This window comes from Bacillus cereus group sp. BceL291 (assembly GCF_051776705.1).
GTDB lineage: Bacteria > Bacillota > Bacilli > Bacillales > Bacillaceae_G > Bacillus_A > Bacillus_A cereus.
The window spans coordinates 1-49,932 of the sequence record NZ_JBPWAP010000041.1 but is presented as its reverse complement, the minus strand read 5'-3'; the positions used below and the strand labels follow the sequence as shown (position 1 = coordinate 49,932).

Below are 49,932 nucleotides of genomic sequence, written 5' to 3'. Positions count from 1 at the left end.
TACTTTATGAAGACGTTTAGCCACTTCCTATCGAATCCAGTGGATTTATTTTCAAAATCCTCTAGCAATATTTTTTGAAAATGTCCCCTTGACTTTTCATAGTTGGTCTTTAATGCGGAATAAACTAAAAATTTTTATTTTACTTAGTTAAGTAATCAAACAATAAAAATGTTTATTAAGAATATTCTGTAATAAAAATTATTTTATCAATATTTTACTTTTTTGTAAACATATGAAAAAACTTTCTATCAGAATGCGCTTACATTATAATTATAGAATATATCTATTTATTTTTTTTGTAAATATATTCTATAATTTTATATTTTTTTACTTTTACAAAGCAGACATGCTATAATTTATTTGATTAATCTGTTAAATCATTCTAAATTCATCTCGAAATATCATACATGGAGGTATCTATAATGAAAAATGGAACTTTTGCTATTGGAGATACTGTTACAGTTAGATCTCCTTTATTTTCAGCTAATGTAAATGTTATTGGAGAAAAAAAATATAGTTATGCTGATATATTGGATCTTTTTTCAAATCCAATAATCCGAGAAGCTATACTCACAACCAACTTAGCCTTTTATAATATTATAAAAAATAATAAAGGTAACAAGGAACAAATAATCAACACATTTAGTAATTATTTACAAAGAATGTCTATAAGAGCTACCCCTTTAGCCTTGCTATCAAGTGTCTCTTTACAAAATATAAATAACCTCCATAAACTAGAAACAAATGATTTATCTCAGCTAAAAAAGCATACTAGAATTGATATGGATTGGTTATTTGAATTTACAAAACACTTAGAAGACAATTGGGATATACTTTTATTTCTGGATGTAAAAATAAATAACACAATCTTCAAAACATCTAATTATGTAAATAATATATATTTGAGTTATTACGGAAAAAAATATGAAGATATAAAAAAAAATGGAAGTACTACACTTTCATTAAAAAACACCCAGATTCTAGAATATATAATTGATTCTTGTAAGACTTTTACAAATTTTAATAAATTATTTAAAGATCTAAAAGAAATTTCTATCGGTGTGGTGGAACCTCCTGTCATTTTTTCGTTTTTACGAAAACTTATAAATGATGAAATACTTATTACTAATCTGCGTCCTTGCATAGGATCAAATTCAATATTTGAAGATATAATTGATGTATTAAAAGCTATTCCTACCGCTGAGCTATATTACAAAAAACTTCTTTACATTCAAAAATTACTTAACGAGTATGATAATTCGATTATAGGTGAGGGGGAAGAAATATACCTAAAGATTGTAAATACCCTTAAAAAAATAGTTGAATCAAAAAATTATTTACAAGTTGATACAACATTTTCGCCCAAAAATACTGAGGCCATAAAAATAGAATTAAATGACTTAAATTCACTGGCACATTTCCTTTATAAAACTAATATTAAAGACATAGAATCCGTATCACTAAAAGAATATAAGAATAAATTCGTTGAAAAATATGGAACTGAATGTGAAATACCTTTACTAGAACTAATTGATAAAAATAGAGGATTAGGTTACCCTGAATCATATGACATATATGATAAAAATAACCCACAATATAATAACTTAAAACAATATGTTACCGATAAAATAATAAACTGTTATCTTAATGAAAATAATGAAATTTCCCTTATAGACGAAGAGATTGAACAATTAAACCTCAATCAAAATGAATCTAATATTCTAAATTTCGAGCTTAATTTTATGATTAATAATGATTTCAATAAAAATACAAACTATGCCTTCTCGCTAATGCCCAATATTGGATCTATGAGAGCTAATAAAATGGCAGGTCGATTTTTAAACTATTTTAACAGCACCGATAAAGATAATTTAAAATTAATGATAGATGAAGAGAAAAATTTTTTCGATTCTCAAAATTCGCTATTAACTGAATTAACCTATTTTCCCGAAAAAAGCAGAATAGCTAATATATCTCAGACAAATTCTTTTTTAGATTATGAACTTCCTATTGCAACTACATCAAATAAAAACCCAAGCAGTACCATAGAATTAAATGATATTGTTGTTGGCTTATCCTTGGAATCTAAATTTTATTTAAAATCATCAAAATTAAATAAACAGATTATTTGCACTAACTCTCATATGATGAATCCAAATATATGTCATAGCCTATATCAATTTTTATATAAGATTAATCCTTTACCAAAATCATTTACCTTGTTACAAGTGATTTCAGAAATTAAAAATTCACAAATTTATACTCCTAGAATAACCTATAAATCTATTATATTATCACCTAAAACTTGGAATATACCATCTAACTATTTAATAGACAGTGATATCCATGCTTTGCACTCTTCTATATTAAAAATTAAAAAGGATTATAAAATTCCTAATCAAGTCTATTTATTAATAGGTGATAATAGGATATTAATAAACATCAACAATTTTCATGAAATGCACAAAATAAAAAAGCATTTAAAAAAATATTCAAGTGTTTCCTTAACTGAAATAGAACCATTCCTTTTAAATTCAAAAAAAAATCTAAAAATACATGAAATAGTTATTCCCTTTTCACGTGAAGATAAAGAAAATATAAAACTACCTAAAATATCTATCCAAACTAACAAGAGCTATATAGCTAAAAAATATAATCCTTTAGGAAAATGGAGTTATATAAAACTGTATACTTCCGAATATAAACAAAACGAGCTACTAATAAAATACATCAACCCTTTTATCGAGAGATTACAAAAAGAGGGAATAATAGAAAAATTTTTCTTCATAAAATATCTAGATCCTAATCCACATATAAGATTAAGAATTTTATGGTCAAAATCATCTCCAAATCGCTTTGATTTATTGAATGATTTTCTGGAGTTTCTACAAAATAAGGAAATTATCTTCTCCACTGATATATGTTCTTATACTCCTGAAGTAATTCGGTATGGTGGGCCAAATGCCATAGAGGCAGCAGAAACTTATTTCTACCATGATAGTAAATTTATCTCTCAAATTCTAGATGTAACTAAGTTGCAACCTGAACTCGATTTATCTATAATCAGCGTTATAACTTTGCATCACTTTTTAAGTTGCTTTAACTTCACCCTTTCTGAACAAAACAAATTACTTTCTAACAATACTTCACATAAACTGTTCAGAAAAGACTATAGAAACTCTCGAAAATTATTGATGCATTTATCTAACGATAACAATAATTGGATGAATTTAAGAGAAAATAAAAAATACTGTTTTTTATACGAACTCCTTATTCAAAGAGAAGAAGGAATAATTAATTATCGAAAAACTTTAGATTTATTAATAAATAACGGTACTCTTTCCAACAACCTTGAAAACATTGTATTTAGCTGTATCCATATGTATTGCAATAGACTATATGGTACCAATCGAGAAAGTGAACAGAAAGTAGTGACATTAACAAGTCACACAATTAACGATCTCTCTCACTTTAAATCTAATGTTTCATTAGTATAAAACAATTAGATTCAATTTGAAATAATTGCTTTATCTCCCCTTTCAAGTTTGAATTCAAAATCGTGTATTAACCATTCCATTAAAGTATTAATGAGCTATCTATAACAGTAAAATAATTTGTTATGGATAGCTCATTAACAAATCATTCATCAAAAGATGTTCTTTCTAATATTTGATGTAATTATAAATTTCGTTTTACCCTTCGTATAGATAAGCACTCTCTCAAAAAGGTTTATTTTAAAATAAAAATCAATTAAAAGTATAAAAAAATTTTTTAAGACTAAAAACAAGATATCAAGATGCTTTTATATTAAAATCCTCAATTTTTAACTTTAGCCTCATTTATCGCTTCATTATTCTTAATTTATAAACCTTATTTTAAAATTTATTATTAATTTTTCTACCATTTCAATTTATTATTCAACTATATATATTTAAGGATGTTAAATAAAGAATACACAAAAAACCTAAAAATTCCGACAAAAATAAAACTTCTTCACTTAAGTCTAAATAACCATAAATTCACAAATCCAAGCAAACTCTACTAAATTACATAGAATAGAATAACACAATTCGAAAGGGGATTCCTATGCCAAAACATAGAAAACAAAGCAAAATAAAGATTTATAGAATAACAAGCTATAAAAAAGACAAACGTTCTGAATTAGACTCTAACAAATTTGAACTAGAACAGCAGGAGGTAGAAAATAAGCAAGACAAGCAGGGCAAACAAGACAAGTAAGATAATCAAGTACAATCGGAAAATGTAGTCATAGTACCCACAGATTCACACAACTTAGATATATGGGATGAAATTTCTCTAAAGGAAATACAAGCTGGTGAACATACGAGTTTATTTGCAGAACAAAGTAATTATCAAAATATTGCTTTGTTGCAAGTTAGCGATATCCGTTTATATTTGGACAAGCAACTACAATTCAGTTCCGTCGATGAGCAAATTTATCATGAAGCACTCGTTCATCCGATTATGTCAAAAGTAATCGATCCAAAACGTGTTCTCATATTAGGTGGTGGCGATGGTCTTGCCTTACGAGAAGTTTTGAAATATGAAACTGTGCTACATGTAGACCTTGTTGATTTAGACGAGGCGATGATTACTATGGCACGTAATGTTCCAGAAATAGTATCTTTAAACAAAAATGCTTTTTTTGATAATCGAGTGAACGTGCACGTATGCGATGCAAAAGAATTTCTAAATTCACCTTCATCTTTATACGATGTAATCATTATTGATTTTCCAGACCCAGCGACAGAGTTGTTAAGTACTTTATATACAAGCGAACTATTTGCTCGTATAGCTACATTCTTAACAAAAGATGGTGCTTTCGTCTGTCAATCTAATTCACCTGCTGATGCACCTCTAGTATATTGGAGTATCGGTAATACAATTGAACACGCTGGATTAACTGTGAAGAGTTATCATACGATATTTCCTTCTTTCGGAACTGACTGGGGATTTCATCTTGCTACTAATTCTGCCTATGTACTCAATGAAATTGAGCAATTATATGTAGTACCAACTCCTCGAACATTGCCTTCTCTTCTTGCTCCTTTATTTCAATTTAAAGAAGAACATTTAGATCACCGTAACAATGCCGTTTTAAATTTAGAAGCGGACCTTACCCTACATCAATGCTACAAACAGGAAATGAAGTTTTGACGATATTATAGTAAGGAGTGCTACCCTATGGAATATTCTACTTTTGGCAAGCATATAATAATAGATTTGTGGGGAGTGGACTTTTCCCTATTAGATGATATGCACTTTTTAGAATACCATCTAGTTACAGCTGCAGATTACTCTCGTGCCCATGTTTTAAACGTAAGTAAAAAAGAGTTCCAGCCATATGGTGTTACTGTATTAGTGTTATTATCAGAAAGCCATCTTTCCATTCACACTTACCCGGAACAAAATTTTGCAGCTATTGACTGTTATACTTGCGTTACAACCGTTGAACCACAAATAGCGATTGATTATATCGTAAATATATTAAAACCGGAACGGATGCATATAAAAAGATTAATTCGTGGTATAGGAGAAATTGTTACTGCCGATTAATTATAACTCTTACTCATCCGAAAAAAGGAGGATTGTAAATACCATCAGTGGGATGAACATTCCACTGATGGTACAGGCACATACATAAAGTGAACCTTTAATTAGTGGGGTTTTACTGCCCGTTAATTCGAGATAAAAAAACCTTGCATAAGCAAGGTTCATTCATCCACCGACATCTTCCTATATAACTCTACAAACTCACTCGCTAATTCTTTCACCGTAATTGCATTCATTAAATGGTCTTGCGCGTGTACCATTAAAAGAGTAACTTCGGTCTTTTCGCCACCAGCCTCTTTCTGGATAAGCTCCGTTTGTACGCGGTGCGCCTCCTTTAATTCCTCTAGTGCTTCTTGTAATTTAGCTTCAGCTTCTGTAAACTCCCCACGCTTCGCACAATCAATTGCTTCCATTGAACAACTTCTCGCGTTTCCCCCATGCAAGATTAAATGAAAAGCTTTCGTCTCTATCGTATCCATTGTAGTTCTTTACTCCCCCTTTTCTTCCGCCAGTTTTTGTTTATCCCATATTTTTAAGAACGGTAAATAAATGAAGAATGCTAGCGCAAAGTTAACAAGTTGCAAAATAACACCTGAAATTTTCCCGCCCGATCCTAAATATCCACTAAAAAGAATAGGTGTCGTCCAAGGTACAGCGGCCCCACTCGGACGTGCAACCCATCCCCATTCCATTGCAAAGTAAGAAACAATTGTTAGCACGACTGGAACTAATATAAATGGAATTAGTAAAAGTGGGTTCATCACAATCGGCATACCAAAAGTTACCATCTCATTAATATTAAATATACCAGGTGCAATTGACAATCTCCCTAAACTTTTTAATTGTTGACTTCGTGCAAATAGTAACATTCCGACAACTAGAGCAAGCGTTGCACCAGAACCGCCCATATAAATCCATAAGTCAAAAAACTGTGCCGTAATCGTATTTGGTACATCTTGCCCAGCTTGAAAAGCAACTCGGTTTTGATCCATTAACGACAACCAAACGGGGCTCATTACACCACCAACAATAGTAGCACCATGAATTCCACAAGACCAAAGAACATGAACGAGAATAACTGCTATTATCGCGCCCCAAAGACTAGCACCAAGTACACTAAGCGGTTCCTGTAAAATTTGTCCTACAATATTATGGATACTGCCAAAAGAAGTATTTTCTATAATTAAGCGTAAAATCCAAATAACTGTTACAACAATAAATCCTGGAACAAGTGCTGCAAATGAACGCGTGACAGCTGGTGGAACTGTCTCTGGCATCTTTATAATTATCTTTTTTTGTACAATAAACCGATAAAGTTCAGTAGATATAAGTGCAATAATCATTGCTACAAATAACCCTTGGCTTCCCATTAATGCAGCTGGGATAGCGCCTTCTACAAGTACACTTTCTTTTGTACTTGGTATAATATATGCAACTTGAAATGGAGTCGCAAGTAAAAACGTCACAAGCGACAATGCCCCGGATGCTAAAGCATCTACTTTATAATACTCTCCAAGTCTGTAAGCGATTCCAAAAACAGCTATTAAAGCCATTATATTAAAAGTTGCACTAACTGGATACCCTAAAGCTCGCTGCCAATTCTCCCCAAACAAACCTGCCATAAAATCATTATATCCCGGTATCGGCAGTGCACTAATAATGAGGAAAAACGATCCAATAATTAAGAAAGGCATCGTTAAAATAATTCCATCTCGAATTGCTTGTAAATGCCTCTGCTCTGCAACCTTCCCTGCTACCGGCATCACATACTTCTCTAAAAACCGTATCATCTATCCCACTCTCCTCATGGTTTCATTAACAAAGCTGCTTGCAAGATAGCTTCTCCATTACAAAGTCCGTAATGAACAGATTGAATGACATCAACAGGTATCCCTTTATCCTTACATAGTTCTTTCATTTTCGGTAATAAATAACGTACTTGCGGTCCAAGTAAAAGGACATCAGCTTTATCAATATGACTATTCACTTCAGAACCTGATACTGCCCAGATTGTTACTTCTATCCCTCTTGCCTCTGCTGCTTTCTCCATCTTTGTAACAATCAAACTGGAAGACATTCCCGCTGCACAGCAAAGTAAAATATTCATCCCGCTTCCCTCCCCCTTTTTCTCTACCTAAGTTATGGTGCATCCCTCGCCACCACTAGGTTACAAATATATATGTCTAGATTTCCTGCTGTATGCCGAGCTTAAAAACAAAAATTTCTTCGTTTTCACGCTATTCCATTTATCCGTATTCTCCTAGTAAAGAGGACGCTAACTCGCTATAATAATTCAGTATGATTTTTTTAATTGATAGGAGGATATATTTATGAAGGCATATCGCTTTCCACTTATTTTGTTATCTTCTATCCTAATTGGTGGTTTCATTGGTTATTTCATGGGTGCCGATGCAGTTGCTTTAAAGCCGCTTGGTGACATTTTCTTAAACTTAATGTTTACGATTGTTGTACCTCTAGTGTTCTTTAGCATCGCATCGTCTATTGCTAATATGGATGGATTAAAACGTTTCGGTAAAATTATGTCTAGTATGGCTGGGACTTTCTTATTTACAAGTATTTTGGCTGCTATTTTTATGATTATTGTCGTGAAAGTATTCCCGCCAGCACAAGGTGTTGTACTAGAACTAACACAACCTGACAAAGCCGGCAAAGCTGTTAGTGTTGCAGATCAAATCGTCGGTATTTTAACAGTATCTGACTTCTCGAAGTTACTATCTCGTGAAAATATGTTAGCTCTTATTTTCTTCTCTATCTTAATGGGGATTGCAACTTCAGCAGTTGGCGAAAAAGGAAAGCCATTTGCTACATTCCTACAAGCTGGTGCAGAGATTTCAATGAAGGTTGTATCTTTCATTATGTACTACGCTCCAATCGGACTTGCTGCTTACTTCGCAGCATTAGTTGGCGAATTCGGACCACAACTTCTTGGAACTTACTTCCGAGCAGCAATGGTATACTATCCTGCTTCTCTCATTTATTTCTTTGTATTCTTCACATTCTATGCATACCTTGCAGGTCGCAAACAAGGTGTACAAGTATTTTGGAAGAACATGGTCTCTCCTACAGTTACATCACTTGCAACTTGTAGTAGTGCCGCAAGTATTCCAGCAAACTTAGAAGCAACAAAGAAAATGGGTATTTCTTCAGACGTTCGTGAAACAGTTGTCCTTCTTGGTTCTACTCTTCATAAAGATGGCTCTGTTTTAGGCGGCGTATTAAAAATTGCTTTCTTATTCGGTATTTTCAACATGGAATTCGAAGGACCGAAAACATTAGCAATCGCACTTGTTGTTTCTCTATTAGTAGGAACAGTAATGGGCGCTATTCCAGGCGGCGGTATGATTGGTGAAATGTTAATCGTTTCTTTATATGGCTTCCCGCCAGAAGCATTGCCAATTATCGCAGCAATCAGTACAATCATTGATCCTCCTGCAACGATGTTAAACGTAACAGCAGATAACGCTTGTGCCGTAATGACAGCTCGCCTTGTAGAAGGTAAGAACTGGATCAAAAACAAATTTGCTTAATAAATAGAAAGAGGATGCTCCAAACGAGCATCCTCTTTCTTTGTTGTTAATCCATTCCGCCACAAATTTGTTAAAACCTTCACAAATATTCCACACCTCTTATCCATTCTCCGTACTATAATCATGTATGGAAAAGGAGATGGACACAATGACACAAAGCGCACCAGAATTTAAAGTTTTGCAAAGCATTGCATTTCTCGCTGTCGTTTTGCAAAGTTCTTTATTATATACAATGAATCAAGGAAATGTCTTACTTGAGCAATCCCTCATTATGGGCATGCTATTTAATCTTGCAAAATTCTCAGCACCAGCATTCATATTTATCGTTGGATTTCACTTAATTCGTCACTATACAAAGCAATTAGTATATAAAGAATATATTTCCGAAAAAGCGATACACTTACTCATTCCTTATTTCTTTTGGTCTATTCTTTACTTATTAACAACAAATGATCTTATTACGTTACAAAGTGGAATAAAAAGTTTATTACTCGGAACAGCCGCTCCCCATCTTTGGTACGTTATTATGATGTTCCAAATTCACTTATTGTTCCCTTTACTATGCACACTTTTTTATTGGTTTCAAAAACGAACAGAAAATAAAAAAGACATATATAAATATATGACCTTTTTCGCTTGCCTATATTTTCTATTAATGTGGTTCTCTTCTCACTATATTTTTAATGGAGAAAAATTAACAAGTTCAACAATTTTACATTATACAGATCGATCATTTCTATTCTACTCATTCTATTTCGTTATGGGCGGCATTGCCGCTGTAGCACTAAAAACTTGGCGTCTATTCGTCATGAAACATATCCCTCTTATAACAATATTATTTTTCATCTTATTTTTATTCATCAATTATGAGTTGTTTAGTTTTTACGGAGCAAACTCTATTCATTTAACTGTTTCTACCTATTTAAAACCATCTATGTTTTTATATATCGTATGCGAAATTATCATACTGTATGTGTTATCTATTATGATAGTACAGCGTCGTGGTTTCTTATATAAAACGTTACGTTTCATTGGTAATTACACGTATGGTGCTTATTTAGCTCATTTATTCTTCTTGCAACTATGCACAAAACTTCTTTCCTTATTCACACTGCAAGAAAATACTATATTATATAGCCTATTACTATTTGTGTTAACGGCCATTATCTCTATTTCAACAATGGTCATTTGTAGCACAATACCATTTCATACTTGGATTACAGGGCCTTCTCCTACAACAAAGATGAAATGGACGAAGGTTGTATTACGAAAAAATCATAAAAAACTATTCAAGCCATATATTTGATATAATAATACGCATATAAAAAGAAAGCGAGAGACACCTATGATTAATCAAGTTGGACAAATTATGCTATATGTAAATAACCAAGACGAAACAGTACAATTTTGGACAGAAAAAGTAGGGTTCCAAATCATTGCGGAAGAAAATAACGGAAACGGATTCCGCTGGATTGAAATTGCACCGGCGAAAGAAGCAGGAACAAGCATCGTCCTTCACGATAAAGCGTTAATCGCGAAGATGCAACCTGAACTAAACCTAAATACGCCTTCACTTATGTTCTTCTCAAATGACTTAGACCGTCTATATAAAGATCTTTCTGAGAAAAATGTCACAGTTGGACAGGTTGTAGATTTACCTACTGGTAGAGCATTCAACTTTGCTGATAATGAAAATAATTACTTTGCAGTAATGGAACGCAAATAAAAAATAAGCTATCCGAAAAAATCGGATAGCTTATTTCATTTTAAGAAACTTGTTCTGCATTCGTTTCTCTATGCTGTATATGACTCGTGATCCAAGCAATTCCACCGGCAACAACGAGATAACATAACAATATTAAAATTTGCATTTGTAATTGCGACCAATCTCCTAAAGAAATAACATCTTGTAATCCTCTAAGAGAATGAGACATTGGGAGAAACTGTCCAATTTTGCTAAGAACAGCTATGTTTAATTCTCCTGGGAAAGTACCTCCGCTCGTCGCTAATTGCAGGACAAGAAGCGTTACCGCTAAGAACTTTCCAACAAGACCAAATACTGTTACTAGCATAAGAATAAATGTCATAAACGTAAAGGAAATAACAATACTTGATAAAACAAAGAGTGGCACACTTGCGACTTCTAATTTCATAACACCTAGCACAACTACATCTACGAGTAGCGCTTGAATGAGTCCAATTAAATATACCAATCCTAGTTTATTGATAAAATGTACCGTTCCGCTTACCTTCATGTTTTGTCTGCGGCCAAGAGGTAAAATATTCGATGCCATAATTCCGCCAACATAAAATGCAAGTGATAAGAAATATGGTGCAATGCCTGAACCGTAGTTAGGAACGTCAGAAACTGTTGACTTCACTAACTGAACTGGCTCTGAGAACATCGTATTGCGTGCATCATCATTACGAACATCCGCTATCTTCTCTGCGCCCTCTCCTAATTTCGTAGAAAGTTCTTTCGCACCATCATCAAGTTTAACAAGTCCATTTGTTAATTTACTAGCACCGTTATTCAGCTCCGTTCCACCACTCGCAAGCTGATTTACACCTTCTTGCAGGGATGTAAAGCCATTTCCCCACTTCATAAATCCATCAGCCAAATTCGATGCACCATCTGCTATCTTTTTCGTTCCAGCAGTAGCTTCATTTAACTTAAATCCGAATGTATTCATGCCTTCTTCAATCTTATGTTGACCATCAGTAAGCTTCTTCGCACCTTGTGTCAATTGTTGTTGGCTATTATTTAAAGTACTTGTTGCTTTAGCTAGTCCATTAGACGTAGCAACAATTTTTTGAAAAGCTGGATCTTGCTGCACTTCTGGATGATTTTTCACGTACTCTTCTAATTGTTGTTTTACACTATTTGCCGCATTGTCCGCTTTCGCTTGCCCTTCAGCAAGTTTTTCATTTCCATTCACCCATTCATTTGTACCAGCACTTAATTCACTAATTCCTGATTGTAACGTTTTTTCACCTTGTGCTAATAACTCCATACCACTATGAAGTGATGTCGCTCCTTGACTCAGCTCATTTGCTCCCCCGGTTAAAGCAGATTGACTGGATGCAAGCTTTTCAGTTCCTTCTTTCAATTTCGATGTCCCATCACTTAAACGATCAATACCATTCGCAAGCTGACTTGCTCCATTTTTTGCATCGGTCGTTCCTTCATGTAACTTCTCAGCACCATTACTTGCATCACTCAACCCTTGTGCCAAATCTTGAAACTTTGAAAAAACACCTTCTGTATATGATTTCGTAATACTGTTTGAGATTTTTGTTTTCATATTTTCAACAGCTGTCGTTCCAATTTGAGCCGCTACAAAGTTTTTACCTGGATTTACTTTGTACTGCAACTTTGCTGGCTCTGGTTTCTCATTCATAAGTGTACTTACCTTTTTAGAGAAATCTTCCGGAATCGTAACAACCATATAATATTTATCTTCTTTTAACCCTTCATCCGCATTTTTTTCTGATACGAAATGAAAAGCCAATTCCTTATTCTCTTTTAAATTTTTAACAAAATCGTCTCCTGCATGAATTGTTTTTTCATCCATCGCAGCGCCCTTATCTAAATTCACAATCGCAACAGGTAATTTATCTAATTTTCCGTACGGATCCCAATATCCAGCTAAAAAGAATCCTGAATAAATTAACGGAACGATTAATAAAAAAATTAAAGCGATACGTCCATGTTTATGGTGCCACATCGCTTTCCAATCTTTAAATATAAGTTTAATTCCCTTCATGAAACATACTCCTCTTCTAATTTAACACCCTTCGAATGGTTTAACAGATTTACTATACACGTCACTTTACATACTGTATAATACATCTTTAATTATTAATTCATTCCTTTTGGTCTATAGAAAGGAGACTCGAAATGGAACTGCTCCAGTTAAAATACTTTCAGACAGTTGCACGACTAGAACACATGACAAAGGCAGCTGAAGAATTGCATATCGCGCAACCTTCACTCAGCAAAACAATTGCTAGACTCGAAAAGGATTTAGGAGTCCCTTTATTTGATCGCCAAGGCCGACAGATTACTTTAAATTCTTTCGGAAAAGTATTTTTAAAACGAGTAGAACGTATTTTTCATGAATTAAGTGAAGGGCAACGAGAAATTAAAGATTTAGCCGAATTACAACAAAGCTCTATTACACTGGCCGTTTCTATTCCAAGAATATTACCAGAACTACTTGGCTCTTTTTTACTAGAACATCCTAACGTTCGATTCCAACAATTTCTTGCATCCACTCCTTCTATGAAACGACAACTAGATAATATAGAAATTGACTTTTGTATCTCCTCTGTGCCAATTGAAGGTGAGGAGATTGTTTGGGAACCACTTATTACAGAAGAAATTTTCTTAGTCGTCCCTTCAGGCCATCGTTTATCAGGCCGAAAAAATATCCACCTGCATGAAGTAAAAAACGAACCGTTTATTAGTATGAACACTGGCTATGGATTTCGACACTTAACGGATGAATTTTGCAAAGAAGCTGGTTTCACTCCGCATATTGCTTTTGAAGTAGATGAACCGACCGTGATTAGCGACCTCATTAAGCAAGGTCTCGGCATCGCTTTTGTTCCAAGTTTAACTTTATTAAAAAACTCTACTTTAGCATCAAGCAAGTTGCGTATTATTGAACCCAATTGTCAGCGAACCATCGGATTAAGTTGGTCAAAAAAACGCTACTTATCAAAAACAGCTCAGCAATTCCGTGAATTCGTGATTGATTACTTCTCCAACATTAGGACGTAAAATTATATCAACAAATAAAAGTTGCCACCCTCATATGGTGGCAACTTTTATTGTTCACTCTTTTTTAATTCCATTTCAGCTAAAAGTGGTAGTACATTATCAAAAATATGCGTATTATTATTTTCACCTGTTACATATCCACCATAATATCTACTAAATACGTTATCATTTCGGAATGTGGCCATATGATCATACAATTCTTTCGCAAACTTTTTATCACCTGTTTGTAGTACGTACAAAATCGTTAATCCGTATGCGGCTGGCGATTCATAATTCACAGTTTGTTTTCCCGTTTCTAAATTGTAACGACCGTATAGCTTTCCATCCTCCTGGAATTTCTTCTTTATAAATTCCAAATAAGCAGTTGATGAAAGACCACCTAAACTTCGATGATATGCAACGTATGATTGGTCAATAAGATTCACTTCTTTATCGTACGTAAATGTACCATCTTCTTTATACTCTTTCGGGAATGCCCAGCCATGCCTTGGATAGTCCGCTAAAAATTGAACGACTTCCTGATATTGCTGAGCAGAAACTTTGTCGTACTTCTTCATATAGGAGAATGCACGTGGATTTATGTATGATGTTGTTACAAAATTATTTTGTTTCCCTGCATCTGCATCATAATAATCAACATAATAATTATCTTTTTTATTATAACGAAGTACAGCATCACTTAATTGATCGGCAAGGTTTTTATAACGCTCTTCCTTATACATTTCATAAGCACGATATAATTGTTCTATAATACGAAGATCATCTATAAGTGCATTTGTAGCTGACTGCCTCTCTCCCTTTTCAGAGAGTTTCCATAAAACGATATGATTCTTATATACGAAATTATCTTGAATAACCTTTACTTGCTCATCAAATAACGCCTGATCATCTTTATCAAGTGTATATTGTAACCATAATCCCGCTGATTCTGATAAAGCTTCACGTCCCTTGGCTTCACCCGTACCTGCCTTAGTATCTACTAAACGATACGTGGCAAGAGTTCCATTGTCATTCACCATATGTCTTAAAATAAAATTTTCTGTACGGTTTCCTTGTAAAGCTGACCAAAATACAATTCCACCTAAAGCGATTAAGAAGATAACTCCAATCCCTATATATAAACGTTTCCGCAATCTTTTCACCTCCCTAGTAAGGCTAACCTTAATTTTATCAGAACATACATAAATTTAAAAAAGACAATCCACTAGATTGTCTCCCCCATTTCTATCCCTCGTAAACCTCTTTAGAAGGTTTATATAGCGATTGTACAAGCCGATCATATTCACGACGTGTAATCTCTTTATTATATAGCTTCAATAATAAATCTCTATGCTCTTTTGAAAATGCCATCTTTTTAATGACTTCAGGATACATAAAACACCCTCTCCATTTCACATAAACTTCTTCTTTTCTAAAAATAGAACTTATGTTCGCATAAAAGATTATAAAAGATTCCTGTAAAAAAAACAAACAAAACATGAGAAACTATTTATTTCTTTCTATTCAAAATATTACAACATTATATTATCATATTCACTTTTTAAATACATATATATTTTTGGTAGTTTTTTTGAATAAATCTTCCAATTCAATCAGAAAATAATGGCAAAAAAGAAGAGGAGTTTACATATGGATACGGTAACATTAGCAAGAGCATTTTTTGGTTCTTCATTAGCATTCCACATTATTTTTGCAACACTTGGCGTCGGACTTTCATTGATGATTTTTATAAGCGAAATACTCTATCACTGGAAGAAAGACTCCGACTATGCCATTATGGCGAAAAGATGGACAAAGGCGTTTGCTATTCTTCTCGGTGTAGCAATTCCAACTGGAACAATTGTTGGTGTGCAAATCTCACTTCTTTGGCCTGGTTTCGCCAAAATTGTTGGGCAAGTTATTTCTGTTCCCTTCCAAATTGAGATTTTCGCCTTCTTTTTGGAGGCTTTATTCATGTCGATTTACGTATATGCAGCTGATAAACTTCCTCCATTTATGAGATTAATCTCGCTATTTTTCGTCATGCTTGGTGCCACGGCATCCGCCGTGCTTATTACATCAGCAAATACATGGATGAATACACCAGCAGGCTTTTCAATGAATCCAGATGGATCTGTTTTTAACGTTGATCCTTGGAAAGCTTTCTTTAATCCAAGTTTTGGCACAAGTGCATTTCATGTCGTTATTACGGCTTATGCAACCGGTTCGGCTGTCATTGCTTCTATTGCTGGATTTAAATTATTGAAGAAAAATTTAAGTACACGTGAAATTGCTTATCATAAAAAAGGGCTGCTATTAGGGCTTGTCGTTACATTTATTACAGGCGCTACGATGTGGCTTTCAGGACATGAATCAGCGATTGCCTTACATAAACACTCACCTGAAAAACTTGCATCTGCTGAAGCTTTATTTGAAACGACATCACACGCACCGCTATCCATTGGCGGAGTTGTGGATCCTAATACACTTGAACTAAACTATGCACTTGAAATTCCAAACATGCTTAGCTTATTAGTGGGACTAGACCCTAGCACTGTCGTAAAAGGACTAAACGAATTCCCACAAGAAACATGGCCACCATTTTATACACATACACTATTCAACTTAATGGTAGGAACTGCTGCGTTTACCTTTGCTGTTGCAACAATTGCACTCTTATATTGGTATTTCGTGTACCGAAAAAAGGGAACAGAACTACCGAAGTGGCTACTTTGGGGGGCTGCCGCATGCGGACCAATTATGATGCTCGGTATTGAATTCGGATGGATTTTCAGTTGTAGCGGTCGTCAACCATGGACAATTTATGGTATGCAACGTACCGTCGATGCATCTACACGCGCTGATTTCGTCGGTCCTTTATTTGTTTTGTTCATCATTTTGTATATTGGACTCGCTATTTTAACAGTCATTGTTCTACGGACATTCTTTAGAAGACATCCATTAAAGAATGATTTACAACACCAAGGAGGCGATTCTCATGTATGAGGAAAGTATTGCAATCATCATCTTATGGGCCCTTATTTTCGTATACAGTATACTAGGGTCCATTGATTTTGGCGCTGGTTTTTGGGGCATGGTATACGCAAAACATCCGACGCTCGCTGCTAAACTTGCGAATCGGTACTTATCACCAACTTGGGAAGTAACAAATACGTTTCTCGTTTTCGTCGTTGTCGCATTTCTCGGCTTCTTTCCGAAAGCGGCCTTTACTCTTGCGACAGTAATGTTCGTACCAGTTATGTTAATTTTAGTGCTCATTGCAGTACGTAGTACATTTATGGTATTTGCTTACTCCTTGCCAAAATACCAATACCTTCTTCGGGTTATTTCAGGTATTACTGGTCTATTAATTCCAGCACTATTAATTACCGTTTTACCCGTTACAGAGGGAGCCTATATTACAATGTCTGAAGGAAAGGAAGTACTCCTATATGGAAAACTTCTTTCTAGCCCAGTTATCTACTGTTATATGCTCTTCGGACTAACTTCTGAACTATTTCTCTCCTCTCTCTTTCTTGCTGATTTTTCGAGAGAACAAAGTTCAGAAGATACGTATAGAATTTATAGAAGAAATGCTATCATCCTTGGTCCTGCAACGCTCGTTACGGCAATTATTGCCCTCGTTGTAATGGATCCAGAAACACATTGGGTTATGCAAGGATTAATAAAGCAATTCCCGTGGTTTACAGTTTCTATTGTTTTATTCGTTATCGGATACTCGTCCCTTTGGTGGACAAACAAAAAGTACAATACACTAGGATACCCTCGCATTGCCGTTTTAGCTGTCGTCGCTCAATATGCATTTGCAAGCTATGCTTACGGGGTCGCGCATTTACCGTATATTATTTATCCTGACGTAACTGTATTTACAAGCTTTACAACGAAAGAAACGTTCTATGCACTGCTCATTCTATACGCAATTGGGATTGCAATTTTATTACCAGGATTTATTTTCTTCTGGAACTTATTCTTGAAGGATCGTACTTTTTTGAAGGAAAAATAATATAGCATTGGAGTCTGTTCCAAAAGGCATTTTGGGATAGACTCCTTTTGTCGTGTTTTGTCGATAAGTCGATATATTTTAAAAATCGCTGATATATTTTGAGTTGCGCCGATATATTTCAATAATCGCTGATATATTTTAACTTGCGCCGATATATCTCAATAATCGCTGATATATTTTAACTTGCGCCAATACATCTCAATAATCGCCCATATAAATTTCATTTACTATCTTACTGCCCCAATAATTTATAGACTCCTCCCATAATAGTTATTTCACTATTCGTGACACCTGTCCTTTAGCATGAAAAACACATATTCGGTTCATCTCGTTATACGTCTAGTTCTTCTTATTTTTTGCTGAATATACTACCAATATAAACTTGAGACAAGCTACATCTGTTCAAGGGAAAATAGAAAGGTAGGCAAAATATGAGCATTGAAATATGGATTACTATTATTGTATTTTTCTTAACGATGATCGTTATCTTTTGGCGACCCCGCGGCTTAAATGAGGCTTGGCCAGCAGCAATCGGAGCTGGTATCATCATAATTACTGGACTTGTATCAAAACCAGACATCATGGATATTATAAGTAAAATTGGCGGTGCCTCCATAACAATATTAGCAACTATTGTTATGGCAGTTATATTAGAAAGCTTCGGCTTCTTCCATTGGTCCGCAGCGAAACTAGCAAATTTAGCAAAGGGTTCTGGGCGCCGTTTATACTGGTATATTCAATTATTATGTTTTCTTATGACTCTTTTATTTAATAACGACGGTAGTATTTTAATTACAACTCCAATTTTAATTCTTCTTCTAAAAAACCTTCAATTAAAACCACATCAACAAATTCCTTATTTATTAAGTGGTGCTTTAATCGCTACGGCATCTAGTGCACCAATTGGTGTAAGTAATATCGTAAATTTAATCGCATTAAACATCGTCCATATGACTCTTTATATGCATACCGCTATGATGTTTGTACCTGCAACATTAGGCTTATTATTTATGTCATGGCTCATGTATACAGTTTTGAAGAAAAAACTTCCGAAAAAATTACCTGTTTCTTCATATGATATTGAAGAAATTTTCTTCACGAAAAACTTCCATCCATTAAAAGGAAATAATTCTGTTGATACGAAACAAAAACGGACAAGATTCATGTTAAAAGTATTAGGTTTCGTCTTCCTTATGCGCTGTCTTCTATTCGTTGCATCCTTCTTATCCATCCCAATTGAAATCGTTGCGGTACTTGGTTCACTCGTTCTGCTCATTTGGAGATGGTACTACTTACGAACAAATCCTGTCGACATTTTGAAAAAGACACCGTGGCACATTTTAATTTTCGCCTTCTCTATGTACGTCATTATTTACGGACTACACAACGCAGGATTAACAGCTGCACTTGTACAATGGCTCGAGCCAGTTGTGAATCAGCATCTACTCTATGCTAGCTTTGCAATGGGCGGACTTGTATCCATCCTCTCTAACGTCTTCAATAACCATCCTGCCCTTATGATTGGTACAATCACATTAACAGAAATGGGACTAGATCCAGTCACATTAAAAACTATCTATCTTGCAAACATCATTGGTAGTGACATCGGTTCACTATTACTACCAATTGGTACGCTAGCTTCACTCATTTGGATGTATATTCTGAAACAAAACAAAATTAAAGTAAAATGGAAAGACTATTTAAGTGTATCCCTTATCGTTATCCCGCTCACAACAGTCGTCACACTATTCCTCTTATTCTACTGGGTACATCTCTTCTTCGCCTTATAAACAACAGAAGCCCCATTTGCTACCGTCTTAGCAAATGGGGCTTCTTCTATAATAAAGTTAGGTACTACAGTGTGATCAATTAAGTAAAGAGGTGTAACATGTTATTGATATAAATGACTACCAGCTTCTTTAAATTCTTCTGCTTTCTCTTTCATTCCTTTTTCAATTGCTTCTGTCGTTTCTAAATCATTTTCTTTTGCATATTCACGAATATCATGTGAAATTCTCATACTACAAAACTTCGGTCCACACATTGAACAGAAGTGAGCTGTCTTTGCCCCTTCTGCAGGCAACGTTTCATCATGATATTCCATCGCACGTTCAGGATCTAAAGATAAATTAAATTGATCGCGCCAACGGAATTCGAAGCGTGCTTTTGAAAGTGCATCATCACGCTGATGAGCCGTTTTATGTCCTTTCGCAAGATCAGCCGCATGCGCTGCAATTTTGTACGTAATAACACCCGTGCGTACATCATCTTTGTTTGGCAAACCTAAATGTTCTTTAGGCGTTACATAACAAAGCATCGCTGTTCCAAACCAGCCAATCATCGCAGCTCCAATTGCAGATGTAATATGGTCATAACCTGGTGCAATATCTGTCGTTAGTGGCCCAAGTGTGTAAAACGGCGCGCCCTGACAAATATCAAGCTCTTTCTCCATATTCTCTTTAATTAAGTGCATCGGTACGTGTCCAGGTCCTTCAATCATAACTTGCACATCATGTTTCCAAGCAATTTTTGTTAATTCACCAAGTGTTTCAAGCTCAGAAAACTGTGCTTCGTCATTTGCATCTGCAATAGACCCTGGACGTAATCCATCTCCAAGAGAGAACGAAACATCATACTGCTTCATAATTTCACAAATCTCTTCAAAGTGAGTATATAGGAAGTTTTCTTTATGATGGAATAAACACCACTGTGCCATAATCGAACCACCGCGCGAAACGATACCTGTCGTACGCTTTGCCGTGATTGGAATATAACGAAGCAATACACCAGCGTGAATCGTAAAGTAATCAACGCCTTGCTCCGCCTGCTCAATTAACGTATCACGATATACTTCCCACGTTAAATCTTCTGCAATTCCGTTTACTTTTTCCAGCGCTTGATAGATCGGTACAGTTCCAACTGGTACAGGCGCGTTACGAATAATCCACTCACGCGTCGTATGAATATTTTTACCTGTAGATAAATCCATAATCGTATCTGCACCCCAGCGCGTTGCCCATGTCATCTTCTCTACTTCTTCTGCAATCGAAGAAGATACAGCTGAGTTTCCGATATTGGCGTTTACCTTCACATGGAAATTACGCCCGATGATCATCGGTTCAGCTTCTGGATGATTAATATTCGCTGGTAAAATAGCGCGGCCTTCTGCGATTTCCTTACGAACAAACTCCGGCTCTACCCCTTCACGAATCGCAACGTATTCCATCTCAGACGTAATAATGCCATTACGTGCATAGTGCATTTGCGTAACATTTGCACCTTGCTTTGCTCTAAGTGGCTGGCGATCCATTTGCGGGAAAACAGGTGTATGCTTCGAAGCTACTTTCACACCGTCATCCTCTGGTTTCACTTCACGCCCTTCGTATGCTTCTACATCACCACGCCCCATAATCCAAGAGTGGCGCGGCGTTGGAATTCCTTTTTCCAACTCGACCTTATACGCAGGATCTGTATAAGGACCGCTCGTATCATACACACGGATTGGTGGATTTGGAACGCCATTCGTTTCGCTTTGTTCAATCTCACGCATCGGCACTTTCATACCTTCTCGTGGTCCATCCACATATACTTTCTTACTCCCTGGTAAACTCGACTTCAATTCAATTTGCTCAGCTGAAACAGATTGTTTCATAAATTTTGTTGCCCCCCTGTTCGTGACAAGGACAAGATATGGCCAGCGCATGCCAAAATAAAAAGAGCCAGGTCCATAAAAAAATAAGGACCTGGCTCATAAAGACATCATTATGTAAAGCCGTTAACTTCCCTACGCTGGTACGAGCCAGATCAGGTCCAAAGGGTTAAGAAGTTCACGCGCTTCTCTCTCAGCCTACGCATACGTTAGGCACCCCTAGTTTATCACTGATTTAATTTTCAATACTTTCCCATCATACACGATAATCTGAAAAATGAAAAGTTTATTTCTTTTGCTCTTTACGGAATCATCCGCGTTAAATAATACGCTTGCACATACGTCATAATACCAACAATAATTACGAAGAATAAGCTATGCTTCACTGTAAAACGGAACAAATCCGATTCTTTTCCAGCAAGACCAACCGCCGCACAAGCGATCGCAATCGACTGCGGGGAAATCATTTTCCCTGTTACACCGCCTGTTGTATTTGCTGCAACAAGAAGCACTTCAGATACGCCGACTTGCTGCGCTGTAATGGCTTGTAAATTTGAGAACAGTGCATTCGCAGACGTATCAGACCCTGTTAGGAATACGCCAATCCAGCCTAAGAATGGTGAGAAGAACGGGAATAGTCCGCCAGTTCCGGCTAATGCTAACGCTAGCGTAGAAGATAGACCAGAATAGTTTGCGATAAATGCAAACCCTAGTACGAATCCGATAGATAGAATTGGCATCTTTAATTCGCTTAACGTTTCTTTAAATGTCACTACTGCATCTTTTACATTCATTTTCAAAATAAACATGGAAATGATACAAGCAATTAAAATCGCTGTTCCAGTTGCCGATAATACATCAAACTTCAAAATTGCCTCGTAAGGCGTTGGTTTATTTACAATTGGCTCTGCTTTCATTACTAAATTATGCAGACCTGGAATTTCAAACTTAAATACAAGACTTTCTAAAGCCCCTCCTGGAGCGAATAATGCCTTAAAGAAACTTTGGCTCCAAATGACTACCATAACCGTTAATACGATAAATGGAGACCATGCTTTCACTACTTTTCCAAACGTTAATTTCGGCATCGATGCCGCTGTCGTTGTTACTGCTACTTCACTATTTGCTTGCCCGGATTGATAAATTTCTTTCGGCTGCCAAACTTTTAAGAACAGCGCTAAACTAATTAAACTTACAAGTGCCGATGTAATATCCGGAAGTTCCGGTCCTAAAAATGTCGCTGTAATGAACTGCGTAATCGCAAATGAACTGCCCGCTACAAGTAACGCAGGCCACGTTTGTCTTATACCTTTAAATCCATCCATTAAAAATACGATAAAGAATGGAACAAATAATGATAGGAACGGTAATTGATGCCCAGCCATTTGTCCAATTTTATGTGGATCAATACCTGTTACTTGTCCAGCAACTGTAATCGGAATTCCCATCGCTCCGAACGCCACTGGTGCAGTATTTGCAATCAAACAAAGACCTGCTGCGTATAAAGGATTTAACCCAAGACCCGCAAGAAGCGCTGCTGTAATCGCTACTGGTGCCCCAAATCCTGCTGCTCCTTCTAAAAATGCTCCAAATGAAAATCCAATTAAAATAACGAGTAGACGATGATCGTTCGTAATCGATAATACCGATGCACGAATCACATCAAATTGACCTGTTTTTACAGAAATTTTATATAAAAATACGGACATAATGATAATCCAAGCAATTGGCCATAACCCGTACAAAAAACCGTACCCGGTTGCTGCCATTGCCATCGTGAACGGCATTTTATAAGCGAATAACGCTACTAAAACTGTAAGTACAACTGTAATAAATCCTGCCACATACCCCTTCATGCGGAAAACTGCTAAAGCTAAGAAAAAAAAGATAATCGGAATAAGTGCGACCGCTGCCGAAATCCAAATATTTCCGAATGGATCATAAACTTGTGTCCATGTGTTCATTGTTCTCTCCGATACGATAAACTTAACTAAATCTATACAATTCAATCAAATTTACACGAGTTAGTGCTTCATCGTGTTCTCGCAACCCCAAAGGGACGAGGGGTATAACACTCCACACGAGGCAGTATCGTTACCTCCTATTATCAAGCATTTATTTTACCCATCTTGATAAATTTATCGCAGCATTCAAATCTCTATCGTGATGGCTATTGCATGAAACACAACACCACTCACGTATTTTTATACTCCATTGTCCTTCTGGTTGAACTGAATGGTCGTATTTTACTCCGCAACATGAACAAATCTTGCTTGAGGCGAACCATTTATCAGCTTTTTCATACGCAATGCCGTACTTCTCGCACTTGTATGACAAACATTGAAAGAAGAAGTTTAATTTTTGAAAGGAAAGTGCCTTCGATAGTTTTTTGTTTTTTAACAGGTTTGAAATAGATAAGTCTTCCACAACAATCCTCATTGGTTTGGTTTTCACCAATTTAGCTGTTGCTTGATGGATATGGTTATTTCGGATATTCATAATTTTCCTAGATAACCGCAGGTGCTCAGCTTTCGCTTTTTCATATCCGGCAGACTGAATTTTCACACCTTTTTTAAATCTCCTAGACATATCTCTTTGCGCTGACTTTTTCCTTTTCAAAAGTTTTTTAACCTTAGCATCTTTGTTTATATTTCGTTCTTTCATACCATTAGAAGCTACAAAAAGTTCTTTTAAACCAACATCCACACCAATCGACTCATTCGTTAGTTCTTGTGATTCAAAGTCTTCTTGGAACCCTACACTAATCCACCAGTGACGACCATCAAAGGTAACTCGTGGATTGGATGGTTTTTTATTTCTTGGTAGTTGTTGGCTTGTTTTCACTTCTCCAATAGACTGAATATGAACGACTTTCTTTCCTATAACCAGTCTTTCATAATTGGCATAAAATCCTTGGATTAAATCTTTTTTGGATTTATAAGAAGTGTGATAACCATTTTTGTACTTTTTGAACGAATGTTTTCTCGCCGTATCAAAATCTTTTGAAGCCTGTTTGGGAACTTGTGCATTAATGTCTTTTAACCACTCATATCTCTTTCGCTTCTTGATCTTTGTAAATCGTTTCTGTAAAGCTAACTGTGAAACAGATTTTCCAAATAGCTTATAGTATCTATCACTCATTCTTTTACAATAGTTATAAGCAAATCTTGCAGCACCAGCATGGTTTCTAAGCACTTGTTCTTGCTCAGGCGTTGGAATCAGTCTGACTTTCTTCGCCAATATCATCAGAATGTAACTCCTTTAATGAAAGATTTGTTCTTCTGAATCGTAGCGTGTTCCACCAGCATTCTCCTGAGACTACCAGGATACAAACCTGTTAATTCCGATACTTGACTAACTCGTGAAAATTTCATTATTATTCTTAGCTCATTAAATCCAATGTAGCACATACGTTCTATGGATTCAATGAGGTTTGATAGATTTAATTAAATTTATCTCGTTCAACTAAGGGCGCAATTCCTTAGCCAGTTCTCTTATGAACTTCTCATATTTTCACATGAGCGCAGACTATATGTTTATCTCTTTAGAGATAGAGGATTTTTCCACCACCATAGGCTTGTGATGTACTCTCGTCAGTTATACGAGATAGTCGTTGAACGTTCATCTTATCCATTTTGACTTAGATGATTCGAGGCGGAAGACCCATTGTTCTAGTGTTTAGGATTTAACCTTGCACGATCTGATTGATTTTTTCTGCTTTCGCGACATTCACGCTCACCATTTCTGGTCACGTTGTAGTTCAATCAGCTTTAGGGATTGCCCGCAGTTAACCCTCACTACTAGCCAATCACTTGACTAGCAGGGCTTACTGATATATTTAATTAACTTTGGTTATAATTGGTTAAATAAATCGTAACAGTTAGTTACCCCCCTAAAGAATCCCCTTTTAAATAGAATAACCTCACCAATAGACTATCAGGTCATCATACCTTTAAGCCTAAAAATAAAAAACGTTTAAGAAAACGTTTTCAACAACTTTCATTTATACTGTACCATAACAATTTCTATTAAAAAAGATTTTTTTGAAAATTTTATTATTTAACAGAAAATCTTACAAAATCGTCACGTTCTTGTAATGTTCATCGATAGGAAGTTTGCCAAAATTATTGCATAATAATAGTATAACAACAGAAATTATTTATGAGGTGATATATATGAACGGAAATAAAATATTAGCTGCGTTATCATACTTTAGTGTACTATTTGCCCCTATCTTATTCCCAATTATCGTTTGGATTGTGGGGGACGCTGAAACAAAGCCACATGCAAAACGTGCTCTATGGACACACATCATTCCAAGTATCGCTACATTTATCGGCCTAGCCATTTTAGGAATTATGGGTCTTGGATCTGACCAACCAGATGTAACACTTGGAATTGGATCAATGATTGTCTTAGCTATTTGCGGAATCATCAGCTTATACTACTTCATCTGGAACATTGTAAAAGGAATTAAAGTACTGAAAGCTTAATTTTAAACAAACGTTTGTTTAAAAAAGGACCCTTGCAAATTGCAAGGGTCCTTTTCCCGATTCGTTCACTTTATCTTCTGCGTTTCTTCTTTTTTCTCATCATTTTCTTTCGGCGCGTATTCACTTTATCCGCTATAATGTGGAGCGTACTTGCCACAACAATTCCCATTAAGAATGTTACAATTTCAACCTCATGTTTCTTCGCAATTTCTATTAAATTACCATCCAGTGCGATTACATTTAATAGAAATAAAAATGGAGAAAAGACGATTAACATGTACGCAATACGAATTACATCACCAAGTATAATCGTATGTGTAAAGAAAGATCGATGCGGCATTACTTTCTTATAAGGATACCAAAATATACGTAAGAAACCCCATTTGTTATAAGCATTACTGTACGTATCTAAATCTGGTGTTAAAAATGAAGTACCTACTAAAAAACCAATCGCAAAAGTTAATAAAAAATCAAAATTTGTTAATCCATACGAAAAGAGCAAAAACAAAACAACCGGAAGGGATATTAAGTTTATTTTCGTATGCGTTCTTCCTGATGGCATAATGCACTTCCTCGCTTACGTTCGTCCTGTCACCTTATGACAGGTTTCACCTATTGACCTAATTTCTGATCGATAAATGTTGTGTCTATATCCGAACCAAACCATTCTGCCAACTTCACTCGTGCCTTATCTTTCACATCTTCATTGACGTATAACGACACCTGTATTAGTGCGGCCGTTAACGCCCCCAAATCATCCGTATAGCCAATTCCAGCAATGAAATCTGGAATCGCATCAATCGGTGCAATAAAATAAGCAAGTGCTCCAATTACAATAATTTTCACTCGTTTTGGAACATCGGGTCTTTGCAAAACGTAAAACAGTAATAAACTTGCATAAATGACAGATTGCCCTGCTCGCTTTGCAACATGTTTTACTTTCTTCCAAAACGCTTCAACTGAAAATTTTTGTTTCATGTAAAAAGCCTCCCTATTTTTAAAAAGAAATAAGCTACAATATGTTATCAGTAAAAGTTCATGGAAATTACACAAAACCTATCAATGAACTTTTATTGTAACAAACAAACCAAAAAAGAACAAGTGTTCGTTAATTTTCACACTATTTCCTTCATATAATAGATTTCTAGATAACCCTTACCCATATTCATTTCTTATTTCTCAACAAAGAAAATTTTCACTTCCACTTAACATTCTGCTCTACCTTTGTTATATTTTCTAGTTGACGGACATATAAACGAATGTTAAAGTTTTCTCTGGTAGTGACAAATCTTATACAAAAAATGTAAAATGTTATAGTGTTTCTCAGAAATGAATTTTGTTGTATAATACAGAAATGACGTTATGCTTATGAGCAACAAAAGAAACCAAAAGGGTATGCATAGTTATAGTCGTATATGGGTGAATATAGAACCTTTAATTATGGCCAAGAAAACTATGTATTTTTTATTTTAGCATTTTTCGCTCCAAAATCGACCAAGCCTGATAGAGAAAGGGTGGAAATGAATGAAAGAAACCTTGAAATCACAATTTCAAAATGTGCGTTTCACTGTATTCGTAGCTTTAGCCTTATGGCTGAAAACTTACCTTATTACACGCACAAGCTTTGATTTAAAACTTGAATCTTTCATGCAAGAATTCATTTTATTCCTTAGCCCATTAGCAGCATCATTACTGCTTGTTGGTCTTGCATTATTTGCAAAAGGGAAAAAACGTAACTATATAGCACTTGGAATTAATTTTGTCTTAACAATCGTTCTTGTTGGTAACGTAATGTTCTACGGATTCTACAATGACTTCGTTACATTACCGGTGCTAGGACAAACATCTAACTTCGGAAGTTTAGGTTCTAGTGTGAAAGAATTATTTAACTACAAAATTATTCTTGCATTTGCAGACATTATCGTTTTCTTCGTTCTATTAAAGAAAATGAAGAACTTTGCACCTACAGAGCGTGTAGCACGCCCGATGCGTTCTCTATACTTCGTATCAACAGTTGCTATTTTCTTCGCAAACTTAGGACTTGCAGAAGCTGAACGCCCAGAACTATTAACACGTTCATTCGACCGCGTTATGCTTGTTAAAAACTTAGGATTATATGTACATCAAGTATACGATCTTGGCTTACAAGCAAAATCAAGTTCACAAAAAGCGTTCGCTGACGGTAGTAAATTACAAGAAACAGAAAACTACGTAAAAACAACACAAAGTAAACCAGATCCAAATATGTTCGGTACTGCAAAAGGGAAAAACGTAATTGTTGTCTCTCTTGAGTCATTACAAACATTCTTAATTGGTGCAACAGTTAATGGACAAGAAGTTACACCATTCTTAAACCAATTTACGAAAGAAAGTTATTACTTTGATAACTTCTTCCATCAAACTGGTCAAGGTAAAACATCTGATGCTGAATTCCTAGTAGATACTTCGTTATATCCACTAGACCGCGGTGCTGTATTCTTCACACACGGTAACAATGAATATACAGCAACTCCAGAAATTTTACGTCAGCAAGGGTATCACACGTCGGTATTCCACGCAAACAACGCAACATTCTGGAACCGTAACATTATGTATCCAGCACTTGGTTATGATCGTTACTACAACGAGCTTGACTACAAGATTACGCCAGAAACAAAATTAAACTGGGGATTAAAAGATATCGAGTACTTCGATCAATCTATTGATATGTTAAAACAAGTGAAGCAACCATTCTATACTCGCTTCCTTACTTTAACGAATCATTACCCATTCACTTACGATGACAGTACAAAATTAATCGATGAATACAATTCTGGTGATGGAGTATTTGACCGTTACATGGTAACTGCTCGTTACTTAGACGAAGCAATGAAACACTTTATTGAGCGTCTAAAAGCAGAAGGTATTTACGACAACTCAGTAATCGTATTCTACGGTGACCACTACGGTATTTCTGAAAACCATAACCGTGCAATGGCACAGTTCTTAGGAAAAGAAGAAATCACTGCATTTGACCATATGAACTTACAAAAAACACCGATGTTTATTCACGTTCCAGGTCAAAAAGAAGGTAAAACAATTTCGAAACCAACTGGTGAAATTGACATTAAACCAACTATTCTAAACTTACTTGGTGTAGATTCTACAAATGACGTTCGATTCGGTCATGATGTATTCTCACCTGATAATAAAGGATTTGTTGTTCTTCGTGACGGTAGCTTCGTTACAGATAAATACATGTACACAAACAGTACATTCTATGACCGTGCTACTGGCGAAGTTGTACAATTACCGAAAGAAGAATCCCAGCCACTAATTGATCGTGCCCAAAATGAATTGAACATGTCTGATAAAATCATTGAAGGTGACTTACTTCGCTTCTCTGAAAGTAATAAGATCAAAACTGGTGAAGTAAAAACAGTTATTAAAGAAGAAAAGAAGAGCGCTGAGTAATCTCAGCCTCTTTTTTATTTTCTTCCATACAACTACTTATATTCATTAACTTTAAAATTACATAACCTTTACCAAATATTCACATAGTGTTAATGAAGAATCTCTATAATAAAATATATAAACGAGGTTCTACATATTTCTTATCTCTCATCTTTCGTAAGATCCCTTAAAGAAATTTGTAAATCTTTTGTTTCTACTTTCTTATAATTGTCTTTCAACTTGTTTTGTTTCCATACACAAAGCATTCAACGAGACAATGTCCCTATGAAAGATAGCTACCCTCCTTGTGCAGCATTCCATAAGAATGTTGCTTTTTTTTATTTAAAAGCAGGATTCTCATTTCTTATTTTCGAATTTGTATATACAAAATGCTGTAAAGTGAAACTTTAATCAGCCCTCATCAATCGGGCATTTACGGGCAGTGATTCGCCCACTTCACTTCTTTGCTCTACCCGAATTTGTAAGTAGGGGCTTTACTGCCGTTAATGCGGGGTAGATCATCCTTATTTCTCTATGATTTACAAATACATATATGGTCATATGTAGAGAATTGCTCACATAAAAATTACTATAGTGATTTTTATCTCGCATGAATGAAAGTTTCACGTTACTTACGTACTTACGAAAGGATGGGACGGAAATTGGCATACGAAAAATTTGTACTTTGGAATGATGAAGTTATTGATACAACAAAACAACAAACGTACATAGAACTTGAAGAGAGAGGTTCGCAGTTCGGAGATGGTGTCTATGAGGTTATTCGCCTATATAAAGGGAACTTTCATTTATTAGATCCGCACATAACGAGATTATATCGATCCATGGAAGAAGTAGAATTATCGCTCCCTTTCTCAAAAGCTGAGCTCATCACTTTACTTTACAAATTAATTGAACGAAACCATTTCCACGAAGATGGCACCATTTATTTGCAAGTATCTCGTGGTGTACAAGCTCGCACACATGTATTTTCATATGACAACCCTCCGACAATTTATGCCTATATTACAAAAAAAGAACGACCAGCTTTATGGATTGAATATGGTATACGCGCTATATCAGAACCCGATACTCGATGGCTACGCTGTGACATTAAATCATTAAATTTATTACCAAACGTACTAGCTGCTACGAAAGCTGAACGGAAAGGCTGTAAAGAGGCACTTCTCGTAAGGAACGGTATTGTAACGGAAGGAAGCCATTCCAACTTCTTTTTAATTAAAAACGGAACGCTTTACACACATCCAGCCAATCACCTTATTTTAAATGGCATTATTCGTCAATATGTCCTTTCTTTAGCGAATACTCTTCACATTCCTGTGCAGGAAGAACTTTTCAGCGTTCGTGACGTTTATCAAGCAGATGAATGCTTTTTTACAGGCACAACGATTGAAATTTTGCCAATGACCCACCTTGATGGGACCGCGATTCAAGATGGGCAAGTTGGGCCTATCACCAAAAAACTGCAAAAATCTTTTAATCAAATCTTATTACAATCCAATATGGCATCTTCTTAAACACGAATAATTTCTGTCCTTTCATATTCAATATATGCATTTAAATGGAAATCAAGGTGTAATTTTATGCCTTGATTTTTTTCTTGTAATCTTTTTGTCATATTCAGATTCCTATATAAGTCTTGACAGTAATCGACATGCTCTTTAGAATTTTTAACAGTTGGTAAATATTTCTTCACTACATTACAGACAGAAAGGAATCGACAAATTATGAAAAAGTATCTTGCCGGTCTTGCGGCAGTGTCTGTAGCAGGAGGAGCAGCACCTACACTTGATAGTGTTCAAGCTGCACCTGAACAAAATACACAAAAAGCTGCTACAACTGTCCAAGCTTCTGCATCAAACAGCTCATCTTATAAGGTAAACGCGAGCGTATTACATGTTCGTGCGGGATCAAGCACTTCTCACGACATCATCTCACGCGTTTATAACGGTCAATCACTAAACGTGATTGGCGAAGAAAACGGTTGGTTCAAAATTAACATTAATGGACAAACAGGCTTTGTTAGTGGCGAATTTGTATCAAAAAGTGGCGCAGCAAACAACAATGTAAGCACAGGTGGAAACAATAAAGTTACTGCTGATGTATTACGTGTACGTACAGCTCCTAACACATCTAGTTCTGTTTCTGGACGTGTATATGAAGGACAAACATTAAACGTAATTGGACAAGAAAATGGTTGGGTGAAAATTAACCATAATGGACAAGTAGGTTACGTAAGTAGCGAATTCGTATCTGGCGTTTCTTCTAATGCAGGTTCTTCAAACAACAATACGAATAATAACAACCAAGAAGTAAAACCAGCAAGCGGAAACTATACAGTAAATGTATCTTCCCTTCGCGTTCGTACAGGTCCTAGCACTTCTCACACAACTGTAGGTTCTGTGACAAAAGGACAAGTAGTACAAGTTGTTGGAGAAGTTCAAGATTGGTTCAAAATCAATTACGCAGGACAAACTGCTTATGTAAGCAAAGACTATGTAACAAAAGGCGGTTCTAACGAAAACGTTACAGAAGGCAACAAACAAGAGCAAAACAATAATAATGGAACTATTCAAACTGGTGGTTCTTACGTGGTTAACGCTACATCTCTACGTGTTCGTACAGGCCCTGCCGCTTACCATAGTGTAATTGGTGGCGTTTTAAATGGTACAACATTAAACGTAGTTGGCTCTGAAAACGGTTGGTTTAAAGTAAATTACCAAGGAAAAACAGGCTTTGTTAGTAGCGAATTTGTAAAATTCGTTAAAGGTGGCACTACTACTCCTGAGCAACCAAAACAACCTGAAAAACCTAACCAAGGTGCAATTGGCGACTACTATATTAATGCTTCTGCACTAAATGTACGTAGCGGCGAAGGTACAAATTATAGAATCATAGGCGCACTTCCACAAGGACAGAAGGTTCAAGTAATCTCTGAAAACTCTGGATGGAGCAAAATTAACTACAACGGTCAAACTGGTTATATCGGAACACGTTACCTGTCTAAAACACCAGTTGGAGGCGCAGTAGATAATAAGCCTAACAATAACCAAAATAACAATCAAAACAATAGCAACAATAATAATACAGGCAACAATAGCGGCGACAGTTCTTCCGTACTTGCATATGCAAAATCAATGCAAGGTGTACCGTACGTTTGGGGCGGAACTTCTGCTAACGGCGTAGACTGCAGTGGCTACATCTACCACGTATTTAAGAAATTTGGTCATAACATTAGCCGCCAAAGTGTTGCAGGATATTGGAGTAGCCTACCACAAACTTCAAGTCCACAACCTGGTGACTTAATTTATTTCCAAAACACTTATAAATCTGGTCCTTCTCACATGGGTATTTACCTTGGGGGCGGATCATTTATCCAAGCTGGAGATAAAGGTGTAGCAATCGCTTCATTAAGTAACTCTTATTGGAAGAGCCACTTCTTAGGATACACGAAAGCACCTTAATTAATAGTTTCAAAGCCTTCTAGTTTACTAGAAGGCTTTTTTGTACGATTTCAACACATTACTCCCTTTCCCCTAGCTTCCCTCTATAAAAATAATGTATCCATTCTTCCATTTCATACACTTTATTCTACAAAAACAATGCATAACGTTATCATAATGTATATATTTTCATAAAAAACATAACCTATTTCATGTCTATTTATTTTATATGTGTTTTTTTGAAGAATTTTCTTTTTATTTAAACTTTTCATTAGACGTTTGACCTCCGATGTCCATTATGATAAGTTACTAAAGATGTTATATTCGCAAACGTATAGACAACTGGTTTATACACTGTTTTTACTATGAGGAAGGAGCATACACTGCATGAATCTTTTATGGGGAATTGGCGGCGTGATTGGAGTATTAGCAATTGCTTTTCTACTATCTTCCAACCGCAAAGCTATTAATTGGCGCACAATTTTAATCGCGCTAGCATTACAAATGTCATTTTCATTTATCGTATTACGATGGGATGCTGGTAAAGCAGGTTTAAAACACGCTGCTGACGGTGTTCAAGGATTAATTAATTTTTCTTACGAGGGAATTAAGTTCGTTACTGGGGATTTAGTCAACGCAAAGGGACCTTGGGGATTTGTATTCTTTATTCAAGCACTACTTCCAATCGTATTTATTAGTTCATTAGTAGCAATCTTATATTATTTCGGTATTATGCAGAAATTTGTTAGCATCGTTGGTGGTGCATTAAGTAAACTTCTTGGAACTTCTAAAGCAGAAAGCCTAAACTCAGTAACGACTGTATTTTTAGGACAAACTGAAGCTCCAATTTTAATTAAACCTTACTTAGCACGCTTAACAAATAGTGAATTCTTCACTATTATGGTAAGCGGTATGACAGCTGTTGCTGGATCCGTTCTTGTCGGTTATGCAGCAATGGGTATTCCGTTAGAGCACTTATTAGCAGCTGCAATTATGGCGGCTCCATCGAGCTTATTAATTGCGAAACTAATCATGCCAGAGACAGAAAAAGTAGATAATAACGTTGAACTTTCTACAGAACGTGAAGACGCAAATGTTATTGATGCAGCTGCACGCGGCGCATCTGAAGGTATGCAACTTGTTATTAACGTAGCAGCAATGTTAATGGCTTTCATCGCATTAATCGCTTTATTAAATGGATTATTAGGATGGGTTGGTTCTCTGTTCGATATTAAACTTAGTCTTGATTTAATCTTTGGTTACTTATTATCACCATTCGCAATCTTAATCGGGGTTTCTCCTGGTGAAGCGATACAAGCAGCAAGCTTTATCGGTCAAAAACTTGCAATCAACGAATTCGTTGCATACGCAAACTTAGGACCACACATGGCAGAGTTCTCTGACAAAACAAATCTAATTTTAACATTTGCAATCTGTGGATTTGCAAACTTCTCTTCTATCGCAATTCAATTAGGTGTAACAGGAACGTTAGCTCCTACTCGCCGTAAACAAATTGCACAATTAGGGATTAAAGCAGTTATCGCTGGTACATTAGCGAACTTCTTAAACGCAGCAGTTGCAGGTATGATGTTCCTATAAACTTATATAGAGTCTTCTCTTTCTACAAGAGGAGACTTTTTTCATGCAATCCAAACATCTTTTATGTATCTATTAATCAATTTATCCTAAATATAAGCACATTATGATACAATAATGTTTAAGTCTTTTTATTTTTCTTATGAAAATAGAGATACTACTTGTTGTTGCCCTTCAAAAGAGTTTAACGACATGGTCAATTTCTTAATAATTGCGCATACTACAAGTATCTATTGATGAAATAGCTTTAAGGAGGAAAGTTTTGTGAAAGATAAGTTCTATAAAATCCTCTCTATGTGGATTTTACAAATTGTATTTTATTTTACTACTGTATATGTGACGAAATATGAGCATGCTCTCATTTTTACAATAATATACGTAATCGTAAATGTACTATTCTTATTTTTAGCTGACAAAACAGCATTTGTTTTCTTCATACTAGGAACCATTATTTCCGTATTTTATTTGTTCTATCAAGCATGGCTTCACTTATGGAGTACATCAGATCAATGGCAATATATGATTACCCACTTCCTGATGGCAGCTAACTTCTTCATTGTATATATAACAACTCACCTATTGAAAAAAGTGATTCATGAAAATAAAGCTTTAACTGAGCGTGTGAGAACATTGGAACAATATATTGGAGAATCCAAATTACTAACAAGACAAGAATTCGAGAGACGCCAAGCGTTATTAACGACTGCAATGAATCGTCGTAATGAAACAGGCGTTATCATTTACTTTGATTTCACTTCCTTTAGTAAATATACGAAGGAAAGTGTTATGAACCGTGTAGCTTCTTTATTAGTTGAAACAGTAAGGAATGATTTTGACCTTGCTGCTGAATATGATAATAATACGCTAGTTATTTTATTACAAAACACAAATGAAGCTGGTGCTGACATTGTAATGAACCGCCTAAAACCAAAAATGGAGCAATGGCTTGCTGCTGAAGCAATCAAAGATATAAAAATTTCACGCGAGCAAATTGGAAACAAAGGACAGACACTGTTATGATGACTCTCGTTATACTTCTTTTATTCCTTCTGTTTTGCGTACTCGTTTTTTGGATTAGTATCACATTTTCAATTAAATATGTACTTATTTTTACGGCCTTTCTATTCTCTGGCTTACTCGTTTACTACTCTTTCTTAACAATCGCGGGCTTAATTCACCGAAATAGTAAACGAAAAGATCGTACGCTAGAACATTATCCGAGCGTCGATATTTTCATACCTGCCCATAATGAAGGCGTCGTTATTAAAGATACTTTAGAGGCGATGGCAAAGATTGAATATCCAGGAAAGCTAACTATTTATTTATTAAATGATAACTCTCAAGATGAAACACCTGAAATCGGAGATGATTTCGACAAAGCTTATGCTCATATTCGTCATATTCGTGTTCCTCCCGGTGAACCGAAGGGTAAATCACGTGTACTAAACTATGGGCTTAGTATTTCAGATGGTGAGTACTTCTGTGTTTACGATGCAGATAACCAACCTGAACCACACGCACTGCGAATGCTTGTAGAACACGCTGAAACAACTGAAGATGCTGTTGGAGCTGTTGGACACGTTCGTACAGTAAACGAAAAAAGAAACTGGTTAACGCGAATGATTTCGCTAGAATTCCAAATCTTCCAGCTCCTTATGCAATCTGGACGCTGGTTACTATTCCAAACGGGCTCGCTGACAGGAACAAACATGCTTCTTCGTCGCTCCGCACTAGAAGAGCTTGGTGGCTATGACCCTTACGCAATTGCAGAAGATGCTGAATTAACATTACGAATTACACAAAAAGGTTATCTCTTACCAATCGTCCCAGAATCAGTTACTTGGGAACAAGAACCAGAGCATTTAAAAATTCTTATTAAACAACGTACACGTTGGCTCCAAGGAAATTTATATATTTTAGAAAAAATGTTCTCATCATTAAGTTTCTTTAAAGGAAAGCTGCTTGTTCATTCCTTACAACAAGTTCTAGTGTATGTTGTATTTTGGCTATTCCTAATCATTTCGAACGTTTGGTTTGTAATTGGGCTACTCGGGATATTCCAAATTCAATATAGCATTCCGCTACTATTTATGTGGTATGTCGCATATATTACATATGTTTCTCAATTATTTAGTGCCCAGAGTGTCGAACGAACCTTTACACCGACTAATATTTTTATTAGCGTTATTATGTACTTTACGTACGCACAGCTCTTTACGTACTTATTTATTCGTAGCTTAATCTTATACTTACGTGCAAAGAGCAAGAAACAAGTCATTGGCTGGGATAAAACAGTTCGATTTAAAAAAGATAAATAATAAAAATAAGCACAGAGCGCCGTATGCTCTGTGCTTATTTATTGCCGTATAAATTATATATCAGACAATACCCCTTAGCTGAAAGTAATTTCACGTCCATCCCCCAACGAACGATCGACCTTCATTTATATACGAAAAAGTGATTGCTATTTTTGTAGAACCAATTGCTTCTCTTGCTGTTCTTTGCGCGTTTCAGTCTTAGGTTCCGTGCTTTCTTGGACACTACGATGTGCCACACGTTTCAAACAAATATGCTTCCACTTTCTTTCGTAACGTTTCATTATTCTAGATGTCCCCCTTGAATGCGCTTTAAAACTATTTGAAATCGCTTACAGGAAATAATATAGCACATATATATAAACGTGACAACACATTTCCGACAATTTTTTGTCAAAAATATGAATAGAATTCGTAAGGGATCGAATATTGTCGAAACCTATCGTTTTTTCTTCGTATAAAAGGCATACTACTTATATGGTAAAGTATTTTATTTCCCCTACCTGCATTTTAAATTCCTTCTATATAAAGTGAAACTTTCATTAGCCATCACCAATCGGGCTTTTACAAGTAGCTCGATTTATTTGCTTTTGCTGAATTTTGAGGTGGGGTTCTTACTGCTCAGCAAATAGAGGGATAAAAAAAGAGCTGATATGAAATCAGCTCTTTTCCTTCTATTAATAATGACGCTTCATACGTCCTTCTTTTTGTAACTCTTTAAATAATGCTGCCATCATAAAGAAAATAACAAAGACGAACGGGAATGCTGCAATGATAGCTGCCGTTTGTAATGCTTCTAATCCGCCAATATATAATAGCGTAGAAGCTATCGCGGCTAGAACGATACCCCAAATCATTTTAATACGATTTGGTGGGTTTAAACTACCATGTGTCGTTAACATCCCTAAAACGAATGTTGCAGAGTCTGCAGATGTAATAAAGAATGTTGCAATAAGTAAAATACCTAAAACTGATAAAGCTGATCCAAAGCTGCCCATCTGATCGAACATAGCGAATAATCCTACTTCTGTTCCCATCTCTTTCACTTTTTCGAAGATATGTGCATCACCAAACAGCTCCATATGAATACCTGTTCCGCCGAAAACGGAGAACCACAGTGCACCAATTACGGTCGGTACGAGTAACACACCGATAACAAACTCACGAATTGTACGGCCTCGTGAAACACGAGCAATAAACGTACCTACGAATGGTGACCACGCAATCCACCATGCCCAATAGAAAATTGTCCACGATTGAATCCATTGGTTTCCACCTTCGTCTAATGGACTTAAACGGAAGCTCATGCTTGGTAATTCCTGAATGTAAGAACCGATTGTTGAAGTGAAGTAATTCATAATAAAGTTTGTTGGACCCGCAAATAATACAATAATCATAAGTGCAAACGCAAAAATAATGTTCGTATTACTTAAATATTTAATTCCTTTATCAAGACCTGTTTGCGCAGATAACATAAATAATACTGTTACGATTGCAATAATAACTAACTGTGTCGTTAATGAATTTGGGATAGATGTTAAATAGCTAACACCACCTGCAATTTGTTTTGCACCGAGACCTAATGACGTTGCAACACCAAACACAGTTGCAAAAACAGCTAACACATCAAATGAATGAGCAATACGCCCGTGTTCCCCGCCCTTAAATAACGGACCTACTGTCGCACTAATCGTACTTGCTTTTCCTTTTCTAAAGGTAAAGTAAGCAATACATAACGCTACAAACGCATATAGTCCCCAAGGATGTAATCCCCAATGGAAAAATGAAAAACGCAGTGCAAGACGCGCACTTTCCTCAGTTGCACCTTCTCCAAACGGAGGTGCGTATAAATGGTTTAATGGTTCGGCAACGCCCCAGAAAACTAACCCGATACCCATACCAGCACTAAATAGCATAGCAAACCATGTCATATAACTATAATCAGGTTCGTCATCATCTTTACCTAAACGAATAGAACCGTATTTCGAAACAATTAAAAAGATAGACACACCTAAAATAATAGAAACGGAAATAATATAAAACCAGCCGAACTTACTAACTAATGCAGTTTGAATTGCGGTTGTTACATTTCCTAAACTACCTTTTCCAATAATAGATTCGGGAATAATCCCCCAAATTGTAAATGCAATACATAATGTTAATGAAACGATGAATGTTTTTGTCAGTTTCCTCATCAAATCCCCCTTCGTAGGTTTCGCTTTTGTAAATAACATAAATTCCGATATGTAAAATCGGATAGAAAACTATAATTTTGCGGTGATTTTCTTACTTTCACCTTCACCAATTCGAATTCTTATGGACAGCCTTACCTTTCGTATAACCTTTTCACTCTGCAAGAGCTACAAGTTAGAAATACTGCTGTCAAATTGTGTGAGAAAAACGCGGATAGGAATGTATTTTCCTAAAAAAGGATGTGTTACATATGTAAAAAAGGGCAAATTTCTTCCTTGCAACCCTTTCGTTTTGTAACAATTATGCGGTTTTTTTGCTAGTATATAGCACGTGTTTATAGCTTCACAAACAAAATGTTTATGTTTATATAACTATATTACCCATAAAACGGTAAAATACTCAAGGAATGTAATCGTTTAGTAAACATCATGTAACATTACTGCAACATTTTTATTTACGTCGAAAAAAACATGTTGTATTAAATATTTTGAATATAACTAGAAACCTATGATTCATATAGAATGAAAAACGCTTTCCTATATTTTTTGTTATATTACAGGATATTAACGACTTATTACGAATGGTTTGTAATTGTGTGTTTTCCCCAAATCCGAAAAAATCTGTTGCTATAATGAGGACACGAAAACAAACGCAATGGAGGCTATCATGAAAAAATTAATTGGTATAGCAACAGCAGCAGTTTTTGGTCTTGGGATTTTCACATCATCTGCTAATGCAGAAACTGTTGTAACAACAGATGTACTAAACGTACGCGAAAACCCTACTACGGAATCAAAAGTTGTCGGTAAATTACTAAACGGTAATAAAATAGATGTACAAAATACAGAGAACGGATGGTCAAAAGTTACTTTAGACGGTAAAGACGCATTCGTAAGTGCAGAGTTCACAAAAAGCATCTACTACGTAACAGCTAACGTATTAAACGTACGTGCTGAAGCGAACACAAACTCAGAGGTTCTTGGAAAGTTGAAGAAAGACGATGTAATCGAAACAACGAACCAAGTACAAAATGAGTGGTTACAATTTGAATATAACGGGAAAACAGCTTATGTTCATGTTCCTTTCTTAACAGGTACAGCACCTGTAATTGAGAAACAAGAAACAACGGCTCCCGCTAAAGCTGAAGCACCAGCTAAGGCTCAAACACCTGTAGCACAAGCAAAACCAGCTGCTAAGCCTGCTGTGAAAGCTGCTGAAACTAGCGAACCATCTGGTGGTCGTGAGTTAACAGTTGTAGCTACAGCATATACAGCTCACCCGAGCGAAAACGGTGGCACATATGGCGGCCGTGTATTAACTGCAATGGGTCATGATTTAACTGCGAATCCAAACATGAAAATGATCGCTGTTGACCCGAAAGTAATCCCATTAGGATCTAAAGTATGGGTAGAAGGTTACGGAGAAGCTATCGCTGGAGATACTGGTGGTGCAATTAAAGGTAACCGTATCGATATCTTACTTGGATCAGATAGCGCTGCTCAAAAATGGGGACGCAAAACTGTTAAAGTGAAAATTTTAAAATAACCAATAACTGCTAAATTACAAGCCGGTTCTCTTTATTGAGAGCTGGCTTGTATTTATTTATAATACATATAAGGAGGCTATGCCCATGAATGTACAAGCAAAAGTAGACTGGATTGGTACGCCAAAACCGTACATATATAAAGATGAAGTGACATATAACGCTACTTCTATTGATTTTTCACTCGCTGGCGATGATAACCGCTATAAGTTAATTGTGCTCAAGTCTGAAAACAATACACATTACAAAATTGTGCAATATGGAATAAAACCAGGCTCTCAAAAGCCATTTCCTATCGACATTCCATTTGAACAAAACATGTTACCAATTATAGAGCAAATATTACATGATCCATATGTACAAGAAATATTAAAGGAAACACACTCATAATTGTAAAAAAATATATCAACGGTTCGACACGAAATATCGATTTAGCTACAAAAAAGAAGCTGTTCAAATATTGAACAGCTTCTCTCATATTAACGAGTTGGACCAGATACATCTTCTGATTTCAACGTATTATTTGCACCAAGAGAATGATACAGCATCTTTCCATTTCCATTCACAGTTACAATATGTTCGTTATTAAAACTTTTGAACTTCACAGATCCATCACCGTAACGAATATGATACTCTTCATATGTCGTTACTTTATATTTCGTATCACTTTGACGCTCTACATTACGAACTTCCATCGTTAATAAGTCTTCTGTAATTCCTTTTTTGTGTAAATACTGTATATAATCACGGTCTTCCTTATACGATTTCCCGCTCTTATCATAATTATTTTCAATTAAACTAAAATCATTTAATGAAATTGCACGTACGTTATCATAAATATGATTTCTTACAAATTCGCCCACCGCTGAACTTGATGTTTCTTTCGGGAATTTTAAGTAATACGTGCTTTGGTCTCCAATTTTAACACTTTCAGATTTCATCACACCAAAATCAGTAGTTTTCTCTAAATGTACTTCTACTGTTTCATCTGTGGATACAGGACCAAGCTTATAACTTCCATAATTTAATTTTCCACGTTTTTTCCCGTTCACAAATACAGTTGCATCACTTTCATCAGAAGAAATGCTTACATACTTGCCTTCAAGCGATAAATCCACTTTCACCTTCTCGCTCTGTTCATCCGCTAGATCTACTTCTTTCTCTGTTTCTAATTCAGTCAGTTCTGTCTTCGCCGTTGCCTTTACAACATATGTACCTGGGAAGTATGGCCCCAACTCTTTCGAAGTTTTATCACTAGAAAGCTCTGTTTCTTTTTTGTCATTCACATATATCTCTGCATTTTTTGCAGTTGTACTAATGCTCATATAATAAGATTTCATGCTAAACTTATACTTTGGATATAAGAACCATTCTTTTCCCTCTTCTACTATTTCCCCGTCCTTAAATGAAGATTTATCTTTAGTTAACTTTTGATCTACTGTCTCCTTCTGTAAATAAGACAGTAATTGTTTGTTGTAAGAAGGATTCTCTTTTAAATAACGCATGTACGCTTTAATATCCTCTGTCTTAATCTTTAAGCTTGAATCATTCGCTTTTACAAACTCATCAATTGTATTAATATCTTTCTTTTGGAATGCTTCAATCATTACATTTACTTGCTTTTCTTTTGAAAACTTATATGCCCCAAATAATAATGCAGCAATAACAGCAAAACCAATGATCAAAAATAAATTTTTCTTACTTTTCACTGATTTTGTCTCGCTTTGTAATTCTGTATATGAAGCAGCAGTGTTATCAACGATTACTTCTACTTTACTCCCACACTCCGGACAAAAGTTCAAATGGTCTGCAACATTCTTTTTACATGTTCCACAAAACTTCAACGTGCTCTCCTCCTATTTTTTAGCTAATTTCATTCCAGCAAATGCTGCTACATATGTCACAATCAAGCTAAACAAAGTTAAATATATAAATGAATTTTGCATAGATAATACCGTTCCACTTGTTCCAAATAAACCTGTTACCGTTCCTGAAACATTAATTTGGAACTTAGAAATTATATTCATTACAATCATCATAATTGTGTAAGAACCACTGCATACCGCTAATGTAATATATATATTGGCGGTCGGTAATTTAGCTAACTTTCTTCCCGCTCTAAACATAAAGAACAATGGAATAATAAGCAGTAATAAACCATAATGGAATACATTATTCACTTTATCGAATTCTGCAAGGCTTTCCTCATTTGCTCCTTTTGAAATCAATATCTCCCTAAGCTCTACGCCATTTACAGAGACGCCTGATATAAATGAAAACGATAGCGTGCTCTCATATGTATTTGATTTCTTACCAATTCTAGTAAATTCTTTACTAAGTGCTGGACTTGATACTTCTAACGGCGCAAAATGAGCCATACTCCATAATTGAGGTGTTAACTCTAATGCTAATAATGTACTTTCAGATTTTAAAGTTGTTATTTCTTTTAATGGTTCAATACCGTCTTCCTTACTTACTAACGCCATAATACAAACCGCTACCGCTGTTACTAAAAGTCCTTTTATCATAGCTGAAACACCGTAATACACAGACGCTCCATATGGCATTAACTCTTGAAATGCTACTGCCATATTGTTTTTGCTTGTATGAGCAATAAATCCTAATAAGGTAAATAATGTCCCACATACAAAACCACTCAATAAACTCTTAATCGCTGAATAGCCAACCGTAATCTTACCTGCTTCTGAGAATGGAATTGCAAAAGATTGTGATGCTATAAAACTTATAATGAATAAAAAGACGCCATAAATAATACCAACTGTTGCTGCCATAAAGATTTGATCTTTAATCGTTTTCGCAACATGCTGTTTCCCTAACCAAATTCCTGTACCAGCGAAAATAATAAATGGAATGATTAATAATAATGTAAATGGAGTATGCCAAGATAAAGAAAATATCAATCCACTATCATCGTTAGCTGTAAAACCAAGTAAATGGTAACTTAACATCGTAGAAGTTGCACTCGAATAAAAACTTGGCAACATTTCTAATTCTTTCGCAAATTTGCTAAACATCTCACTTAACATAGAAGCAAATAATAAACTACCAATCCAACCAGCAATTAACATGAGAATACTTGCAACAGCCCCACCAATAAAACCTTTTTGTAACACGGCTTTATCTGCTTTAAATTCAACCTTAGGAGCACCATCCATTGTAGGCAATTTTACAGATTGTTCTTTTTTCTTCACAACAGATAAAGAATACCCGCACTTTTGACAATATAAATTTTTTTGAGCATTTTCACTGCCACAACCTTTGCAGTATTTTGCAGTATCTTTTTCTAATGTTACTGCATCTATAGCTCCTGCAATCTCCATACTACCTTCATTTGGGCAATAATTTACTTCTTCACCATGTTGTTTTCCACATGTGCGACAATACATTTAATTCACTCCCCACTTTGCTTAATTCCACAAACTGGACAGTAAGTAGAGTTTTTATCGATATGCTCATTACATGAAATACAATTTACCGTTTCACCTTCATTTTCTACCGCTAACATCGGGTTAGATTTTCCACACGAACCACAAAACTTATCATTTATTGATAAAGGTCCACCACATTCACATGTAGCTTTTTCACCTTGTTGTTTTTGCAATTCAACAATGCGCTTTCTTGCTTGATAAATAGCTACATCAAATTCTTGAACTGGAGCAATCATTTCTTTTAAGCTCGCTTCATTTACTCCACTTTCTCTTAATTGAACATACACTTGCTGCCCAACCTCTAATAGAACCTCTGCTTTTTTCTGCATTTGCACTTGCATTCCCTTTTTCAATTGAGCAATTTCTTGTGCAACTTGCAACTTCATTTTCCCTTGTTCTATTCCTTCTTGTAACTTATTCATTCCACTACCTAACTTCGTCTGTAAATCTGACAAATTATCTCTCCTCCTATACGTATATATTCATATATGAAATTAACATTTTATATATTACCATGATTTTCAAGTTATGTAATCCAAATTTCATTTTTTCTGTTTTGAGCATTTTTTGTTTATAATGGTAAAGGAAAGAAATATGTGTACGGAGGAATATTATGCTGCAACACTCAATTACGAAAGATGAAATTATGATGATTGCGAATGAGTTCGTTCAAGGACTAGATCCACAGCAAACAGCTGATCAGGAACATGTCGCTACAGCTCGGCACCTATATCGTAGTGGTGTTGTCTACAACGTTGACTTTGATGGTTATACACTGTCAGGAACTGTAGATGCGGAAGGCAACGTATATAGCGTTCATATTCCGATTCGTAATGTCGCTGAAAGTTATTGTGATTGCTTCGCACCAACACAATGTGAGCATATGCTCGCTGTATTACTATCTGCAGCGTCTAGTTTCGGGCAAGTAGGAGATGTATTAACTTTATTTAAAAATAATACGAAACCTTCCCTTCCTCCTATTAGAACTGCAAGACAAGTATTGCAATCATCAGCTTTTGAAGAAACGGATTATAAAAGTTGGGAATCATATTTTGAAAAAGAATATGAATCATTTAAAAAAGAACAAGCTCGCCTTACTTATAAACAAATGTATTTTCTTATGAGTATCTTTACAGATTTCTATACGAAGCTTGAGCGGAAAGCTCCGCGCGTCATCGCCATACATGAATTATTCAGGTTACATGCAGCAATTTACTGCTTTCAAAAATTATTAGAAGAAATTCAGGCATTCGAAGCAAACAAAACGTATTCTTATCACCAACCTGTTAATGTCATTCGCCTATTTGTAGATAAAGTGGAATCCATCGTTCGGGACTTACAATCAGAAGCGATTCCTTCAGAGTCTGAAATAATTTTGCAAGAAACAGCTCGTCTCGTTCATGAAGTATTCTTCTCTACCGACGCTTATACGCAAGAGCGATTTTTCATTTATCGTCACATATGGAGTGAACTTTTAAACAATAAAGAGAACATACAAGAGGAAGAAAAACGAATCGATACGAAAATCAATCCACTATCCAAAGCATTAGCGTCTTCTCATCTTCTCTTTTTAAATGATGAAGATTTACTAGCGATGGACTTACTAAAGAAACAACCTGCTTCTGTTGTGAGTCTATACTTCTATTGGTTAGAAGAACTATTAAGTGCCATGCAATGGGATCGCGCAAAAAACTGGCTTTCCTTTACGTATAAACAAGTAAAGAAAACGATCCAAGATCACGAAAATACGATTTTCATAAAAGATATCGTTCGGCTATTTGTAATCATGTATGAAACATACGCAACACATACAAATGAACAAGCTGGTTTTGAAATGATTTTACAAGAACTATTACCGTATAGTTTCACAAACTACGAACAGTACGTACTCGCGAAAAAACAGTATCGCACATGGGCAGAGCTTCATCTCTTATATGGTTTTGAGGCAATTGAACTGTTGAAAGAGCCACTGAAAGATATTGAAAAAGAAGCGCCAGAAGTGGCACTTCCTCTTTACCATCTTGCTGCTGTAGAGGCGATTGAAGAACGAAATCGTAAATCATATAAACGTGCAGTTCGTTACTTAAAGAAATTACGCACATTATATAAACGCTTAAAACGCACCGATGAATGGGATGCTTTCATTATTCACATCGCCAATCTCCATTCACGTCTGCGTGCACTACAAGAGGAATTACGGAAAGGAAAATTAATCGATGATCAATCAAACTGAAGTAACAATTAGGCTCCAGCATGTTAGTCAAGGTTGGTTCCTTTGGGGAGAAGATGACAGCGGTACTCCATTATCCGTAACAAGTTGGAAACGAAATGCATTCACATGGCACTCCACTTCTTTCTACGGTACGTTTCTAAAAGAAGCAACCTTCGAAGGAAAACAAGGTGTGCTGCTAACAAATGCACAAGCCTTTGAATACATTGCAAACAAACCGATGAATTCCTTTGCACATATTCAAATAAACGGCACGATTACAGCACTTACGAAAGATGCAAATGAACTATGGGATGCCTTTACGACTGGTAGTTTCGTACCAGATATGAATCATTGGCCTAAACAACCATCTTGGAAAGTTCAAAATACACCAATTGAAGATGACACATTAGCATCGCTTTTCTCAGCAGCAGTAAATGAAAGCATATTACAAGACAACCGCTCAAATGACGGCTGGGAAGATGCTAAAAGACTATATGAACATTATGACTTTACGAAAAGACAACTGGAAACAGCACTACATGAAGAAGATTGGCTTCGGAAAATTGGTTATATTGAAGATGATCTTCCGTTTACAATCGGACTAAGACTACAAGAACCACAAGAAGAATTTGAAATGTGGAAGCTTGAAACAATTGTGACACCAAAGCGCGGGGCGCATCGCATATATGTATATGAAAACATCGATTCCTTACCGAAAAGATGGCACGATTACGAAGAACGGATTACAGAAACACAAGAAGGTTTTAGTAAACTCATACCGTGGTTAAAAGAAGGAGATACGTTCCGAAATGAGCTCTTTGAAACAGAAGCTTGGAACTTCTTAACAGAAGCAAGCAATGAATTACTTGCAGCCGGTATTACAATTTTACTACCATCATGGTGGCAAAATTTAAAAGCAACAAAACCGAAATTACGTGTCCAGCTGAAGCAAAATACAGCACAAACACAATCGTTCTTCGGTATGAATACGCTCGTTAATTTTGATTGGCGCATTTCGACGAACGGCATTAATTTATCAGAAAGCGAATTTTTCGAACTCGTTGAACAAAATAAACGTCTATTTAATATAAACGGTCAATGGATGCGACTAGATCCAGCCTTTATCGAAGAAGTAAGGAAACTCATGAACCGTGCCGATAAATACGGACTAGAGATGAAAGATGTCCTGCAGCAACATTTATCAAATACGGCTGAAACAGAAATTGTAGAAGATGATAGTCCGTTTACTGATATTGAAATCGAACTAGATGGATATTATGAGGAACTATTCCAAAAGCTGCTTCATATTGGAGATATTCCAAAAGTAGATGTCCCTACTTCACTAAACGCAACACTTCGCCCGTATCAACAACACGGCATTGAATGGTTATTATATTTACGAAAACTTGGATTTGGAGCATTGCTAGCTGACGATATGGGACTCGGGAAAAGTATTCAAACAATCTCTTACTTACTATATATAAAAGAAAACAATCTCAAAACAGGCCCTGCATTAATCGTAGCGCCGACATCTGTTCTTGGAAATTGGCAAAAAGAATTTGAGCGTTTCACACCGAATTTACGTGTTCAATTACATTACGGAAGTAATAGAGATAAGGGCAATTCTTTTGAAGATTTCCTTCAATCAGCAGATGTTGTATTAACATCTTATGCATTGGCTCAACTCGATGAGGAAGAACTAACTTCATTATGCTGGGATGCTGTTATTTTGGATGAAGCACAAAATATTAAGAACCCACATACGAAACAGTCGAAAGCAGTACGAAACTTGCAAGCAAATCACAAAATCGCTTTAACTGGTACACCGATGGAAAATCGCCTCGCTGAACTTTGGTCCATTTTCGACTTTATTAATCATGGATATCTCGGAAGCTTAGGGCAATTCCAACGCCGCTTCGTCACACCAATTGAAAAAGATCGTGATGAAGGAAAAATCCAGCAAGTTCAACGGTTTATCTCACCATTTTTACTGCGCCGAACGAAGAAAGATCAAACAGTCGCATTAAATTTACCAGATAAACAAGAACAAAAAGCTTACTGTCCTCTTACTGGTGAACAAGCTTCCTTATATGAACAACTTGTTCAAGATACACTGCAAAATGTCGAAGGATTAAGTGGAATTGAAAGACGCGGCTTTATATTACTTATGCTGAACAAGCTAAAACAAATTTGTAATCATCCAGCTCTTTATTTAAAAGAAGAAGAGCCACAAAATGTCGTTGAACGCTCTATGAAAACAAAAACGTTAATGGAGCTCATAGAAAATATAAAAGATCAAAATGAAAGTTGCCTCATCTTCACTCAATATATCGGCATGGGGAACATGCTAAAACGTGTGCTAGAAGAAAAATTCGGCCAGCGTGTCCTCTTCTTAAACGGTAGTGTACCGAAAAAAGATCGCGACAAGATGATTGAGGAGTTCCAAAACGGAACGTATGACATTTTCATCTTATCCTTAAAAGCTGGCGGAACAGGATTAAACTTAACCGCTGCCAACCATGTCATTCACTACGATCGTTGGTGGAATCCAGCTGTGGAAAATCAAGCAACAGACCGCGCATATCGCATTGGTCAAAAACGATTTGTTCATGTTCACAAACTCATTACAACAGGAACATTAGAAGAAAAAATTGATGAAATGCTAGAAAGAAAACAATCTCTAAACAATGCAGTCATCACAAGCGATAGTTGGATGACTGAACTATCAACAGACGAACTAAAAGAATTACTCGGTGTATAAAGTGAAACTTGAATCAGTGGGGGTTTTGTTCATCTCCAACTGATTATCAGCCCTCACCAATCTGGCTTTTACAGGCAACCCGTCCCCCACCTAACTTTTTTACTTTCACTGAATTTTGAGGTGGGGATCTTACTGCCCGTTAATGCGGGATAAAGTGAAACTTTAATTAGGCCAATCACGTAGAGTTTTACTACCCGCAAAAAAAGCGCTAATCTCGAAATGAGATTAGCGCTTTTTTCTATTCCAAAACCAATTACTTATTATAATCCCCGTTAACCCGCCGCACGTATCAAGCAATGAATCTTGCCACATTGGTGTACGGTCTCCCGTAAACCATTGGTGAATTTCATCAAATGTTGCATAACCCGCAACGAAAAGAAGGGCATATATAAAACATCTTTTCCTCGAATAACCTGATCGATGAAAAGCGTAATAAATCAATGAACCTAGCATAAAGAACACCATAAAATGAGCACCTTTACGAAGGAAAAACTCAATAAATCCGCCTACACCTTTATTCGCAATACTAACAGGGGTTCCTCCACCATAATCGATAGATACCCATGAAAAATGCTCTTTCACAAATTCAACATTTACATATTGTTCAATATCTGAACGCATATCCTGCTTTTTATATGGTTGTGCCGAAGAATAGAAAATCAGCCCCATCCATAGTAATACAGGAATCCAAAATAACCATTTACGATTCATTATCCAGAATTCTCCTCTCTTAATCTTTTAAGGGTACCAAAAAAAAGAAAAAATTTCACGCCAAAACATGACATTTGTACCCTATTTATAAAGTGAAAGACCAACTATGAAAAGTCAAGGGGACATTTTCAAAAAATATTGCTAGAGGATTTTGAAAATAAATCCACTGGATTCGATAGGAAGTGGCTAAACGTCTTCATAAAGTA

37 protein-coding genes, 1 pseudogene and 1 riboswitch are annotated in these 49,932 nt (G+C 35.8%); of the genes and pseudogenes, 21 read left to right on the top strand and 17 right to left on the bottom strand.

What is annotated here, in order from left to right; genetic code table 11:
- The first annotated feature begins 422 nt into the window (after nt 1-422).
- The 3 genes and pseudogenes from ACS2CR_RS22555 (at nt 423) to speD (ending at nt 5,577) form a co-directional block, all read left to right on the top strand.
- On the top strand, nt 423-3,497 hold the full coding sequence (locus tag ACS2CR_RS22555) for a lantibiotic dehydratase (protein ID WP_000788472.1): 3,075 nt from the start codon (nt 423-425) through the stop codon (nt 3,495-3,497).
- A gap of 589 nt (nt 3,498-4,086) precedes the next feature.
- Nucleotides 4,087-5,178: pseudogene (locus tag ACS2CR_RS22550) on the top strand (polyamine aminopropyltransferase).
- A 27-nt stretch (nt 5,179-5,205) separates the two neighbouring features.
- The gene (speD, locus tag ACS2CR_RS22545) at nt 5,206-5,577 is read left to right on the top strand and encodes an adenosylmethionine decarboxylase (RefSeq protein ID WP_053513796.1); all 372 of its coding nucleotides are present in this window, start codon (nt 5,206-5,208) and stop codon (nt 5,575-5,577) included.
- Between the two features lie 158 nt (nt 5,578-5,735).
- Here the strand turns inward: speD and ACS2CR_RS22540 are convergent, their stop codons facing one another.
- The 3 genes from ACS2CR_RS22540 to ACS2CR_RS22530 are packed head-to-tail and all read right to left on the bottom strand — an operon-like array spanning nt 5,736 to nt 7,681.
- Nucleotides 5,736-6,053, bottom strand: a complete 318-nt coding sequence (locus ACS2CR_RS22540; protein ID WP_000379645.1) for a PTS lactose/cellobiose transporter subunit IIA — start codon at nt 6,051-6,053, stop codon at nt 5,736-5,738.
- A 9-nt stretch (nt 6,054-6,062) separates the two neighbouring features.
- Entirely contained in the window at nt 6,063-7,364 is a 1,302-nt protein-coding gene (celB, locus tag ACS2CR_RS22535; RefSeq protein WP_000617782.1) for a PTS cellobiose transporter subunit IIC, read from the bottom strand.
- A 14-nt stretch (nt 7,365-7,378) separates the two neighbouring features.
- Nucleotides 7,379-7,681: a PTS sugar transporter subunit IIB gene (locus ACS2CR_RS22530; RefSeq protein ID WP_001023554.1), complete on the bottom strand. Its 303-nt coding sequence runs from the start codon at nt 7,679-7,681 to the stop codon at nt 7,379-7,381.
- Between the two features lie 223 nt (nt 7,682-7,904).
- Between ACS2CR_RS22530 and ACS2CR_RS22525 the strand changes: the two genes are divergently transcribed.
- The 3 genes from ACS2CR_RS22525 to ACS2CR_RS22515 all read left to right on the top strand — a co-directional run bounded on the left by ACS2CR_RS22525 (nt 7,905) and on the right by ACS2CR_RS22515 (nt 10,848).
- On the top strand, nt 7,905-9,122 hold the full coding sequence (locus ACS2CR_RS22525; RefSeq protein ID WP_000649376.1) for a dicarboxylate/amino acid:cation symporter: 1,218 nt from the start codon (nt 7,905-7,907) through the stop codon (nt 9,120-9,122).
- Nucleotides 9,123-9,270: 148 nt separating this feature from the next.
- Nucleotides 9,271-10,428, top strand: coding sequence for an acyltransferase (locus ACS2CR_RS22520; RefSeq protein ID WP_000194318.1), 1,158 nt, complete (start codon nt 9,271-9,273; stop codon nt 10,426-10,428).
- Between the two features lie 39 nt (nt 10,429-10,467).
- Nucleotides 10,468-10,848, top strand: coding sequence for a VOC family protein (locus ACS2CR_RS22515; protein WP_000610162.1), 381 nt, complete (start codon nt 10,468-10,470; stop codon nt 10,846-10,848).
- A gap of 40 nt (nt 10,849-10,888) precedes the next feature.
- On the opposite strand, the gene ACS2CR_RS22510 is transcribed toward ACS2CR_RS22515, so the two are convergent.
- Entirely contained in the window at nt 10,889-12,889 is a 2,001-nt protein-coding gene (locus ACS2CR_RS22510) for a YhgE/Pip domain-containing protein (RefSeq protein WP_053513794.1), read from the bottom strand.
- Between the two features lie 134 nt (nt 12,890-13,023).
- Between ACS2CR_RS22510 and ACS2CR_RS22505 the strand changes: the two genes are divergently transcribed.
- A complete protein-coding gene (locus ACS2CR_RS22505) occupies nt 13,024-13,908 on the top strand; it encodes a LysR family transcriptional regulator (RefSeq protein WP_000421940.1) in 885 nt (294 codons plus the stop codon).
- A gap of 47 nt (nt 13,909-13,955) precedes the next feature.
- Here ACS2CR_RS22505 and ACS2CR_RS22500 read toward each other — a convergent pair whose 3' ends face one another.
- Nucleotides 13,956-15,041 (bottom strand): hypothetical protein, encoded by a 1,086-nt coding sequence (locus ACS2CR_RS22500; protein ID WP_048568618.1) that lies wholly within the window; start codon nt 15,039-15,041, stop codon nt 13,956-13,958.
- Nucleotides 15,042-15,132: 91 nt separating this feature from the next.
- Nucleotides 15,133-15,282, bottom strand: a complete 150-nt coding sequence (locus tag ACS2CR_RS22495) for a hypothetical protein (RefSeq protein WP_000283181.1) — start codon at nt 15,280-15,282, stop codon at nt 15,133-15,135.
- Between the two features lie 255 nt (nt 15,283-15,537).
- Between ACS2CR_RS22495 and cydA the strand changes: the two genes are divergently transcribed.
- The 3 genes from cydA to ACS2CR_RS22480 all read left to right on the top strand — a co-directional run bounded on the left by cydA (nt 15,538) and on the right by ACS2CR_RS22480 (nt 19,701).
- On the top strand, nt 15,538-16,893 hold the full coding sequence (gene cydA, locus ACS2CR_RS22490) for a cytochrome ubiquinol oxidase subunit I (RefSeq protein ID WP_053513792.1): 1,356 nt from the start codon (nt 15,538-15,540) through the stop codon (nt 16,891-16,893).
- Nucleotides 16,886-17,911 (top strand): cytochrome d ubiquinol oxidase subunit II, encoded by a 1,026-nt coding sequence (locus ACS2CR_RS22485; protein WP_000272788.1) that lies wholly within the window; start codon nt 16,886-16,888, stop codon nt 17,909-17,911. The genes cydA and ACS2CR_RS22485 overlap by 8 nt, the downstream gene beginning before the upstream one ends.
- A gap of 431 nt (nt 17,912-18,342) precedes the next feature.
- The gene (locus ACS2CR_RS22480; protein WP_000021120.1) at nt 18,343-19,701 is read left to right on the top strand and encodes an arsenic transporter; all 1,359 of its coding nucleotides are present in this window, start codon (nt 18,343-18,345) and stop codon (nt 19,699-19,701) included.
- Nucleotides 19,702-19,802: 101 nt separating this feature from the next.
- Here the strand turns inward: ACS2CR_RS22480 and thiC are convergent, their stop codons facing one another.
- From thiC to ACS2CR_RS22465, 3 genes are all read right to left on the bottom strand, one after another.
- A complete protein-coding gene (gene thiC, locus ACS2CR_RS22475) occupies nt 19,803-21,563 on the bottom strand; it encodes a phosphomethylpyrimidine synthase ThiC (RefSeq protein WP_000814479.1) in 1,761 nt (586 codons plus the stop codon).
- A 112-nt stretch (nt 21,564-21,675) separates the two neighbouring features.
- A riboswitch (TPP riboswitch) is annotated at nt 21,676-21,791 on the bottom strand.
- Nucleotides 21,792-21,862: 71 nt separating this feature from the next.
- Entirely contained in the window at nt 21,863-23,524 is a 1,662-nt protein-coding gene (gene lldP, locus ACS2CR_RS22470; protein ID WP_153602647.1) for an L-lactate permease, read from the bottom strand.
- A gap of 151 nt (nt 23,525-23,675) precedes the next feature.
- Complete coding sequence (locus ACS2CR_RS22465; protein WP_000599348.1) at nt 23,676-24,806, bottom strand: RNA-guided endonuclease InsQ/TnpB family protein; 1,131 nt, start codon at nt 24,804-24,806, stop codon at nt 23,676-23,678.
- A 929-nt stretch (nt 24,807-25,735) separates the two neighbouring features.
- Here ACS2CR_RS22465 and ACS2CR_RS22460 point away from each other — a divergent pair.
- On the top strand, nt 25,736-26,053 hold the full coding sequence (locus tag ACS2CR_RS22460; protein WP_016110981.1) for a DUF4870 domain-containing protein: 318 nt from the start codon (nt 25,736-25,738) through the stop codon (nt 26,051-26,053).
- A gap of 70 nt (nt 26,054-26,123) precedes the next feature.
- On the opposite strand, the gene ACS2CR_RS22455 is transcribed toward ACS2CR_RS22460, so the two are convergent.
- Together ACS2CR_RS22455 and ACS2CR_RS22450 are read right to left on the bottom strand one after the other, a co-directional pair.
- Nucleotides 26,124-26,615, bottom strand: a complete 492-nt coding sequence (locus ACS2CR_RS22455; RefSeq protein WP_001139059.1) for a metal-binding protein — start codon at nt 26,613-26,615, stop codon at nt 26,124-26,126.
- Between the two features lie 50 nt (nt 26,616-26,665).
- On the bottom strand, nt 26,666-27,031 hold the full coding sequence (locus ACS2CR_RS22450) for a YkvA family protein (RefSeq protein WP_053513790.1): 366 nt from the start codon (nt 27,029-27,031) through the stop codon (nt 26,666-26,668).
- A gap of 546 nt (nt 27,032-27,577) precedes the next feature.
- On the opposite strand from ACS2CR_RS22450, the gene ACS2CR_RS22445 reads away from it, so the two are divergent.
- From ACS2CR_RS22445 to ACS2CR_RS22420, 6 genes are all read left to right on the top strand, one after another.
- Complete coding sequence (locus ACS2CR_RS22445) at nt 27,578-29,506, top strand: LTA synthase family protein (protein WP_000665358.1); 1,929 nt, start codon at nt 27,578-27,580, stop codon at nt 29,504-29,506.
- A gap of 629 nt (nt 29,507-30,135) precedes the next feature.
- The gene (locus tag ACS2CR_RS22440; RefSeq protein WP_074595267.1) at nt 30,136-31,020 is read left to right on the top strand and encodes a D-amino-acid transaminase; all 885 of its coding nucleotides are present in this window, start codon (nt 30,136-30,138) and stop codon (nt 31,018-31,020) included.
- 210 nt (nt 31,021-31,230) lie between these two features.
- Entirely contained in the window at nt 31,231-32,967 is a 1,737-nt protein-coding gene (locus ACS2CR_RS22435; RefSeq protein WP_053513788.1) for a C40 family peptidase, read from the top strand.
- 366 nt (nt 32,968-33,333) lie between these two features.
- A complete protein-coding gene (locus ACS2CR_RS22430) occupies nt 33,334-34,545 on the top strand; it encodes a NupC/NupG family nucleoside CNT transporter (RefSeq protein ID WP_001051029.1) in 1,212 nt (403 codons plus the stop codon).
- Between the two features lie 261 nt (nt 34,546-34,806).
- The gene (locus ACS2CR_RS22425; RefSeq protein WP_053513786.1) at nt 34,807-35,562 is read left to right on the top strand and encodes a diguanylate cyclase domain-containing protein; all 756 of its coding nucleotides are present in this window, start codon (nt 34,807-34,809) and stop codon (nt 35,560-35,562) included.
- The gene (locus ACS2CR_RS22420; RefSeq protein ID WP_000988751.1) at nt 35,559-36,860 is read left to right on the top strand and encodes a glycosyltransferase family 2 protein; all 1,302 of its coding nucleotides are present in this window, start codon (nt 35,559-35,561) and stop codon (nt 36,858-36,860) included. Before ACS2CR_RS22425 ends, ACS2CR_RS22420 begins: the two co-directional genes overlap by 4 nt.
- 146 nt (nt 36,861-37,006) lie before the next feature.
- Here the strand turns inward: ACS2CR_RS22420 and ACS2CR_RS22415 are convergent, their stop codons facing one another.
- Both ACS2CR_RS22415 and opuD read right to left on the bottom strand, forming a co-directional pair.
- A complete protein-coding gene (locus ACS2CR_RS22415; RefSeq protein ID WP_000833067.1) occupies nt 37,007-37,141 on the bottom strand; it encodes a hypothetical protein in 135 nt (44 codons plus the stop codon).
- 393 nt (nt 37,142-37,534) lie between these two features.
- Nucleotides 37,535-39,052 carry a glycine betaine transporter OpuD gene (opuD, locus tag ACS2CR_RS22410; protein ID WP_001230118.1) on the bottom strand — a complete coding sequence of 506 codons (1,518 nt, stop codon included), beginning with the start codon at nt 39,050-39,052 and terminating at the stop codon, nt 37,535-37,537.
- Nucleotides 39,053-39,716: 664 nt separating this feature from the next.
- Here opuD and ACS2CR_RS22405 point away from each other — a divergent pair.
- Both ACS2CR_RS22405 and ACS2CR_RS22400 read left to right on the top strand, forming a co-directional pair.
- A complete protein-coding gene (locus ACS2CR_RS22405) occupies nt 39,717-40,595 on the top strand; it encodes a cell wall-binding protein EntA (protein ID WP_000733346.1) in 879 nt (292 codons plus the stop codon).
- Between the two features lie 85 nt (nt 40,596-40,680).
- Entirely contained in the window at nt 40,681-40,983 is a 303-nt protein-coding gene (locus tag ACS2CR_RS22400; protein ID WP_001102540.1) for a DUF3910 family protein, read from the top strand.
- Between the two features lie 89 nt (nt 40,984-41,072).
- On the opposite strand, the gene ACS2CR_RS22395 is transcribed toward ACS2CR_RS22400, so the two are convergent.
- Genes ACS2CR_RS22395 through ACS2CR_RS22385 form a run of 3 tightly spaced genes read right to left on the bottom strand, consistent with a single transcriptional unit; the run spans nt 41,073 to nt 44,497 of the window.
- Nucleotides 41,073-42,437 (bottom strand): zinc ribbon domain-containing protein, encoded by a 1,365-nt coding sequence (locus tag ACS2CR_RS22395; protein WP_153602646.1) that lies wholly within the window; start codon nt 42,435-42,437, stop codon nt 41,073-41,075.
- 12 nt (nt 42,438-42,449) lie between these two features.
- On the bottom strand, nt 42,450-44,000 hold the full coding sequence (locus tag ACS2CR_RS22390; RefSeq protein ID WP_053513780.1) for a zinc ribbon domain-containing protein: 1,551 nt from the start codon (nt 43,998-44,000) through the stop codon (nt 42,450-42,452).
- Nucleotides 44,001-44,005: 5 nt separating this feature from the next.
- Nucleotides 44,006-44,497, bottom strand: coding sequence for a zinc ribbon domain-containing protein (locus tag ACS2CR_RS22385; protein WP_053513778.1), 492 nt, complete (start codon nt 44,495-44,497; stop codon nt 44,006-44,008).
- A 158-nt stretch (nt 44,498-44,655) separates the two neighbouring features.
- On the opposite strand from ACS2CR_RS22385, the gene ACS2CR_RS22380 reads away from it, so the two are divergent.
- Nucleotides 44,656-46,275 carry an SWIM zinc finger family protein gene (locus ACS2CR_RS22380; protein WP_000939133.1) on the top strand — a complete coding sequence of 540 codons (1,620 nt, stop codon included), beginning with the start codon at nt 44,656-44,658 and terminating at the stop codon, nt 46,273-46,275.
- A complete protein-coding gene (locus tag ACS2CR_RS22375; RefSeq protein WP_153602645.1) occupies nt 46,259-49,015 on the top strand; it encodes a DEAD/DEAH box helicase in 2,757 nt (918 codons plus the stop codon). The genes ACS2CR_RS22380 and ACS2CR_RS22375 overlap by 17 nt, the downstream gene beginning before the upstream one ends.
- 225 nt (nt 49,016-49,240) lie before the next feature.
- On the opposite strand, the gene ACS2CR_RS22370 is transcribed toward ACS2CR_RS22375, so the two are convergent.
- Complete coding sequence (locus ACS2CR_RS22370) at nt 49,241-49,726, bottom strand: VanZ family protein (protein ID WP_001080708.1); 486 nt, start codon at nt 49,724-49,726, stop codon at nt 49,241-49,243.
- Nucleotides 49,727-49,932: the final 206 nt, after the last annotated feature.

Coding starts and splice junctions, on each gene's coding strand:
- ACS2CR_RS22555 (WP_000788472.1), top strand. CDS start 423: ATGAAAAATGGAACTTTTGCTATTGGAGATACTGTTACAGTTAGATCT.
- speD (WP_053513796.1), top strand. CDS start 5,206: ATGGAATATTCTACTTTTGGCAAGCATATAATAATAGATTTGTGGGGA.
- ACS2CR_RS22540 (WP_000379645.1), bottom strand. CDS start 6,053: ATGGATACGATAGAGACGAAAGCTTTTCATTTAATCTTGCATGGGGGA.
- celB (WP_000617782.1), bottom strand. CDS start 7,364: ATGATACGGTTTTTAGAGAAGTATGTGATGCCGGTAGCAGGGAAGGTT.
- ACS2CR_RS22530 (WP_001023554.1), bottom strand. CDS start 7,681: ATGAATATTTTACTTTGCTGTGCAGCGGGAATGTCTTCCAGTTTGATT.
- ACS2CR_RS22525 (WP_000649376.1), top strand. CDS start 7,905: ATGAAGGCATATCGCTTTCCACTTATTTTGTTATCTTCTATCCTAATT.
- ACS2CR_RS22520 (WP_000194318.1), top strand. CDS start 9,271: ATGACACAAAGCGCACCAGAATTTAAAGTTTTGCAAAGCATTGCATTT.
- ACS2CR_RS22515 (WP_000610162.1), top strand. CDS start 10,468: ATGATTAATCAAGTTGGACAAATTATGCTATATGTAAATAACCAAGAC.
- ACS2CR_RS22510 (WP_053513794.1), bottom strand. CDS start 12,889: ATGAAGGGAATTAAACTTATATTTAAAGATTGGAAAGCGATGTGGCAC.
- ACS2CR_RS22505 (WP_000421940.1), top strand. CDS start 13,024: ATGGAACTGCTCCAGTTAAAATACTTTCAGACAGTTGCACGACTAGAA.
- ACS2CR_RS22495 (WP_000283181.1), bottom strand. CDS start 15,282: ATGTATCCTGAAGTCATTAAAAAGATGGCATTTTCAAAAGAGCATAGA.
- cydA (WP_053513792.1), top strand. CDS start 15,538: ATGGATACGGTAACATTAGCAAGAGCATTTTTTGGTTCTTCATTAGCA.
- ACS2CR_RS22485 (WP_000272788.1), top strand. CDS start 16,886: ATGTATGAGGAAAGTATTGCAATCATCATCTTATGGGCCCTTATTTTC.
- ACS2CR_RS22480 (WP_000021120.1), top strand. CDS start 18,343: ATGAGCATTGAAATATGGATTACTATTATTGTATTTTTCTTAACGATG.
- thiC (WP_000814479.1), bottom strand. CDS start 21,563: ATGAAACAATCTGTTTCAGCTGAGCAAATTGAATTGAAGTCGAGTTTA.
- lldP (WP_153602647.1), bottom strand. CDS start 23,524: ATGAACACATGGACACAAGTTTATGATCCATTCGGAAATATTTGGATT.
- ACS2CR_RS22465 (WP_000599348.1), bottom strand. CDS start 24,806: ATGATATTGGCGAAGAAAGTCAGACTGATTCCAACGCCTGAGCAAGAA.
- ACS2CR_RS22460 (WP_016110981.1), top strand. CDS start 25,736: ATGAACGGAAATAAAATATTAGCTGCGTTATCATACTTTAGTGTACTA.
- ACS2CR_RS22455 (WP_001139059.1), bottom strand. CDS start 26,615: ATGCCATCAGGAAGAACGCATACGAAAATAAACTTAATATCCCTTCCG.
- ACS2CR_RS22450 (WP_053513790.1), bottom strand. CDS start 27,031: ATGAAACAAAAATTTTCAGTTGAAGCGTTTTGGAAGAAAGTAAAACAT.
- ACS2CR_RS22445 (WP_000665358.1), top strand. CDS start 27,578: ATGAAAGAAACCTTGAAATCACAATTTCAAAATGTGCGTTTCACTGTA.
- ACS2CR_RS22440 (WP_074595267.1), top strand. CDS start 30,136: ATGGGACGGAAATTGGCATACGAAAAATTTGTACTTTGGAATGATGAA.
- ACS2CR_RS22435 (WP_053513788.1), top strand. CDS start 31,231: ATGAAAAAGTATCTTGCCGGTCTTGCGGCAGTGTCTGTAGCAGGAGGA.
- ACS2CR_RS22430 (WP_001051029.1), top strand. CDS start 33,334: ATGAATCTTTTATGGGGAATTGGCGGCGTGATTGGAGTATTAGCAATT.
- ACS2CR_RS22420 (WP_000988751.1), top strand. CDS start 35,559: ATGATGACTCTCGTTATACTTCTTTTATTCCTTCTGTTTTGCGTACTC.
- ACS2CR_RS22415 (WP_000833067.1), bottom strand. CDS start 37,141: ATGAAACGTTACGAAAGAAAGTGGAAGCATATTTGTTTGAAACGTGTG.
- opuD (WP_001230118.1), bottom strand. CDS start 39,052: ATGAGGAAACTGACAAAAACATTCATCGTTTCATTAACATTATGTATT.
- ACS2CR_RS22405 (WP_000733346.1), top strand. CDS start 39,717: ATGAAAAAATTAATTGGTATAGCAACAGCAGCAGTTTTTGGTCTTGGG.
- ACS2CR_RS22400 (WP_001102540.1), top strand. CDS start 40,681: ATGAATGTACAAGCAAAAGTAGACTGGATTGGTACGCCAAAACCGTAC.
- ACS2CR_RS22390 (WP_053513780.1), bottom strand. CDS start 44,000: ATGTATTGTCGCACATGTGGAAAACAACATGGTGAAGAAGTAAATTAT.
- ACS2CR_RS22380 (WP_000939133.1), top strand. CDS start 44,656: ATGCTGCAACACTCAATTACGAAAGATGAAATTATGATGATTGCGAAT.
- ACS2CR_RS22375 (WP_153602645.1), top strand. CDS start 46,259: ATGATCAATCAAACTGAAGTAACAATTAGGCTCCAGCATGTTAGTCAA.
- ACS2CR_RS22370 (WP_001080708.1), bottom strand. CDS start 49,726: ATGAATCGTAAATGGTTATTTTGGATTCCTGTATTACTATGGATGGGG.